31 protein-coding genes, 1 tRNA gene and 2 pseudogenes (1 of these 34 only partly in view) are annotated in these 52,656 nt (G+C 42.1%); 11 read left to right on the top strand and 23 right to left on the bottom strand.

The window, feature by feature from the left end; all coding sequences use genetic code 11:
- Positions 1-501 precede the first annotated feature (501 nt).
- The 3 genes from DWW10_RS12700 to DWW10_RS12690 all read left to right on the top strand — a co-directional run bounded on the left by DWW10_RS12700 (position 502) and on the right by DWW10_RS12690 (position 7,885).
- Complete coding sequence (locus DWW10_RS12700) at positions 502-1,038, top strand: hypothetical protein (protein ID WP_022391598.1); 537 nt, start codon at positions 502-504, stop codon at positions 1,036-1,038.
- Positions 1,039-1,178: 140 nt separating this feature from the next.
- Entirely contained in the window at positions 1,179-5,225 is a 4,047-nt protein-coding gene (locus tag DWW10_RS12695; RefSeq protein WP_022391599.1) for a hybrid sensor histidine kinase/response regulator transcription factor, read from the top strand.
- A 263-nt stretch (positions 5,226-5,488) separates the two neighbouring features.
- Complete coding sequence (locus DWW10_RS12690) at positions 5,489-7,885, top strand: glycoside hydrolase family 31 protein (protein WP_118421680.1); 2,397 nt, start codon at positions 5,489-5,491, stop codon at positions 7,883-7,885.
- Between the two features lie 121 nt (positions 7,886-8,006).
- Here DWW10_RS12690 and DWW10_RS12685 read toward each other — a convergent pair whose 3' ends face one another.
- Both DWW10_RS12685 and ahcY read right to left on the bottom strand, forming a co-directional pair.
- Positions 8,007-10,514, bottom strand: a complete 2,508-nt coding sequence (locus tag DWW10_RS12685) for a YfhO family protein (RefSeq protein WP_022391601.1) — start codon at positions 10,512-10,514, stop codon at positions 8,007-8,009.
- 116 nt (positions 10,515-10,630) lie between these two features.
- Positions 10,631-12,049 carry an adenosylhomocysteinase gene (ahcY, locus tag DWW10_RS12680; protein WP_022391602.1) on the bottom strand — a complete coding sequence of 473 codons (1,419 nt, stop codon included), beginning with the start codon at positions 12,047-12,049 and terminating at the stop codon, positions 10,631-10,633.
- 171 nt (positions 12,050-12,220) lie between these two features.
- Between ahcY and DWW10_RS12675 the strand changes: the two genes are divergently transcribed.
- The gene (locus DWW10_RS12675) at positions 12,221-13,393 is read left to right on the top strand and encodes a PAS domain-containing sensor histidine kinase (protein ID WP_118421735.1); all 1,173 of its coding nucleotides are present in this window, start codon (positions 12,221-12,223) and stop codon (positions 13,391-13,393) included.
- 72 nt (positions 13,394-13,465) lie between these two features.
- On the opposite strand, the gene DWW10_RS12670 is transcribed toward DWW10_RS12675, so the two are convergent.
- The 5 genes from DWW10_RS12670 to rpsO all read right to left on the bottom strand — a co-directional run bounded on the left by DWW10_RS12670 (position 13,466) and on the right by rpsO (position 18,364).
- Complete coding sequence (locus DWW10_RS12670) at positions 13,466-15,112, bottom strand: AMP-binding protein (protein WP_022391604.1); 1,647 nt, start codon at positions 15,110-15,112, stop codon at positions 13,466-13,468.
- 106 nt (positions 15,113-15,218) lie between these two features.
- Positions 15,219-15,794 carry a helix-turn-helix domain-containing protein gene (locus DWW10_RS12665; RefSeq protein WP_022391605.1) on the bottom strand — a complete coding sequence of 192 codons (576 nt, stop codon included), beginning with the start codon at positions 15,792-15,794 and terminating at the stop codon, positions 15,219-15,221.
- Positions 15,795-15,913: 119 nt separating this feature from the next.
- Entirely contained in the window at positions 15,914-16,183 is a 270-nt protein-coding gene (locus DWW10_RS12660) for a hypothetical protein (RefSeq protein ID WP_022391606.1), read from the bottom strand.
- Positions 16,184-16,574: 391 nt separating this feature from the next.
- Complete coding sequence (locus DWW10_RS12655; RefSeq protein ID WP_022391607.1) at positions 16,575-17,825, bottom strand: ATP-binding protein; 1,251 nt, start codon at positions 17,823-17,825, stop codon at positions 16,575-16,577.
- Positions 17,826-18,094: 269 nt separating this feature from the next.
- Positions 18,095-18,364 carry a 30S ribosomal protein S15 gene (gene rpsO, locus DWW10_RS12650; RefSeq protein ID WP_009132440.1) on the bottom strand — a complete coding sequence of 90 codons (270 nt, stop codon included), beginning with the start codon at positions 18,362-18,364 and terminating at the stop codon, positions 18,095-18,097.
- 157 nt (positions 18,365-18,521) lie between these two features.
- Here rpsO and typA point away from each other — a divergent pair, with 157 nt between their 5' ends.
- Positions 18,522-20,321 carry a translational GTPase TypA gene (gene typA, locus DWW10_RS12645; RefSeq protein ID WP_118421682.1) on the top strand — a complete coding sequence of 600 codons (1,800 nt, stop codon included), beginning with the start codon at positions 18,522-18,524 and terminating at the stop codon, positions 20,319-20,321.
- 85 nt (positions 20,322-20,406) lie between these two features.
- Here typA and DWW10_RS12640 read toward each other — a convergent pair whose 3' ends face one another.
- The 3 genes from DWW10_RS12640 to pckA form a co-directional block, all read right to left on the bottom strand.
- On the bottom strand, positions 20,407-21,054 hold the full coding sequence (locus DWW10_RS12640) for a nitroreductase family protein (protein ID WP_022391609.1): 648 nt from the start codon (positions 21,052-21,054) through the stop codon (positions 20,407-20,409).
- Between the two features lie 83 nt (positions 21,055-21,137).
- The gene (locus DWW10_RS12635; protein WP_022391610.1) at positions 21,138-22,445 is read right to left on the bottom strand and encodes a MutS-related protein; all 1,308 of its coding nucleotides are present in this window, start codon (positions 22,443-22,445) and stop codon (positions 21,138-21,140) included.
- Between the two features lie 135 nt (positions 22,446-22,580).
- Positions 22,581-24,188: a phosphoenolpyruvate carboxykinase (ATP) gene (pckA, locus tag DWW10_RS12630; RefSeq protein WP_118421683.1), complete on the bottom strand. Its 1,608-nt coding sequence runs from the start codon at positions 24,186-24,188 to the stop codon at positions 22,581-22,583.
- A 281-nt stretch (positions 24,189-24,469) separates the two neighbouring features.
- Here pckA and upp point away from each other — a divergent pair, with 281 nt between their 5' ends.
- Complete coding sequence (gene upp / locus DWW10_RS12625) at positions 24,470-25,123, top strand: uracil phosphoribosyltransferase (protein ID WP_117705988.1); 654 nt, start codon at positions 24,470-24,472, stop codon at positions 25,121-25,123.
- 75 nt (positions 25,124-25,198) lie between these two features.
- Here the strand turns inward: upp and DWW10_RS12620 are convergent, their stop codons facing one another.
- The gene (locus DWW10_RS12620) at positions 25,199-26,977 is read right to left on the bottom strand and encodes a tetratricopeptide repeat protein (protein ID WP_022392646.1); all 1,779 of its coding nucleotides are present in this window, start codon (positions 26,975-26,977) and stop codon (positions 25,199-25,201) included.
- Between the two features lie 108 nt (positions 26,978-27,085).
- Between DWW10_RS12620 and DWW10_RS12615 the strand changes: the two genes are divergently transcribed.
- Entirely contained in the window at positions 27,086-30,574 is a 3,489-nt protein-coding gene (locus DWW10_RS12615; RefSeq protein ID WP_022392645.1) for a hypothetical protein, read from the top strand.
- Positions 30,575-30,690: 116 nt separating this feature from the next.
- On the opposite strand, the gene DWW10_RS12610 is transcribed toward DWW10_RS12615, so the two are convergent.
- Positions 30,691-31,299, bottom strand: a complete 609-nt coding sequence (locus tag DWW10_RS12610) for a hypothetical protein (RefSeq protein WP_022392644.1) — start codon at positions 31,297-31,299, stop codon at positions 30,691-30,693.
- Between the two features lie 133 nt (positions 31,300-31,432).
- Between DWW10_RS12610 and DWW10_RS12605 the strand changes: the two genes are divergently transcribed.
- Entirely contained in the window at positions 31,433-32,635 is a 1,203-nt protein-coding gene (locus tag DWW10_RS12605) for a sensor histidine kinase (RefSeq protein ID WP_022392643.1), read from the top strand.
- Positions 32,636-32,692: 57 nt separating this feature from the next.
- Here the strand turns inward: DWW10_RS12605 and DWW10_RS12600 are convergent, their stop codons facing one another.
- From DWW10_RS12600 to DWW10_RS12590, 3 genes are all read right to left on the bottom strand, one after another.
- Positions 32,693-36,127 carry a bifunctional proline dehydrogenase/L-glutamate gamma-semialdehyde dehydrogenase gene (locus DWW10_RS12600; protein ID WP_022392642.1) on the bottom strand — a complete coding sequence of 1,145 codons (3,435 nt, stop codon included), beginning with the start codon at positions 36,125-36,127 and terminating at the stop codon, positions 32,693-32,695.
- Between the two features lie 708 nt (positions 36,128-36,835).
- On the bottom strand, positions 36,836-37,840 hold the full coding sequence (locus DWW10_RS12595; RefSeq protein ID WP_022392641.1) for a 2-oxoacid:ferredoxin oxidoreductase subunit beta: 1,005 nt from the start codon (positions 37,838-37,840) through the stop codon (positions 36,836-36,838).
- Positions 37,841-37,864: 24 nt separating this feature from the next.
- Positions 37,865-39,712, bottom strand: coding sequence for a 2-oxoacid:acceptor oxidoreductase subunit alpha (locus DWW10_RS12590; protein WP_022392640.1), 1,848 nt, complete (start codon positions 39,710-39,712; stop codon positions 37,865-37,867).
- 449 nt (positions 39,713-40,161) lie between these two features.
- On the opposite strand from DWW10_RS12590, the gene DWW10_RS12585 reads away from it, so the two are divergent.
- Positions 40,162-40,233 (top strand) — tRNA-Arg (locus tag DWW10_RS12585).
- A 61-nt stretch (positions 40,234-40,294) separates the two neighbouring features.
- Here DWW10_RS12585 and secDF read toward each other — a convergent pair.
- The 6 genes and pseudogenes from secDF to DWW10_RS26680 form a co-directional block, all read right to left on the bottom strand.
- The gene (gene secDF, locus DWW10_RS12580) at positions 40,295-43,294 is read right to left on the bottom strand and encodes a protein translocase subunit SecDF (RefSeq protein ID WP_022392639.1); all 3,000 of its coding nucleotides are present in this window, start codon (positions 43,292-43,294) and stop codon (positions 40,295-40,297) included.
- 149 nt (positions 43,295-43,443) lie between these two features.
- Positions 43,444-45,528, bottom strand: a complete 2,085-nt coding sequence (locus DWW10_RS12575) for a M3 family metallopeptidase (RefSeq protein WP_022392638.1) — start codon at positions 45,526-45,528, stop codon at positions 43,444-43,446.
- Between the two features lie 34 nt (positions 45,529-45,562).
- Complete coding sequence (locus tag DWW10_RS12570; protein WP_182021396.1) at positions 45,563-46,663, bottom strand: endonuclease/exonuclease/phosphatase family protein; 1,101 nt, start codon at positions 46,661-46,663, stop codon at positions 45,563-45,565.
- Between the two features lie 15 nt (positions 46,664-46,678).
- Positions 46,679-47,569, bottom strand: a complete 891-nt coding sequence (locus DWW10_RS12565) for a rhomboid family protein (RefSeq protein WP_007661930.1) — start codon at positions 47,567-47,569, stop codon at positions 46,679-46,681.
- Positions 47,550-47,825: pseudogene (locus DWW10_RS26685) on the bottom strand (rhomboid family intramembrane serine protease); the annotation flags it as partial. The gene DWW10_RS12565 and the pseudogene DWW10_RS26685, both read right to left, overlap by 20 nt.
- Positions 47,826-47,974: 149 nt before the next feature.
- Positions 47,975-48,284: pseudogene (locus DWW10_RS26680) on the bottom strand (rhomboid family intramembrane serine protease); the annotation flags it as partial.
- 215 nt (positions 48,285-48,499) lie between these two features.
- Between DWW10_RS26680 and DWW10_RS12555 the strand changes: the two are divergent.
- Positions 48,500-48,772, top strand: coding sequence for an HU family DNA-binding protein (locus tag DWW10_RS12555; RefSeq protein ID WP_007661934.1), 273 nt, complete (start codon positions 48,500-48,502; stop codon positions 48,770-48,772).
- Positions 48,773-49,052: 280 nt separating this feature from the next.
- On the opposite strand, the gene DWW10_RS12550 is transcribed toward DWW10_RS12555, so the two are convergent.
- Together DWW10_RS12550 and DWW10_RS12545 are read right to left on the bottom strand one after the other, a co-directional pair.
- On the bottom strand, positions 49,053-50,156 hold the full coding sequence (locus tag DWW10_RS12550; RefSeq protein ID WP_022392635.1) for a hypothetical protein: 1,104 nt from the start codon (positions 50,154-50,156) through the stop codon (positions 49,053-49,055).
- 18 nt (positions 50,157-50,174) lie between these two features.
- Positions 50,175-51,749 (bottom strand): CsgG/HfaB family protein, encoded by a 1,575-nt coding sequence (locus DWW10_RS12545; protein WP_022392634.1) that lies wholly within the window; start codon positions 51,747-51,749, stop codon positions 50,175-50,177.
- A gap of 385 nt (positions 51,750-52,134) precedes the next feature.
- Between DWW10_RS12545 and argS the strand changes: the two genes are divergently transcribed.
- Positions 52,135-52,656 carry the beginning of an arginine--tRNA ligase gene (argS, locus tag DWW10_RS12540; protein WP_022392633.1) on the top strand. 1,296 nt of this gene lie beyond the right edge of the window, so the window shows 522 of its 1,818 coding nt (coding positions 1-522); its start codon is at positions 52,135-52,137; its stop codon lies off the right edge, out of view.

Here is a 52,656-nt window from a genome sequence, read left to right as displayed (position 1 = left end):
AGGAAGAGATTATTAGAGAGTGTAAACCGTTTACAGGCATAGTCATATATTCCTTCTTCCTTAGGAGTAGTCGGGTGTTGACCTTGGTTAACAAGCCTATTAACCTTGGTTGACGACTCGATTAACCTTGGTTGATAGGCTTATTAGCCAAGGTCAACACTCGGTAGTGCTTACTGTGGGGATGCAAAACCAACTGGGCAAAAAGAAATAATCAATGGCTTAGTGCTGATTCTCTGCATGAGTAGAATGCCAATACCCGCTCTTTTTGAAAACTCCTCTCGGTTCAATTATGGCTTGTACAAGTCTTCTTCATAGTGGCAAGACGGAGAGACATATACCATTAAGGACAAATAGCTTATGATGATGTTGTGATGATAACTCATTATATAGCATTTCCTTATTTGGCTATTCCGTCGACAAAACTTCCCCTTTCGTAGATTTTATTTTCAGCTCTTCTTTCTCTCCCTTACATTTGCATCGTAATAAAAAAACTGACGCAAAATGAAAAGTACCGGAAGATTATGGTTATTAGCTGTATGTCTGTTGTGTGGACTGGTCTGCACGCAAGCGCAGGAACAGGAAAAGAAGCAATTGCCTCGTGAAGTTCCCTCACCGGAAAAGGCCGCCCGTAAAATGACGGACCGGATGAAAGAAGAATTGCAACTGACAGACAAGCAATATGACAAGCTGTACAAGCTGAATCTGAAGGAACAACAGGAACATTTTGCAACCATGACTGAAAGAGGAAGCGGCCAGCGTCCTTCAATGGGAGGACGTCCCGGAATGGGCGGCGGTCGCCCACCGATGGATGGTGGAATGGGCCCCGGTATGGGAGGCGGTCGTCCGCCAATGGGAGCTCCAGGTGAACGTCCTGTAATGGAAAAGGACAATGTGGAGAAGATGCAGAAAGCTGCTGCCAAGAAGGAAAAGAAAATCAAGAAAATCCTGACGGCGGAACAATATGCAAGGTGGCAGGAAATGTGCCAACCACAAGAACCACCCCAACCGCAGGATCATCCTCACAAATCAAATTTGTAGAGACTCTCTCTAAATAGCGTTTTTTCATGTATTATTGACTGTGCCGTTCCACCCCCGTGAGGGGAGGGGACGGTTTTCTTTTTATGGGAATCTTTATCAGATATATTTTTTCTATATCTTTGCATCACTGATAATCTAATATGGAAAACATAACAATGAAATTGTCAACGATCAAAGTGATAAGACTCTTGCTGTTTATTGCCTTATTGCTTAACTCTCCGCTTCATGCACAAGATCACTATGCGTTTACTCCCATCGATTGCAGTGATGGACTTTCGGGTAACAGAGTACGCAATATCATTCAGTTGCGGGATGGGCGTATTGCAATCAATGCTAATGAGATCGTCAGCATCTACGATGGAACTTCTTTTCAATATTTCCATTATAATAAAAGTAACATAATCCCGCTTAATGACTATGGCGGACACCACCGCATTTACGTGAATGAGGACTATATTTATATCAAAGACTGGTATAAACTAATGGCCATCAACATTAATGAAGAACGCTTTGAACAGCATCTGGACGATCTGTTTAAATCTTATGGCGTAAAGGGGGCGTTAGTGAACTTCTTTGTAGATGAGGCAGGTAATTATTGGATGCTGACGGATGATGACGTACTGTTGTACAGGGATTATGCCGGGGGAAAGACAGTTGAGTTTCTGAAGGATGTTTCAATGAACGGAGATGAGCGTGACAAACTTCTGGATATTGCGGTAGTAAATCAACAAGTCTTTTTGTTCTACAATTCAAGCCTCATGGTCTGTTATGATCTGGAAACATCCCGGGAATTATATCGGGAATATGCATTGGATGAAAAGCAGGATAAGGCTGCTACCCTGTTAGTTGTCCCCCGGGGAAAGTACTTGTACTATTTGATGAATGGGCGAAAGACTGAAGCTTTACGGTTCGATATTGAACAGCGTAAGTGGGAAGTGATATTAGAGACTGAATATAGGTTGAATGTGCTTTCTGTAGGTAAAGAACACGATATATGGATAACCTGTCAGGCTGGCCTGTGGGTATGTGATGAAAAACTACAAAACAAACAATTTATCCCTACGCTGGAATTTGTAGATGGTAAAGAGATAAAAACGGAAGTCAGCACAGTTTTTAATGATAACCAGGGAGGAACTTGGATCGGGACTTTGGACAGGGGAATATGTTATTACCATCCTAATCGTTTCAAATTTAAAAATGTAGGTAAAGTGTTCTTCCCTAATATCGATCAGAATGGGGAAGTTAGTGTGTCGTGTTTTGTAGAAGATACTTCTGGCGAAATCCTGATAGGTACTCGCCAGGGACTTTTGCGGTATTCTCTATCTGAAAGTAAATTGACTGTTGAGGCAGGATTGCCCCGCAATTTACGGTGTAACGGGTTAACTAAAGATAGCCGGCAGCGGATATGGCTTTCGTCGGTTGAGGCATTATTTTGTATTCAGAATGGAAAGAGCAGAAGTTATCCTGTACGTGATGTGGCGAAAGTATTTGAAGCACCGGATAAGAACCTGTACATCTGTTCATATATAGATGGCCTGTGTCTTTTGAATCCTGATACCGGAGAACTTAAGAAGATAGCAGAAAGTGAAGGACGACAAATCAACTCCGTTTCGCAGATCAGGAATTATAAAGAGGGCATGCTGATAGGAATCTGCAATTTAGGACTGTTTACCTATGATTATAAAAATCAGGTTCTGACGGCACCAGTGTTTAAAGATAAAAAGGCTTGGCAAGATTTCTATGATATCCATCGTTATTCTGATTTGTACGTAGATAGCCGTAATCTGATTTGGCTTGCCACACAGGATGGCCTGATAGTCTGGAATCCGAAGAATGAAGAGATCAGGATGTTTTATATGGAAAACGGCTTGGTAAACAATAGTATACAGGCAATATCCGAAGATCGTCACCACGTGATGTGGATTACCACTTCTTATGGAATATCTTGTGTGAATGTAGTTCAGGAAGGAGGAAGAACAGAATACTCTTTCTCCAACTTTAACCATAGTGATGGAGTGATAGAACGGGAATTCCTGGAAAGATCCGTATATGTAACGAAGGATGATGTGATTCTGATGGGAGGAATTGATGGTTTCAACGAATTCCGAATTAATAAACTGCCTCCGGTGAAACAGGATATGAAGCCTCTCTTCGTGAGTTTTTATCTTTTCGGGAAAAAGGTGGAGATGGATAAGGCTTATGATGGCAATATACTATTGAGCGAGCCTGTAAGCGCAACTCAAAAGATTATCTTGAATTATGACCAGAACTTTGTATCGTTTGATTTCTCTGCACTGAACTATATCAATAGATCACAGACTCACTATCGCTACCGGCTGAAGGGGTTGGATAAGGAGTGGCATGAAATAGTTTCTCCCACAGGGACAGGAACTGCCTCTTATGCCAATCTTCCTTCGGGTACGTATGATCTGGAAGTATATGCGGCAAATAACAGTAAGCAGTGGGGAAGCAGTTGTGCAACTATACAAATCATTGTAAAGGACCCGTATTGGAAAACTCCTTTGGCTTATTTCATTTATTGCCTGTTGATTGCCCTTTCCATATATTGGGCCCTTTCCAGTTATTTGCGAATGAATAAGAGGAAGTTGCAAAAAGCTCAGGAAGAAGAACTGAATCAAATGAAATTCCGCTTCTTTACCAATATAAGCCATGAATTCCGCACACCGCTGACTCTGATCATAACCCCATTGGAATCTCTTATTAAGGAAGTCAGCGACATAGCTCTGAAAAAGAGATTACAATCCATTTACCGTAATTCCAAAGAACTGCTGAACCTCGTCAATCAATTGCTGGACTTCAGGCGTTTGGAGGTTCATGGAGAGAAGCTGTTTCTTGTTAAGGGGAATATAGCGGAGTTTGTATCTTCGATAAAGTCCTCTTTTGATTATCTGGCTCAGGAAAAAGAGATTTCTTTTGAGATAGATGATAAGATTGCAGAAGATTTATATATAAGTTTCGACCGTGAGAAGATACAAAAGGTACTGAATAATCTATTGTCTAATGCATTCAAGTTCACACCGGCAGGAGGTATGGTGACGATAACTCTTGATACCTGTAGGGAACCGGACGGGGTACAGTATTTCCGTCTTTGCGTGAAAGATACCGGAGCAGGGATTCCACGAAAGAATCTTTCCCATATTTTTGAACGTTTCTATCAGGTGAAAGAGGAAGAAGATAAAATAGGTAGTGGAATTGGTCTTCATCTGGTGAAAGAGTATGTAGAGTTGCATTCCGGAAAGATAGAGGTGGAGAGTGAAGTAAATAAAGGTAGTTTGTTTACTGTATATCTACCTGTGCGTACTGATGTAGAAGTGGATACGGAGTTACCGGAAGAGGAAGATACTTTCATCGGAGATGAATTGAACCCTGATGCAGAAAGTAACCAGGACCTGCAAACGGATAAAGAGTACACTATACTTCTGGTGGAAGATAACAAAGAATTCCGGCATTACATGTTTGAACTGCTTTCCAAGAAATACAATGTATTGGAAGCTGGTGATGGGGAAGAAGGAGAACGGATTGCCACTACAAAGTTTCCCGATTTGATAATCAGTGATATTATGATGCCGAAAGTGGATGGACTTGAGTTATGTAAACGCATCAAGTCCAATATACAGGTGTCGCATATCCCTGTCATATTACTGACTGCCCGTTCTACGGACGAAAGTAAATTGTTCGGGTACGAATCCGGTGCGGATGAATATATATCCAAACCGTTTAATCTGGATATTTTGCTATTGAGAATACAGAAACTGATAAACGAAGAGAAAGCCCGTCAGAAATCTTTTTCACAGGGAATAAATATTAATCCGGGAGAGGTTACCATCACTTCTATTGATGAACAGTTTATAGAGAAGGTCTGCGCATTGATTCAAAAGAATATAGATAATCCCGAATATTCAGTAGAGAAGCTGAGTGCTGATGTTGGGATGGAGCGTACGGTACTATATCGTAAATTGAATGCTATTGCCGGCCAGACTCCTTCTGATTTTATCCGCTCCATTCGTTTGAAGCATGCTGCTCAATTACTGAATAAAGGATATCAGGTAGGTGAAGTGGCTGATATGGTTGGTTTCAATACTCCTAAATATTTCACAAAGTACTTCAAACAGGCGTTTGGTGTAACGCCTTCACAATATAAGACTAATATGACTGGGGAGAGTTGATTCATAACGGTATAGAAAGGAAGGAAACCAGTTGACGAGTTGACAAGGGAACAAGGGGCTGCGCAATGCTTCTGTGCCGCATGGAACCTTGTCCCCTTGTCAACTTGTTAACTTTCCCTCAAAACCCATCAGTAATGAATTAATTTCTTTTGAAAACAACGAACTGTACCCTAAAAAGCAACAAACTGTCCCCTTGATAGAATATCTTTTCCGGTAAATTTGCATTTTAAATAACAGAATTATTAATCCGTAAATCAGAAACCATGAACATGAAGTTTTATTTAAAAATCAGTAGTATGCTGGTGGCTGCGGCTTTCTTGTCGACCTTACCTGTCGAGGCCCAGACTTTCCGGCAAACCAAGCAGGGAATAACGGGTACTACGCAGGGAATGGATATTGAGATCCAATTCGTCAGCCCTGAAATTGTACGTGTAGTGAAGGCACCCGAAGGACGTAGTTTTACAAAGAAAAGCCTTTCTGTGGTTAAAAGCCCTGAAAGCATGTCTGTAACGACCGAGAAGAAAGGAGAAACCGTTTCCCTGAAAAGTAATGCTGTACGCGTTGATTTCAATGTGGAGACCGGACGGATTTCTTTCTTTGACAAGCAAGGAAAGGCATTGTTTACCGAGAAAGATTATGGTGCTCAGTTTACTCCGTTCAATGATGCGGGGAATCAGACTTTTAGTGTACGTCAGGCCTTTTTGCTGGACAAGGATGAGGCTATCTATGGTCTGGGACAGCAACAGGTTGATGACCTGAATCAGCGCAATCATAAACATTTCATGCGTCAGCGTGCATTGCATGCCAGTGTTCCAATCATTCAGTCGACGAAGGGGTATGGAATGTTCTGGGATAATTATTCTCCGACCACTTATACAGATAATCCGCAGGAGATGTCCTTTGATTCGGAAGTGGGAGAATGTATGGACTATTATTTCATGTATGGCGGTAACGCCGATGGTGTGATAGCGCAAATACGTGACTTAACAGGGCAAGCGCCTATGTATCCGTTGTGGACATTCGGTTTCTGGCAATCGCGTGAGCGTTACAAATCACAACAGGAAACAATGGAAGTTGTAGATAAATACCGTGAACTGGGGGTTCCTTTAGACGGGATTATTCAGGACTGGCAATATTGGGGACCGAACTCTAACTGGAACTCTATGAATTTTGATAATCCGGAGTTCCCTGATCCTCAGAAGATGATCGATCATGTGAAGAAGAAAAATGCAAAGATTATGATCTCCATTTGGGCTTCATTCGGGCCGGATACGAATCCTTATAAGGACTTGGAGAAAATCAATGCCCTGTTCAACTTCAAGACATGGCCTGCAGACGGGGGAGTGAAAGCTTATGATGCTTATAATGAAAAAGCACGTGATATTTATTGGGAGCATTTGAATAAAGGCCTGTTCAGTAAAGGAATTGATGCCTGGTGGACAGATTCAACTGAACCTGACCATCTGGATGTTCAGGAAAGAGATTTTGATATTCCAACAGCGATGGGAACTTATCGTAGCGTAGTAAATGCTTTCCCGTTGATGAGTAACAAGGGAGTTTATGAGCATCAGCGTGCTGTAACCTCTGATAAACGCGTGTATCTGTTGACTCGTTGTGCATTTGCCGGACAACAGCGTTATGCGGCGAATACCTGGTCGGGTGATGTTATGTGTAATTGGGAAACATTCCGTAAGCAGATTCCTACAGGCTTGAACTTCTCTCTATCGGGAATACCTTACTGGAATACGGATATAGGTGGGTTCTTTAACTGGCCTTATCATGGTGGAGCTGAAAATAAAGCCTATCATGAACTGTATACCCGCTGGTTTCAATATGGTACATTCCTGCCCATGCAGCGTTCGCATGGAAGTGGTGTGAAAAAGGAAATCTACAATCTGGGCAAAAAGGGTGACTGGGTGTATGATTCGGAAGAGAAATACATAAACCTGCGCTATGCATTGCTACCGTATCTGTATTCAACAGGATGGCAGGTGACTGATAATGCGGGTTCTTTCCTCCGTGCCTTGTTCATGGACTTCAACGAAGATCAGAAAGTACATACTATCAGTAATCAATATATGTTCGGAAAGGCATTCCTTGTGACTCCTGTAACCAGGAATATGTATGTATTCTCTGATAAGGAACAGTGGAAAGATCCGTATGAGGATTTTAGCAAGACAGGAACACAGGATGTTTATCTTCCTAAGGGAACCAAATGGTTTGACTTTTGGACGGGAGAAACATTGAATGGCGGACAGATGGTTACCAAAGAGGTGCCTATCGATATTATTCCATTGTATGTACGTGCAGGTTCCATTGTTCCTTTTGGGCCGAAAGTACAGTATTCTACAGAGAAGAAATGGAATAATCTGGAGATACGCATTTATCCCGGAGCCGATGGCGAATTTGTGCTGTATGAAGATGAAAACGATAATTATAACTATGAGAAAGGTGCTTATTCAACCATTAAATTTACTTGGGATGATGCAAACCGGACGTTGAATATCGCAGATCGGGAAGGTACTTTCCCCGGTATGTTGAAATCACGTAAGTTCAATATCGTTGTGGTGGATAAGGAGAATGGAACAGGGAGTGTTCAGTCGACGAAATTCACGAAATCGGTTTCATATGGTGGGAAGAAGAAATCGGTTAAGCTATGATTGGATTTGATTTACTGAGTTCTCAAGAATAAGTGGGGTAAAGTTATTATTGAGATTTATTAAAAAGAACACGAGGGTATATCATCCATATGATATACCCTCGTGTTCTTTTTATGGACACTTAGTGTGAACTCAGCTTCTTCCTATATACAATCACCATTATCATAATACCTATCACCATCAGGGCCAGTGCTGCATAAGCAATACCTTCTGTTACATGCAAGCTCTTCGGATCAAAGCGCATTTCAATGGTGTGTTTTCCGGCAGGTACATACATGGAGCGCAGGATATAGTCTGCACGGGCAATGTCGGCAGGTTCTCCGTCGATGGTAGCTATCCAGCCATCCGGATAATAGATTTCGGAGAATACGACTACACCATCTTTTGAATTATTTGTTTCATAAACCAGACGGTTCGGTTCGTAACTCGTCAGACGTACACTGGAAAGGCTATCTTTATGAGTGGTGGTAACACCTTTCAGAATATCTTTGAAGCGTGCATCTACTACGGCAGTTTCCGTTGGCAGTATAGTATTCAATGCATCTATTTCCTGATTTGCATTATCCACATATTCCACTTTGTCCACGAACCATGCATTGCCGTAAGCATACGGGTTCTCGATAGGCACTGTCTGTCCTTGTCCTGCAGGAAAGATAAAATACTTCGTATTCAGCATGTTCAGGACACGAAATTTGGAAGCATCCACGCTGTCCATTTCTCCGCCTGCGGTGGCAATAACCCGATAGGTAGCTTGCATTTCAGGAGAAATGTGCCGTTCGATCATCTCCTGATAACGACGCAACTTGGCAGCATGATATCCGCCTACACTTTTGTGCCAGTAGGAAGTATTATTTTCGTTGAATGCATCTCCGGAGAAATTCAGTACACGATAGTTCGGATCAGTGTCCTGCAGGATGATTTCGTCAGCTTTCGTTTTTTTGAAAGTATCAACTTGGGTAGAACGTGGAACGAATTGATCATCGTGTAGATAGCGTTTGTTGACTCCCCACATATCTGCCACGCAAAGAATGGCAATACCTGCAATAATATAGGGTTTCTTTAATCTCCCACTATAGTAAAGCCACAACAGTGCACAACCAATTACGATAATAATAAAGCTACGCAGCGCATCGGCACTAACCATTGCAGCACGCATTTCCGCCATATTAGAAAGGATGCCGGACAACTCGTTTGCAGGAATCATTTGCTGATTGACCGCATTCTGCAGCATTTGTGCTTCCTTTGCAGGGATGAAAGTCGAACTGAAAGCTCCGGGAATAATGGCTAATATTAAGGCTACACCGGCAGTAAGTGCCAAGCTGACACCTATAAATTTCATCTTCTTCTTGAGTATCTCCGGTTCATCCAGAATCTTTTTCAGCGCAAAGATAGCTAGTAGTGGAATAGTAAATTCTGCAATAACGAGAATGGACGATACGGCACGGAACTTACTATACATAGGTATATAGTCTATGAAGAAATCAGTCAGTGGCATAAAGTTCTTACCCCATGAAAGAACAATGGAGAAGAATGTAGCTCCGACTAATGCCCATTTCAATGGACCTTTAACTATAAAACAACCCAGGATGAAAAGGAAGAGTACAAAAGCACCTACATATACAGGACCTGAGGTCATCGGCTGGTCACCAAAGTATTGGGGTAATTGCTGGTATAGTCCGGAATAGGTTGGATTGGCTTTTTCCATGGCTGTCTCATTCAAGATGAGAGGTACGGAAGCACCCCCTTTAAAGTTAGGCACTAACAAGGTCCAGGTTTCACCGATACCATAACTCCATTGGGTGATGTAGTCACGGTCCAGCCCACTACTGGTTTGTTTGGCTGCATCGCCGGTTTCTACAAGCTCGCTTTTACCACGCATGGTTTCCTTGCTGTACTGGTAAGTGTGATACAGGTTCGACAGATTGACGGATACACCAATCAATGCAGCTACTACAAGCACCCCACTGGCCTTAAAGAATTGTGGCAAGGTCTTGTTACGCCATGCATCTTCAAAATAGGCTCCTGCAATGAAGAGGATGACGAACAGGAAGTAATAACTCATCTGTACGTGGTTCGACAGAATTTGCAGGGCAATGAACAATGCTGTAACGATACCTCCTGCCAGATATTTACCCCGGTATGCCAGTACGATACCTGCTATCGTGGGTGGTATATACGCCAGTGTGATAAACTTCCAGATATGTCCGGCAGATATCAGAATGAAGAAGTAGGACGAGAATGCCCACATTAATCCGCCTAACCCTGCCAGCCATGTAGGTATACCGAATGCACGCAGCAGGATGAAGAAGCCCAGCATCAGGATAAACGTCAGGTTGACATATGTGGGTAAAAACAGTCGGTATACCTTCTGCACCCATGTCAGCGGTTGGGTTGAATCGTAGCTGGGGGCTATCTGATAAGTCGGCATACCACCGAATAGGGAGTTAGTCCAGCGCGTATACTCACCAGTTTCCTGGCGATACAAGCTTGCTTCTTGTCCGGCACCTGCACCGGCAGCCGTGTCATGTTGGAAAAGAATGCGGTCTTCTATATCCGCCGGAAAGAAGTAGGCGAATGAAAGTACTGCAAACGTAAGAATGACCAGGAGGTCAGGGAGGAGCTTTTTCATAAAAACGAAGTCTTTATGAAATTGACAATTGACAATTAACAATAGACAATGGCTATGCAGGATAACAGCGCAGCTTAATTGTCAATTGTCAATTGTCAATTGTCAATTTCGTTATTTTAATAGCGATAGTGTTCTGCCTTATACGGTCCGTCTACAGTTACACCGATATAGGCAGCTTGCTCAGGAGTCAGCTTCGTCAGTTTCACACCGATTTTCTCAAGGTGCAGACGTGCTACTTCTTCATCAAGATGCTTAGGCAAGCGGTAAACGCCGGTTTCATATTTCTTGTTGAACAACTCAATCTGAGCTAATGTCTGGTTGGTGAATGAGTTACTCATAACGAATGACGGATGGCCGGTAGCACAACCCAGATTCACCAGACGACCATCGGCTAATAGAATAATGCTGTGTCCGTCGGGGAAATAATAGCGGTCTACCTGCGGCTTGATGTTAACACACTTGATACCGGGATAATGTTTAAGAGCATCCACCTGGATTTCATTGTCGAAGTGACCGATGTTGCAGACAATTGCCTGGTCCTTCATCTGAGTCATATGGTCGATGCGGATGATGTCGATATTACCTGTTGTGGTAACAAAAATATTACCTTGTGTACAGGCCTCTTCCATAGTTACTACTTCGAAACCTTCCATTGCAGCTTGCAGGGCGCAGATTGGGTCTACTTCCGTAACCAGTACACGGGCACCGTATGAACGCATGGAATGTGAACATCCCTTACCTACATCGCCATAACCGCAAACCACTACTACTTTACCGGCAATCATTACGTCCGTAGCACGTTTGATACCATCGGCCAGAGATTCACGGCAACCATAAAGATTATCGAATTTAGACTTCGTTACTGAGTCGTTCACATTGAATGCCGGGAACAGTAATTTTCCTTCTTCCTGCATTTGATACAAACGGTGTACACCTGTTGTAGTTTCTTCTGAAACGCCACGCATTTCGGCAGCTACGCGATGCCAACGGGTAGGATCTGCAGCCAATACACATTTCAGGATAGCATTCAGTTCTATTTCATCTTCCGCATGAACTTCTTTATCCAGAATAGAGGCAGTGCTTTCGGCTTCGTACCCTACGTGTATCATCATGGTAGCGTCACCGCCATCGTCAACGATTACCGTAGGACCTTTGCCGCCGGGGAAGTTCAACGCCTGAAGCGTACACCACCAGTAATCAGCCAGTGTTTCACCTTTCCAGGCAAATACGGGAACGCCACTTGCAGCGATAGCAGCAGCAGCATGGTCTTGAGTCGAATATATGTTACATGAGCACCAGCGTACTTCGGCACCCAGTGCCACGAGGGTTTCAATCAGTACCGCCGTTTGGATGGTCATATGCAGGGAACCCATAATACGAGCACCTTTCAACGGTTTTGTTTCTCCATACTTTTCGCGAAGAGCCATAAGGCCGGGCATTTCTTGTTCTGCCAGATCGATTTCCTTGCGACCGAAGTCGGCAAGCGTAATGTCTGCCACCTTGTAGGGCAGAGTAGAGAATAATTCTTTAGACATATTAATCAATGATTTAAAATAAAAAGTGATGCAAAGATAGAACATTCTGATTAGTAGGGCAAAAGCTATTGGTTTTTTTTAAATAAAAGCTCGCAATATATGTTGATATAATTGAAAAGAATAGTATATTTGCTTCCCGAAAATAACACTCAGCAACATATCTACCTTGAAATGAGGGACTATAAGGATAAAACAAGAGAAGAACTACTGGAGATAATCCGGAATTTGGAAGAACAACTGGAAAGTCGTTCTTTTCCGGACCCTCCATGCCAGAATGAAGAATCGGATCGTTTCCGTAAGCAGTATGGTAGAGAAATCCTGGAAGCTATTCCGGATATGTTAACTGTTTTTGATTATAATCTGGATTACATAGAACTACTTTCTTCTCCTGATACCAATCATGTGGAAGGTTTGTCTGGTGAAGATAAGTCTCATCCCAATCTGAAAGATATAGTGCCGGAATCAGAATACCGCAAAATCCGTGCGAATATGGAGAAAGTGGTGCGTACCGGTTGTCCCAGTATAGGCGAACATTCATTGCAGTTTGAAGGGGAGACGCATCATTATGAAAATCTGGTATGTCCTTTGGGAGATAAATATTTGTTGTGCATGTGCCGGGATGTGACGAGCCGGGTAAATGCGCAGCGTGAACTGGCTGCTGCCCGTGTGAAAGCCGAAGAGTCCGACCGGTTGAAGTCTGCATTTCTTGCCAATATGAGTCATGAAATTCGTACGCCGCTGAATGCGATTGTTGGATTTTCAAGATTGGTTATTGATCCGGGGCACGAAGGAGACAAAGAGGATTATTGTAATATTATCGAGAAGAATTCGGAACTGTTGTTGTGCCTGTTCAATGATATTCTGGATTTGTCTGAAATGGAATCAGGTACTTTGCAATTTATCCGCGAGAAGGTCAGTCTTTATCATGCTTGTGTTGAAGAATATGAGAGTCACCGGTTGAAAGTGAGCGAAGGTGTGACATTGATACTGGATGATGTGGATGAAAAGCTGTGTGTGATGGGAGACAGGATGCGTATTATGCAGGTTTTAATGAATCTGTTGAGTAATGCTGCTAAATTTACTCCTACCGGGGAAATACATTTCGGCTATCAGTTGCGGGGTAATATTGTACAATTCTATGTGAAAGATACAGGTATCGGTATTCCTGCTAACCGGGTGGCGAAGATTTTTGAACGCTTCGGTAAAATTAATAACTTTGCACAAGGCACCGGGTTAGGGCTGACTGTTTCACGTATGTTGGTGGAACGAATGGGTGGACGCATTTGGGTGCGTTCCGGTGAGGGAATAGGAACAACGTTCTTTTTTACACTACCGTTGGGGTAATTGAAAACTACGAAATTAAGTATAAGAAAACAGGCTGCAACATAATCGTGCAGCCTGTTTCGTTTTAATTCTTTAGATTATCTCAATTCCTTGTTCTTTGCAAAGTTGTAATCCTACATCTTTCAATTTGAACTTCTGTATCTTACCACTTCCCGTCATTGGGAATTCGTCAATGAAGAATACATATTTCGGTATCTTGTAACGCGAGATCTTGCCTGTGCAGAAGTCGCGTACATCCGATTCATGTATATCTGCCCCTTCTTTCAGGATGATGAAAGCGCCTACTTCCTCACCGTATTTCTTCGATGGAATGCCGGCAACTTGTACGTCCTTCACACCTTCCAGTTTATAGAGGAATTCTTCTATTTCACGCGGGTAGATATTCTCACCACCACGAATAATCATATCTTTGATACGTCCTGTGATGCGGTAGTTACCATCTTCATCTTTTACTCCGAGGTCTCCGGAATGGAGGAAGCCGTTCTTATCGATGACTTCGGCCGTAGCTTGCGGATTCTTGTAGTACCCCTTCATGTTGTTATATCCCCGGTTACACATTTCACCTTGTACACCTACCGGGCATTCTTCTCCGGTCTCAGGATCGATAACCATGACTTCTGTATGTTCAAAATCATGCCCTACGGTATTGCAACGTACATCGAACGGATCGTCAATACGTGAGGCAGTCATACCGGGGGACGTTTCTGTCAGACCGTATACACTGGTCACCTTCATGTACATTTTCTCTTCTACCTGTTTCATTAATTCTACGGGACAAAGAGAACCGGCCATAATACCTGTGCGCAGGCTGGACATGTCGAACATGTCGAACATTGGATGATGCAGCTCGGCAATAAACATGGTGGGCACACCGTACAGAGCTGTACAGCGTTCCTTATGTATGGAGGCAAGCACCACCAGTGGATTGAAGCGCTCTACCATGACTTCCGTGCAGCCATGAGTCAGACAGTTCATTGTGGCAAGCACTACACCGAAACAGTGGAACAGAGGTACGCAGACACATAGTTTGTCATCGGCTGTGAACTTCATGTGTTCTCCTGTCAGATAACCATTGTTGGCAATGTTATAGTGGGTGAGCATGACTCCTTTCGGAAAACCGGTGGTACCTGATGTATATTGCATATTTACCACATCGTGGCAGGTTACCTGACTTTTCAGATTATTCAGACGTTCGTCTTCTACATTGTTACCCAGCAACAAGATTTCAGAGGTATTATACATACCGCGATGCTTCTCCTGACCTACGTAGACGACGTTGCGCATATGTGGAAAACGTTTGCTTTTCAGGTGTCCGCGTTCGCAGTTTTTCAATTCCGGCAGCATGGTATATGTCATTTGCACGAAGTCGCTGTCCTTTTCACCGTTCACGATGCAGAGGGTATGCATGTCTGAATTTTCGCACAAGTATTCCAGTTCAGCTTGTTTATAATTGGTGTTTACGGTTACATAAACGGCACCGATTTTGGCACAGGCATATAGTAATGTAAGCCAGTCGGGGACGTTGGCAGCCCATATACCTACATGGGTTCCGCGTTCTACACCAATGGAAATAAGTCCTTTTGCCATGTCGTCTACCCGGCGGTTGAACTGGCTCCAGGTGAAGCGCAGGTTACGGTCGGAATAAACTATATATTCTTTGTCGGGCGTAGTTTCTGCCCAGTGCTCCAGCCATTGGCCGAGCGTTCTTTCGTATAACATGAAAAATAGTGATTAGGTGTTTAGTGATAAGTGATTAATACTGGGATGATTAGTGTCAGGTTAGTGATAGGCATTGTGCTTATCACTAACCACTAATTGTTTATCACTAAATGGGTGTATAGATTACCGCAAGAATTTTTGCCGCTTTGCCTTCGTAAGCATGTACGTGGTGAGGAACGATAGAATCATAATAAATGCTGTCCCCTTCTTCGAGCAGGTATGTATTCTTGCCGTAGCTGATTTCCATGATACCTTCCATGACCATGATAAATTCTTCTCCTTCGTGTGAAGAAAGTACGAAGTCACTGTCTTCCGTGGCAGCCACGTCAATGATGAACGGTTCCATATGACGGTCGGCCTTTGCTTTGGACAGGGAATGGTATTCCATGTGCTTGCGGCTTTGGATAGCGTTGTTGGAGAAGCTGATGGTGTCTTTGGCTTCCGTCTTGCGGCAGATAGCCGGACCGGTTTCATCCTGATCGTCAAGGAAAGTCCCCAGTCGCACACCCAGAACACGTGCTATTTTGATAAGTGGAGCCAGTGATGGCAAGTCGATGTTTTTCTCGATGCGTTCAATCTGTTCCACGGCTAACCCGGAACGTTCGGCCAGCTGTTCGATGCTGATTGACTGGCTTTCACGGAGTGACTTAATCTTTTCTCCGACAATCTTGCTTGTATCCATAATTGATAATGTTTTTCGCCTATTAGGTTATAAATTGTATTGTTAAACTGCAAAAATAAAACAAACTTTTACTTGTTGCAACAATCCGTGCGGAAAAAAAGAAGCTTTTATTGATTTTATCAGTTTACGATTCTACTGATTTCTTCTGCATTTGCTTTATTCTTCTGGAATACATTCTTGGAGTTATTCAAATTATATTTAATGGAAATCATTATATTCTGGCTATCAGGATCTAATAGTTTCAACACTTCCTGTTCAGAGAGTGAGCGCACTTCACGTCCGTTCAATATAATTAGTGGAACACCTTTTCCGATTTTTACCTTATTATCTTTTTGACATTTTGTATTTTTTATCTGCTGAGAATGCGTTATATTCGTCCGGTAACTCATAGAGACAAAAGCATTCAAATTAAAATATGCAAGAGTCAGATTCTTAGAATGGTATCGAAATACTTACATCTTATTTAGATTGAAATGTCCTTTGAAATGTGTACTTATAGGTGCGGAACCTGACGCAAATAAGTGCGTTGCTTGTAAGAAGCAAGTCTTTCACTCATAAGAAGCAAGTCTTTCGCCTGTAAGAAGCAGGTCTTTCACCCATAAGAAGCAACTCTTTTCTGCATAAGAAGCATAGATAAGTGAAAGAATATGCAGATATGGCGTATTCTTATTCTTTATCTATTCATTAAATATTCTGGATTGTGACTTTTAAAAAAGGCGTCTGTCGCTGAAATGATAAATATGAAATCATTTTGGAGAAAATGTTGATATATATGTGTGATTATGGCACAAGCCACTTCCATATGGGAGCGACTTTTATCTTTAATCCGTCTTGTTCGATAGTCTCTTCCTGGTCTTTACTGATAATCAAAGCTGTTTTTATCTCCATAAAACGGGACAAACTGATAAGGGCATTGATTTCTCTACCGCGTGTCTGTTCGTCGCGGAGGGCATAAGAGACTTGTATGGCGAGTCCGGCATCGGGAATCACAAAATCCACTTCTACGTTTTTGTTATAGTAAAAGAGTGCTTCTCCATATTGTTTGTAGAGCTGGATGGCTACCAGATTCTCGAGCAGCTTTGTCTCTGGTTGGAAGAGGAATAAATTGAGGATACCGTTATCATAGAAATAATGTTTCTTTGTTCCTTCTCTCTGCGGGATGGAATCATTGAAGTTGCTGAGCGAGAAGATGAGATAAGCATCGTGCAGATAGCCTAAATAGCTGGAAATGGTTTCTCGGGTCACCTTGCTACCATCTCCCTGCAAAATATTCTGTAGTCTTTTAACGGCCATCGGTTGGAGTACGCTGTCTGCCAGCTTGCGTACCAATAGGCGCAAGCTTTGCTCATTTCTTACGTTGTTTCTTATTACGATGTCCGAATAGAGTATCTTTTGATATAAAGAAGTGAGCCAGGCGCGTTTATCCGCGTAGCCGAAGCTTTCGGGCAAGCCTCCATTGTAAAAATACCCTTCAAATAAACGTACTACATCTGCTCTTACCGGAGCCAACTGCCAGTGGGCATCCAGCGTAATGTGATGATATTCCAGATATTCGGGAAAGCTGAAGGGATATACTTCCTGCATCAGGTATCTGCCGCCCAATGTAGAAGCTATTTCGCGACTAAGCATGTGGGCGTTACTGCCAGTGATGAAAACTTGCCGTTTTTCGTCTGCCAATCGGCGGGCAAAGTGTTCCCATCCTTCCACATTCTGTATTTCGTCCAGAAAGATGATAGGATCACAGGCGAACATTTCTTTGTAGCATTCTACAATTAAGTGAAGTTCTTCTTTCCGGATGTCCGTAATGCGCTCGTCTTCGAAGTTGATGAAAAGGATTTCCTGTTTATCATGTCCTTGGCGTAATAGTTGCTGTATGTGCTGGTAGAGCATGTATGTTTTGCCGGCACGGCGAATACCGACAAATACATAATTGCCATTCTTCTCAATAGATAGTTTACGGGGCAATAGTTCTACCTTACTGATGAACTCTTGTTGGTTCAGGATGATTTGTTTAATGATGTCTTTTTCCATACTTCGGCAATGCTTAGTATGCAAATATAATGATTATATTCTGTAAAGTACATCTTTTGCAGTGAATATGTCTTCTGTAAAAGACATATTTGTTATATAACATGTCTTTTATAGCCTTTGTACCTCCTTGCGCTATTTGTTGTTTATCTGTGCTCCGTTTCCATTTCGGAACCTCTTTTGCGCTTTATTTATTCAGATAGTATGCAAACAAAAAAGGGAAGCTTTTTGACGGCTTCCCTTTTTTGTTTGCTTTTGCTGCAAGTAACGGATTACTTACGCAGACCGAGCTCTTTAACGATGGCACGATATCTTGTGATGTCGCGATCCTTCAGGTAGTTCAGCAACGCACGGCGTTTTCCTACCAACATTGTCAAGGCTCTTTCAGTACTATAATCTTTTCTGTTGAGCTTAAGGTGCTCAGTCAGGTGGGAAATACGGTATGAAAACAAAGCTATCTGGGCCTCAGCTGAGCCAGTATCAGTGTTAGACTTTCCGTACTTGCCAAAGATCTCTTGCTTTTTAGCAGCGTCTAAATACATAACTTTTAATTAAATTGATATATAAATGTTCTTTTACGAGGCTGCAAAGATAGAGATAATCTTTTATACTGCAATGATATTCAATGAAATTTTTCTCTTGCTGCAACTATATCTAATGCAAAATTCGTACCTTTGCAGCCAAATATATAGGTATTGTATGCAAAATATTAGAAACATTGCAATCATTGCCCATGTTGACCATGGGAAAACGACGCTTGTCGACAAGATGCTCTTGGCGGGAAATCTGTTCCGCAGCAACCAGAGCACAGGTGAATTAATGCTGGATAACAACGACTTGGAACGTGAACGAGGGATAACGATCCTTTCTAAAAACGTTTCTATCAATTACAAAGGAACAAAAATCAATATCATTGATACTCCGGGACACAGCGACTTCGGAGGTGAGGTGGAACGTGTGCTGAACATGGCAGACGGATGTATCCTTTTGGTGGATGCTTTCGAAGGTCCGATGCCTCAGACACGTTTCGTGTTGCAGAAAGCTCTGCAGATTGGTCTGAAACCCATCGTTGTGGTGAACAAGGTAGACAAACCGAACTGTCGCCCGGAAGAGGTCTATGAAATGGTGTTCGACCTGATGTTCAGCCTGAATGCTACAGAGGATCAGTTGGACTTCCCCGTTATCTACGGTTCTGCAAAGAACAACTGGATGAGTACGGACTGGAAGACTCCTACTGATAATATCTTCGCATTGCTGGACTGTATTGTAGAGAATATACCGGCTCCCACGCAGTTGGAAGGTACTCCGCAGATGCTTGTAACTTCTCTGGATTATTCTTCTTATACCGGACGTATTGCCGTAGGTCGTGTACATCGTGGTACGCTTAAAGAAGGGATGAATGTATCTCTGGCTAAGCGTGACGGAAGTTTTGTGAAATCAAAAATCAAGGAACTGCATACATTTGAAGGTATGGGACGCGCGAAGGTATCGGAAGTTTCTTCCGGTGACATCTGTGCATTGGTAGGTATCGAAGGTTTTGAGATCGGAGATACGGTTTGTGATTTTGAAAACCCGGAAGCATTACCACCTATCGCTATTGACGAACCGACCATGAGTATGTTGTTCGCCATTAATGATTCTCCTTTCTTTGGTCGTGATGGTAAGTTCGTTACTTCGCGTCATATTCACGATCGTTTGATGAAGGAGTTGGATAAGAACCTTGCCCTGCGTGTGCGTAAGAGTGAGGAAGATGGTAAATGGGTAGTTTCCGGTCGTGGTGTACTCCATCTTTCAGTGTTGATTGAGACCATGCGCCGCGAAGGTTATGAACTTCAGGTAGGACAGCCACAGGTTATCTTCAAGGAGATTGACGGTGTGAAATGTGAGCCGATTGAAGAGTTGACTGTGAATGTGCCCGAAGAATATGCCAGCAAGATTATTGATATGGTAACCCGTCGTAAGGGTGAAATGGTGAAAATGGAGAGTGCAGGCGAACGTGTGAACTTGGAATTCAATATGCCGTCACGTGGTATCATTGGTCTGCGTACGAATGTACTGACGGCTTCTGCCGGTGAAGCTATCATGGCACACCGTTTTAAAGAATACCAACCGCATAAGGGAGATATCGAACGTCGTACCAACGGCTCCATGATTGCCATGGAAACAGGAACGGCTTTTGCTTATGCTATTGATAAATTGCAGGATCGTGGTAAGTTCTTTATTTTCCCGCAGGAAGATGTGTATGCCGGACAGGTGGTAGGTGAACACTCTCACGATAACGACTTGGTAATTAACGTTACGAAATCCAAGAAGTTGACGAATATGCGTGCTTCCGGTTCGGATGATAAAGTTCGTCTGATTCCCCCCGTACAGTTCTCTCTGGAAGAGGCTTTGGAATATATCAAGGAAGATGAGTACGTAGAGGTTACGCCAAAGGCAATGCGTATGCGTAAAGTGATTCTGGACGAGATAGAACGTAAGCGTGCGAATAAGAGCTAAAGTTGTTTGTAAATAGATAGAAAAGGAGTGCTTCACTGTAATGGTGAGCACTCCTTTTCATTTATACGTTACTTGCAGGAAATGATTAATCTATAAATTTGATCTTTTCTGCATTTCTCGGTTTAGCAGCAGGAGTTTCATCCGGATAACCGAATGCGATGCAATAGAGCAATTGATATCCTTCGGGAATATCCAGCTTCTTCAGATATTCAGCCGCTTCCGGGGTTGATGTCATGAATCGTGTCGGGCCGCCAAGGCAGCAAGAACCTATACCCATAGACCAGGCTGAAAGAATCATGTTTTCACCCAGCAGACCGCAGTCTATTTGCGACAGGTCATAAGACTGATCATTGGCAATAAACACTACTGTAGAGGCATTGCGGAACATATTCTTGAAATTAGGATCTTCCGCTGCTTTAGGATTCTGCTTTTTGTAAACTTCAGTAATACCGTTGATGAATTCCGGATTATCCACTACCCGTATTTCCCAGGATTGTTTGTTTTGTCCGTTGGGAGCATTGATACCGCAGTTCAGTATAATCTGCATGGTATCGCGGTTTACCGCTTGCGGTTTGTACTTACGAATACTGCGGCGTGACATCATATTTTCAATCACCGCATTCTCTTTACTTTCATTTGCACACGTGGCTTCATTCTCTTTTTGTACTTGCGTACCGCATCCGCAGAGCAACAACAGGCTGACACCTGCCAACATCAATTTGATACTTTTCATATTGCTTTGTTTAATATTGGTTTTCGCAAAGCTAACAAAAAAAGCGTAGTAATGAAGTAGTTACTTGGAAAAAAGAACCTTTTTTATATTAAGCCTTCCAGCTCTTTTTTCACCAACCAGTATCCGACTTGTGCTTCGGATATACCTTCAAGCAGTTGGTAAGGACATATGAATTGATCATTCTCAATTCTTGAATCCATATAATAGAAACAGCATGTATTATCTTTTTCGAAATGTTTGGCATATTCCAGAATGTGAGTCGATATAAGGAAGGAACAATGCGGATATTTTCTGAGTAATTCATTTACAGCAATAGAGGCTTCAAAAGCATCCTGTGCATTTGTTCCGCGGAACATTTCATCCAGTATTATCAGGCATCGTTTACCGGATTTCGCTTTTTGGAGTACTTCTTTGATCCGCAGAATCTCCGCCATAAAATGACTCCTGCCATCGCGCAGGGAGTCCGGAAGATTGATGGAGGTATAGATTCCATCAAATACAGGGCAGGTCATTGAACGGGCGGGAACCGGCAATCCGCAGTGTGCCAGCCACACGGCGATGGTAATGGCTTTGAGGGTTGTTGATTTACCGGCCATGTTGGAACCTGTAAGAATACATATATTACCGTTCGTCATCTTCCAGTCATTATTCCGCCCTCCTTTAGTAAATGGATGTACAAAGCCGTTGATGGACAAATCCATTGTTTTCGTCATCTCCGGGCGGCAGCAGAAACCTTTGCTGGCTGCTATGCGGTGTGCAGTACGGCATACATCCAGTATATAAATATGGGACAGCAGACCTCTGATCAGCTCTAAGTGGATACAACGGAACAGATAATCGTATTTATCAATGATATAGCTGGAAGGGGATATCTCTTTATCTTTATAGAGTTCAATAACTTCTTTCAACTCGCTGCTATAGATAGTGTATTGAATGCTCTGTGCCAGTTCTTTCAGAAGTAAAGGGGCATTTTCCGGGAGATTTGTTCGTAATGATTCCAGTTGATTTAATAATCGGATAGTCAAAGTAACACCTCGTTTAATGACATAGCGTTGAGCATCGTGTCTTAATAAACGGTCGAATGCTGAAGTTAGCGAAACTAAAATATTAGGTCTTCTGATCTGATCGCGGTATTCCAGATAATATTCGATGAAGTCGAGTTCTTCTTCATCCAGGGGGAGCTCGGGCAATTCCTGCCAGGCAATTGCTTCTTGCCTCTTTTGTATGGCGGATATGTCATTTAGGGGAGAGGTAATCCAATCTAACATCAGACGTTTTCCGTTCTTGGTCTCTGTTGCAGAAAATAAGGAGTAGAGAGGATACTCGTCGTATATTCCTTCTACAATGCTAAGATCAGCCTGCGTTTGCTTGTCGGTATCCAGATAAGTCATATTCCCAATATTATGGTGTTGCGCAAAATTAGGAAAATAATCATGAAGAACAAATGAAACGGATAAAAACAAAAAAGCGGCTCTTGATTGTCAAGAGCCGCTTTCGTATATATATCTAAACTGGTTTTATTCAGATTAGAGCTTCGGACCAGCAGCAACCAGTGCTTTACCAGCTTCGTTACCTGTGAACTTAGCAAAGTTCTTGATGAAACGACCAGCCAGGTCTTTTGCTTTTTCTTCCCACTGACAAGCACACTCATAAGTGTCACGAGGATCAAGGATCTTCGGATCAACATTCGGCAATGCAGTCGGAACAACGAAATCGAAGAAAGGAATAACCTTAGTAGGAGCCTTGTCGATAGAACCGTCAAGGATAGCATCGATGATACCACGAGTATCTTTGATAGAGATACGTTTGCCGCTACCGTTCCAGCCAGTGTTTACCAAGTATGCCTTAGCACCAACCTTATTCATCTTCTTAACCAATTCTTCTGCATATTTAGTCGGGTGCAATGACAAGAAAGCAGCGCCGAAACAAGCAGAGAATGTCGGAGTCGGTTCAGTGATACCACGTTCTGTACCAGCCAATTTGGCAGTGAAGCCAGACAGGAAGTAGTACTGAGCTTGTTCCGGGTTCAGGATAGATACCGGAGGCAATACACCGAAAGCATCAGCTGACAGGAAGATTACTTGGTGAGCGTGAGGACCTTTAGATACCGGCTTAACGATATTTTCGATGTGGTAGATAGGATAAGAAACGCGAGTATTTTCTGTAACGCTCTTATCAGTGAAGTCAATCTTACCATCAGCAGCAACAGTTACGTTCTCTAACAGAGCGTCACGTTTGATAGCGTTGTAAATATCGGGTTCGCTTTCTTTATCCAAGTTGATAACCTTAGCATAGCAACCACCTTCGTAGTTGAATACACCTTCGTCATCCCATCCGTGTTCGTCATCACCGATCAACAGACGTTTCGGGTCAGTAGACAAAGTTGTCTTACCTGTACCAGACAGACCGAAGAAGATAGCAGAGTCAGTACCTTCCATGTTAGTGTTGGCAGAACAGTGCATAGAAGCGATACCACGCAACGGATTCAGATAGTTCATGATAGAGAACATACCTTTCTTCATTTCACCACCATACCAAGTATTCAGGATAACTTGTTCGTTAGTCTTCAGGTTGAATACAGTAGCTGTTTCAGAGTTCAGACCCAGTTCCTTGTAGTTGTCAACCTTAGCTTTAGAAGCGTTGAAAGATACGAAGTCAGGTTCACCGTAGTTAGCAAGTTCTTCAGCTGTCGGGCGGATGAACATGTTAGTTACGAAGTGAGCTTGCCAAGCAACTTCCATAATGAAACGTACTTTCAGGCGAGTAGCAGGGTTAGCACCGCAGAAAGTATCAACAACGAACAGACGTTTACCGCTTAATTCTTTTACAGCCTTAGCTTTCAAGTCAGCCCAAGCTTCTTCAGAGCAAGGCTTGTTGTCGTTTTTGTATTCGTCAGAAGTCCACCATACAGTGTTTTCGCTAGCTTCATTCTTAACGAAGAATTTATCTTTAGGAGAACGACCGGTATAAATACCTGTCATAACATTTACAGCACCCAGTTCAGTTACCTGACCTTTTTCAAAACCTTCCAAACCTGGTTTGGTTTCTTCTGCGAACAGTACATCATAAGACGGATTGTGGATAATTTCCTTCACGTCTTTGATACCGTACTTGCTTAAATCTAAATTTGCCATTTCTTTTAATGATTTAAAATTTTGGTATTTGGTTTATTAATCTCTCGCTAATATCTTTTTACCTTAATTGCAAGGGGAAATTGATATGAATCAGGGTATATTCAAACAGCCCCTTGTTTTTCGCGTACAAAAGTAGTATTTTCTTTCGAAACAAACACCTGATTAGAGAAATTTTTCTTTAATGAGAAGTCTTTTATAACTCCATAACAATATCTGCAAACTGAATGTTGCAAATTGCGCAAGAAATCGTTTACTTTGCGCATATAAATTCAAATCACATCATGAAAATAATCAATTTTGCCGAGACAAACTCCATCCTGAACCAGTATGTTGCCGAGATCCGGGATGTACAAGTACAAAGTGACCGCCTTCGCTTCCGCCGAAACATTGAACGCATCGGGGAAATTATGGCGTATGAAATGAGTAAGGACTTTGCTTATTCTCTGAAGAATATCCAGACTCCCTTGGGGATAGCACCTGCACAAACCCCGGATAATCAGCTGGTATTAAGTACCATTCTGCGTGCCGGATTACCTTTTCATCAAGGTTTTCTGAGCTATTTTGATGGTGCGGAAAATGCATTTGTTTCTGCTTACCGAAAGTATAAGGATACGCTGAAGTTTGATATTCATATTGAGTACATCGCTTCACCACGTATCGACGGAAAAACACTGATTATTACGGATCCTATGTTGGCAACAGGTAGTAGCATGGAACTGAGCTATCAGGCTATGCTGACGAAAGGGCATCCGTCGGAGATACATGTTGCTTCCATTATTGCCAGCCGTCAGGCGGTAGAACACATTGCTGAAACATTTCCTGAAGACAAGACTACAATCTGGTGTGCTGCTATCGACCCGGAGATAAACGAGCATTCATATATTGTTCCGGGGTTAGGGGATGCAGGAGATTTGGCATTCGGCGAAAAAGAATAGATATTATCAAGCTGCTTACTGCCAATCTTCAGAAATTGGTGGTAAGCAGAATGGATAAAACAACTAAAATCGAAATTAGATATCCCGCAGATAGTTTTCCAATGTAACATCTTGTCCGAGTTGCATCTTCTTACGGATTCTGTATCGACCTGTATTTATTGTTTCAGGTAAAACGGAAAGCATCTGTGCAATTTGTTTTGTTTCCATACCGGTGCGTACATATGCACATAAGCGTAGTTCATTTTCCGATAAATTGGGATGAATGGAACATAATTTCTTAAAGAAATCGGGATGTACTTCTTCAAAATGATGTTTGAAAAACATCCATTCGTCTTCTGTATCCAAGTGTGATTTAATTTGTTGTTTTAGCGTTCTTCCTCCTGGCGTAGACAGTTCTTTATTACTTTCCAGTTCCTCTATTTGCTTTAATAAACCTTTTAGGACCCGATTTTTTTCAATAGAGATCATGGAGTTGGACGTCAATTCCCTATTTTTGAGATCTAACTCCAGGTGATATTTTTCATTTTGTAATTGTTGGCGCTGAAGGCGTTCGTTTAGTTCGCGATTTTCTGCTTCTTTCAGTTGCTTAGCAATCTTTTCTTTCTTTCGTGACAACCAGAATATATAACCAATAATGCAGCAAATCATTAAACCTATTAAGAAGCTGGCTATAGTTAATCTTTTATGGAGTTCGATACGCTCGGAAGCTTCATGCAATTCATTCTCATATTGCTCGATTGCCATTTTCATTTCATACTGATTGATTTCATTTGATTTGGCATACCCGGTTGTTTCTTCTTTATATTGCAAATACTGTTTTAGGTACTGATAAGCACTGTCGGGTAAGTTTTTCCTATCATATATTTCCGCAAGGCCATATAAAGTGTGAATGGCTGAAAAGGCATCCTTGTTGGCCTCGGCAGAATGGCGTGCTTTTTGAAAATAAAAAAGAGCAGAATCTTTCTCATTCTTATAAATGTATAATGCTCCCATATTAATGAGAGTATAAGTTTGTGATGTCTTATTTGTGATTTTTTGAGCGGTCTTATATGCTTCGCGCGCGTACTTTTCTTTATCAGGCAGAGTTTGCGAAACAAAATAGAGTGAGGTCAGCACATCGGTTCTGAAAGGAAGGTCTTCTTGCGCTATTCTCTCATCAAGTAAAGCAGTCAATATCTCTATGCCCTTTTGTGGGTGTCCAAGATGATATTGACTAATTCCTATATTGTGTCGATTCTTAATTTCATCATCAATGAATCCACCTTTTTTGAATATTTCGTCGGCTTGCAGATAATATTTATATCCTTCTTGGTATTCTCCGATTCTTCTCATAATCGAACCTATATTGACATATGTATAACCAAGACTATATAAATCATTTATGGATTTAAAGTAATTTTCTTGTCTCTTAAATGTGCGATAAGCTTGTGGGTATTTGTTATGTTTTGCCAAAAGCATTCCTTTAACGAAGAAAATACGGGCATGATCATAAGTGTAATTAACGGAATCTACTTTTTCTAATGCTTCTTCTATAAGGGTTTCTGTTTCTTCCGTATTTGTTTCAAATTTCAGCCAGGCATCCCAATATAAGGCACGCGCTTGCAGGTTTCTATTGTTTTTTAGATTTGCTATCTGGTACATGCGTGTGACAAGTGGATAAAACTGCATTCGTTCATTATTCTTATAGTCCACCAGTTCGAGTTGCTTTCCTAAAGAGTCAAAAGAAGCATCGATAGGTTTCCATCGATATGAATTACTTCCTAAAACAGATTGTTGTAATAAGAATATACATAAATATATTAAAAACGCATTTTTCATGCTACAAAGATAACAAAAAAGGGTTTTGTACATCATTTGTCTATTCGGTTTTTTTCGATGAAATGGGGGCTTCCATTAATTTTGCCTATTATTGTTTAACGATCTCAAAGGAGTATCCTCTCTTTGGGAATAAAATGATTGCTTATGGGAAATATTACTTTTAAAATGTTTTTTCTGCTGACTGCATTGTTGGGTTACAACTTTGCTATGGCGCAGACGGGGGCTCCTCATACTCTAAGAGGAGAAAGTCAGGTTGCAAGTGTATCATTGAATTGGAAAAGTCCGGCTGAGGCTAAAACAATGCAATGGCATAATGATACACCTTATAACGGTGTGAGTGGAGTAAGTTTGAATGGGGAGATTCCTGTTCTTTATATTGCTAACCGTTTTGATAAGAACGATCTTAAAGAATATAAAGGTTCAGTCATTGATGCTATCTCATTTTGCAATTACAGTGCAGTGCTTGAGGTTAGCCTTTTACTGTATGAGAATGATAAAGTGGTACGTGAACAGAAGGTGAATCTTGAAAATCTGGAACTGAAGAAAATGCAGACTATCAAGTTGGATGAACCTTATACAGTGCGTGACGATGTAGAATTGACTGTAGCAGCTAAATTTGTTCATGGTACGAATATTACTTTTGTTGGCATTATGGATCGCGTACCAGGTGTTACGGGCAAGGGTGACTTATATTCGTATGATGGAAAGAATTGGAAAAACGTGGTGAAAGGTAATTTCCTGGTATCTGCTCATATTGATATACCTACTGCAGGAGAACCTGACGGATATAATGTATATCGTGGCGATACTAAAGTAAATACAGCTTTGCTGACGGAAAAAGCTGCCTTGTTGAAGGACGAACCTAAGGGCACTTATGATTACTGTGTGTCGGCTGTTTATGGTGAAAAGGAAGAAAAGTCATTCCCTTTATCATTGACTAATACTCCTGTAGAGGATGCCCGTCCGATTGCAGTAGATGTAAGAACTGTCGTTAATGGCTTGAATGCGACATTGAATTGGAAATCTCCGATTCTTGCTGATAAAACATTGACTTGGAGTAATGGGGAAAAAGGTAAGGCCATGGGAGGAACTTCCGGTACAGTGCGTAAAATATGGGCAGTGAATGCATTCTCCAGCGATGAATTGGCTTCTTATGCTGATCATAAAATTACAGCTATTAATGTTATGCTGAATTCCGCAGTAACGGAAATGCGTTTGGTAATTCTTGAGAATAGTAAAATTGTATATTCTCAGCAGGTACCAGCTGAAGAAATTGCTGCATTGGAAGTGCATAAATGGGCTAAAATAGCTTTAACAACTCCGTACGTTATTGATCCGAGTGCAGAATTGTCTTATGGTTATTATGTGGTGCATGCAGCAGACCTTTTCCCTGGGTTGTTGGATAGTGGACCGGCTATTTCGGGTGCATGTTTTATTTCAACTTCTACGGCAAAACCTGATTTTGATACCACAGTTCCCAGTTGGACTAATATTGAGGCAGCAGCTAATGCAAACTGGATGTTAAGTGCTGATGTGGAAGCTCAGAGTGAGATTAAAACTCCGGTAGTGAAAGGCTATACCGTATATCGTGATGGCGTGGAAGTAAAATCCGGAATAACAGGTTTAACTTATACGGAAGAATTAGCTCCAGGTACATATACTTATACAATTGTGGCAAATTATGTAGATGGCCTTTCTTCAAAAGCCTCTGCTTCTGCTACAGCTATAGTTGAATTGCCGGCTGAATATGTACGTCCTACCTTTACCGAAACTGATTTCGATAAAGGAAAGTTATCTTTGAAATGGGATGTATATACGGATTTGCCTATGGAATTGAAACATTATGGTGAACCCAAATATAAATGGGGTATGACTAATGATGGAAAAGATGTGGATCTTTATGTCGGAGCACAATTTACCAAAGAAGAGTTGGCTCTTTATGCAGATTATGAGATAACAGGTGTTAATCTGTACTTAACGGATGATGTTAAGGAACTGAAAGTTGTGTTATGTTCTGCCGATAAGAAGATCTTAGCTTCTAAGACCGCTGCTTCTATCAAAACAGGTGAAATGTTTAGTGTTGCATTCGATGAGCCGGTAGCAGTACCTGTAGGAAGTTCTATCTATGTAGGATACTTTGCTCTGTTTGCTGATGGAAAAGAACCTATTGCTGCTGATGCCGGTCCACGTGTAACGGGAGGTGATATGCTTAGTTTGGATGGAACAACTTGGGTTGCTTACAGCCGGATCGATGCAGAATTTAATAGTAACTTTGTAGTAGGAGCACAGGTACGTTTGAAAGGTTCACAAAAGGCTGCTACAACTACACTTAGAAAGACAACACCTGTTAATAATCAAATGGTTCCGCTCGAAAGTATGTCAGGCAGATCATTCTCTGACTTGAAATCGGCAACAGCCTTTGGAGTAAATGGTGTTGTTGCAACTCGTGCAGCTGATAGTAAGCCTGCTGTAAAGAACTTCCGCGTTTATTGCAATGGTTCATTGGCTACTGAAACAGAAAATCCGGAATATACTGCAACGTTGAACTACGGAAATTATGAATATGCTGTATCTGCTGTTTATACAAACGGATGGGAATCTGCTCTTTCTGATACTTATACTGTTGAATACAAGCAACCTAATCTTGCACCTGCTCCTTACGGTTTGAGCGGTACATTGGAAAATAAGAATCTGACTTTGACATGGCAATCGCCTGAAGCTGCTAATGAAATGAACTATCAGGATAAGACATCCGGTAGTAAAGCAGTTGGTTTAACCAGAAGTAGTGGTGTATATGGATACTTTGTAATAGCTTATGATGCTGACGATCTGGCTGATCAGGTAGGTAAATATATTACTCACATTAAATATAGTCTGAGCGATGTCTATTTGCAGACTTCTGCCATAGCTGTCTTCTATGATCGTAACTTAGTTTATGAACAAGAAGTTGATGTAAAGACTCTGGTAGCAGGAGAAAATGTTGTTCGTTTGGATAAACCGGTAGTAATTCCAGCTGGTCATGAAGTTTGTGTAGGGTATTATGTTAGCCACATCAATGGAGTGAAGCCTAATATGACAGATGAAGGACCGGCAGTAGATGGAAAAGGTAATCTGATTACTACCGATGGAACTACTTGGAGAACATTGAAATCTATGAATAAAGATTTGGATTACAACTGGCGAATTTCCGCAGTTCTGCAAGATGCCGATAAGCAAGCTGTTACCCGTGCAGAGGAACCTGCTACTACTTATAATCTTTACATTGACGGTACACTCCTGAAAGAAGGTATTCAAGCTACTAATTATACGGTAGAGAGTGCAGCAGATGGCTCATATACAGTAACTGCGGTAGTTGGCGGTGTAGAAACGGCTGCATCTAATGCTGTAATTGTAGGTGTACCGACAGGTATTGATAAAGTTGAAGATGGCAATGCGAAAGCATATTATGATAGCCAACTCCAGAAAGTTGTATTACCAGAAGTGGGAACTGCTTATATTTATTCTGTTAGTGGTACTCTGATAAAGCAAGTTATGAATGTTGAGTTTGTAGATATGTCGGACTTGCCGGCGGGAGTATATGTTGTACGAGGTGTACTTACCAGTGGAGAACAAATGATTAAAGTCCTTAAATAAGAATGTTAATAGATTGACAATGGAGGTTGAATAAGTCATCCTCTCCAGCGATTAAAAGTTCTCTCTGCCCTTTGGGGTATGAGGGAACTTTTTCTGTTATACGTTAGGAGAGAACTTTAATCATTTTTTCCGTAATTGCGTTTTATAATGGTGGCCTGAAAGGCTTTTTTGCTGGAGAGGAGCAGGTCTTCATCATCAAAGGCACGAAGGCTGTACCAAAAAAGAAAATCTCCCGTACCACCCAGAATGCCAAATAATCCCAAAAAGAATATGTTGGCTTCTCCTGTACAGAACCCATGGATTGCAGGCATCACTCCCAATAGGATGCCTGGTAATAATAAGGATACCCGATAGAACTTCAATGGAATAGGACGAGTCAGAGAAAATCCTACTCCAGTCCAGTCAAAATGCCAGTGTAGGAGCTTTTTGTCCTTTCCGCTAAACCAGTAAAGAATCCCTGCCTGGATTAGTATATAAAACACGAGGAGTAAAAATATGCAAAGCATAACTTGGGGACTACTGATTCCTTTTACAGCGGTACCCAATAAACGACCGGCACTATAGGATGAAGGTTCATCCCATACATAAACAAACAGATAGCTGCCTGTCAGGAACAGAATGAAGAAAAACAGAAATCCTTTTATGTTGATGGACTTTGCCGTGAGTTTCACTTCCACTCCATCCGGGCGGTTGAATGGTTCCTTATTTGCTTCTTTCTTTTCCATAATTCCTTTTTACTGATTTCTACGCTGCAAAGATAACAAGAGTATGAAATTAATTTAGGTTATCAGAATGTTATCTTTATGTTAAGATGAAAAGAAAAGTTTATCTATATTTGCCTGAAATATAGAATACTTGATGAAAAAGTCGTATTATATACTCCTTACAATAACTGCAACTGCCGCTGTTCTGTACTTACTTGGAAATTGGGTGGGACGAAGTTTCGGGCTGAACCGACAGCAAGTGATACGTAATATTCACGAAGCTTACGGCCGTGCGGCGGATGCATTTGAAGCCGGACAAACTAAGGATCTGGCTGCCTTTTTCCGTCATGAACTGGATGAAGTGAATTTGAAGCGGATCAAGTTCCGTTTGGATACGGTATCTTTACACAGCGATTCCATCGTATTGCAACAGGATTTACGGTATTTTTCTGATTATCGGAAGTTATTGGAACAGCACTATACTTTCGTGTGCCCTGTGAATGATACTCAGGGAGTACATGCTTATATCCAGAATCTTCGTGCGGGGTTCATCGGCAAGCTGCTTTATATATTCTTCGGAACGATAGTGGCTTTAGGACTTCTATTATTTGCCATACGTAAGCAGGTGGATATTATTCGTCGGCAAGACGAACTGGCACGAATGCGTGAAGATTTCTCTTATGCTATGGTTCACGACATGAAGAATCCGATCAGTTCCATCCTGATTGGCCTCAAAGTGCTTCGTAGTGGAAAAGTAGATGATAAACCTGAGAAGAAAGAAAAACATTTCGACATACTGGAGGCGGAGGCTCAGCATTTGCTTGCGCTGGCCAATAAAGTACTGACTATCTCTAAGTTGGAACATGGACAATTATTGCTGGACAAGAACTGGATTCAACTTCATCCTATGGTGGATGAACTGGTACACACGTTCACTGCTAAGGCAGAAAAGCCTACTATATTTCAGGTGGATTTACAGGAAGAGGGAGTCTGTGCTGATGAAGAATATCTGAAAGAGGCTTTAAGTAACCTGATAGACAATGCTGTGAAATACTCTAAGGATACGATAGATATACAGATTACTTCCTGCCTTTCCGGGCAGTATACTCAGATCAAGGTGCGGGATAATGGAATCGGTATTCCGCTTGCGGCTCAACGGATTGTATTTGATAAGTTTGAACGCGTAATTACCCGGAATGAGGATGCGAAGAAGAAAGTATCCGGCTTCGGCTTGGGGCTGAACTATGTGATGAATGTGGCCCGTGAACATGGAGGATACGTCAGTGTGGAGAGTGTGGAAGGAAAATATAGCGAATTTACGGTTTCTTTGCCATTGCCGGTGGAGAACGAGGAATGAGCGTGGCCTGACCTGTCCGCTTTTCGACAGGCAAGCCGGACCACGTCTTTTTAATTGTTATTCTACGGGAGGCACATCCAGAATGCTGCCATATCGATGGTATTCGAAGGAGATGCTTTGCTCTTTAATATAATGTATCAACTCTACACGTCCGTTTTTCACAGGTTTTGCCGTGGTAATGTATTTGTTTCTACGGGCTGCCTCTTCATACATTTCCATCGGAATATCAGCGCCACAAGTGCGGATGCGTTCATAGCTCCTCATTGTTTTGAGGAATTCATCCAATGTTTCTTTCTTTAGTGTACAGCCGGTAGATGATAATGCAGTCGTGCGATCATCATTCGGGTCAAAGCTGATAGTCAGTGGTGTGTGACAGAGCTTTGCGGCAAGTGCAATCATTTCCGCTTCTTCGTTACTATCTCCCGGGAAAAGGCGGAGCGCCATATTCTTTAATGGCAGATAACGGAATGCATTCTGTTCGCCATATAACTTATTGATATCCCGTGCATGCGCAAATTCTTCTTCATAAGCATGAGGATAACTTTGCTTATAATCCGTATTACTTTCCGGTTTGTCGGTAATCTTCACAAGGCAGGCGCAATAGTTCGGTCCGCCTGCTTTTACACCACCACCGAAAGCAGACAGTTTCATCCCACCGAAAGGTTGGCGGTTGACAATAGCACCTGTGATACCACGATTGATATAAAGATTACCTGCCAGAATGGAGTCCTTCCAGAGTTTTTGTTCGTTTTCATCCAGGCTTTGCAGACCGGAAGTCAAACCGTAGTCCAGGCTGTTCACCAACTCTATTCCCTGTTGAAGATTGTCAATACAAGCCACACTTAACATGGGACCGAACAATTCTGTGCGGAATGAATAACTGCCCGGTTTTACTCCCCACTTCACGGTAGGGGCGAGGATGTATTGCTTCTCGTCGATAAACTTAGGTGGAACCAGCCAGGACTCGCCGGGTTCCAGTGTAAGGGCTTGCAATAACTTGTCGTTCCGGTTGGTAATCATGGGGCCTACTACGTTACCGGCTTCCCATACACTGCCTACTTTCATACTGGTGGCGGCATCCTTCAGCTTATCCTGGAAGTTCTTGTCTTCGTATACAGAGCGTTCTACAAGCAGTAGGGAACATGCTGAGCACTTTTGTCCGGCATTTCCGAAAGCAGAAGCAACGATATTCATAATGGCATGATCACGGTCGCCCGAGGCTGTAAGGATAATAGCATTTTTTCCACCGGTTTCGGCAGAAAGTGGGGTAGACGGGTTGGTACGTGCAATGCTTTGGGCTGTATCCGTACCACCTGTCAGGATGATATGCTTGATAGCCGAAGCAGTGGTCAGTTCTTTCAGTGCTTCACGGTCGGTTATAATGACTTGCAATGCTTCTTTGGGCACTCCTGCATCCCAGAAAGCCTTGGCAAATAGCCATGCTACGGGAGCGGCTACTGTTGCGGGTTTCAGTATCACGGTATTGCCACCGGCCAATCCGGCTACAATGCCGCCGATAGGAATGGCACATGGGAAGTTCCACGGCGAAATGACGAGGATTGTTCCTTTGGAGGTAATGTCCACATCATGTAGTGCGGCGAACTTTTTCATTGTTGTGGTATAGAAGCGGGCGTAGTCGATACCTTCGGATACCTCTACATCTCCTTCTACCACTGTTTTACCTGTTACAGCACACATGCTGCCTATCAGGTCTCCGCGCATATCACCCAGGCGATTGGCTGCTTCGAACATGATTCTATGACGTTCCTCTAAGGTCGTGTTCCGCCAGCCTGCGGGATCTTTCTCTGCAATGCCGATGATTTGCTTTATTTGTTCCGTATTGGCTTGCGACATTTCGCAAATACATACTTCATCATTCTGGCAGCGGTCCATGTACTTATGGCGTTTTTCACAGATGATGTCTTCGGTTCCTATTTGCAGAGGAATGATTTCCGGAGTATCGGCGGAAGACTTTTTCCATTTGGCAAAGATCTTTCGTACCCATTCCTGGTTTTGAGGCAGATCAAAATCCGTATCCGGTTCGTTTTTCATCACGTCGGATGGGGGGACGGGAGAATACGGTAAAAGCCTGTTCTGCGTGCGCGTAGGAGTATGCGAAACGCTATCTTTCTTGTGATATGCTTCTTCAAACTGCTTTTGCAGGAAATTCCAGGTGTCGGTTCCCGGTTTCAGATTGAATGAATGAGTGAGGAAGTTATCCGGAGCTGTATTTTCGTCCATGCGGCGCACCAGATAAGAGACTGCATTCAGGAAGTGTTCATCTTTCACTACCGGTGCATATAGTATGATGTGATTACCCAGTTGCGACTGTGCACGCCATACATGGTCGGCCATACCTTCCAACATCTCAAATGTCATATACTCTGAACTGTTGTTTTTCTGGCTCAACAGGTAAGCGTAGGCTATTGTGAACAGGTTATGCGAAGCCACTCCGATGTGCAACGCTTTTGCATTTTCGGGCAGCAGGGCGCGTTCCAGAATATGCAGGTAGTTTGCATCTACTTCCGTTTTTGTGGAAAGTATGGGGTTGGGCCAGCCGCGCAAGGAAGAAATCACGGTTTCCATTTCCAGATTGCAACCTTTTACAAGGCGCATTTTGAGTGGTGCACCTCCCTCAGCCACGCGTGCATTTGCAAATTCCAGCAATTCCGTCTGGAAATCATAAGCATCGGGCAGATAAGCTTGTACAACGATACCGGCTGAATAGTCTTTGAATTCCGGTTTGCTTAGTACAGTTTTAAACAGGCGTAAAGTAAAGTGTGAATCTTTATATTCTTCCATATCCAGATTGACAAACTTCGCGCGTTTCACTCCGTTTTCATCTGTATGCGGGAAGTCTATTGCTTTTTGGTAAAGAGCAGACATGCGTTTCACCAGTTCCGGGAAACTCTCTTCATAATTCAAAGCATGCGTCTGGGCATAGATGCCGGATATCTTTACGGAGATATAGTTAATATCCGGAGCTTCCAATGCTTCCAGGTAATGATGGTAACGGTGATCTGCTTCCCCATTGCCTAAAACGACTTCACCCAGTAGGTTCACATTTTGTCCAACCTTTTGCTGTGCACGTTCGGACAGGTGTCGGGTTAACTTGGGACGCGCTTCATCAAGGATAACTTTAGATGTATCCATGCGTAAGCGTTTCTTTATAATAGGTATGGCGATGAAATCGAAATGATGTCCGAAGGCTTGGTACATTTTAAAGAGGAAAGTATCCCGCTTGTTCAGGAATTCAGGTACTCCATAGCGGTCTATCAGAGTCTTAATGCGGGCGGCAAGTTTTTTGCGATCACGTATCTGCGAAGATTCATCCAGCATTTTCACCAGGAACTTCTTGTCCTGCGGGCGTTGCACCATGACGGCATACTTGTGCTGTTCTTTGCGCTCTTCGTTTGTGATGGTTTGCTCACACGTGTTGTGTAGCTTCAGTACCCATTCTTGTACTTCGGCTATGGTAGGTCTATTATCCATAATCTATTCATGTTTAGTAAATGACTGAAAATAAATATCACTCGCGAACTAAAAACATGAATAAAGGGTGGGACTGAACATTACGGCACGATACCGGTGCAAGGTCTGGAGAGCTTGCTGGGAAAACCGGTCAAAGATTAATCTTCTACCCATAGTACAGTGATGTTAAAGGTTAATGTATGCCTGATGCAAATATACACTAATTCTTTTATTATCAAAGAGAAAGAAATAAAAAAGTGATAAGGTGGTAAGGTGATAGGACGATAAAGTCATGAATCAAAAGAGCTAAGGTGAGGACTGCTTTCTTATGCCTTAACAAAGATTTTTCTCACTGTTATGAGAAGAAAAACTCATGAGTATGAGAAAATATTCTCTTTACTATGAGATTTTATTCTCATAATGGCGAGAATATTTGAGAAAAGTAGTCTATTTCTTGTTGCTGCGTGGTTCTTCAAAAGAAACTTTTGGCATGATTTCCTTTGTAATGATTTGCTTTGATGCGTTCGCTGATGAAGAAGTTTTCCCATAAAGCATCTGTAAGCTTTTAAAATTCAAATCCCCAATATCATACTAACATTTGGGATTATAATCCTAAAATTCATACTGTTTTTGGGGGTTAGCCGTTGCCGGTTACGAAGAAACCTCATTACCGTTCTATAAAGTAGTAACGGTAATGAGGCTTTTATCAGAAAGAAGTATTGTATTCGCTTACTTTACTTCCCAAATATCATTCGTCATCAACAGTTCCTTGAAGTTGTGATACTTCTTCTTTGCTGATACTTCTTCAATCTGTTCCATTACAGCATCGTCATAAGTCGGAGCTTCCACATCGCGGATTACACCGAGAGCAACCGGGAAGTCAGGACCTTCCATCAGAGCCAATTTCAGTTGCAATGTATTATCCATGCAGTGTGCATCATGAACAAGGATATCCTTTTCTGTGATACCGTTCTCGCCCAGCTTCACAACTTTCAGTCCGAAACCTTCCTGCATCAATCCAAACTCTTTGTTCTCACCGAAAAGCATTGGCTTACCGTGTTCCAGGTAGATAGCATTCTTGGCACGTCCGTCTTTGTTGTATACAGAGTCGTAGGTTCCGTCATTGAAGATAACGCAGTGTTGCAAAATCTCACACACAGCAGTTCCTTTATGATTAGCAGCAGCCTTCAGAACTTCTCCTGTGCCGGGACCATCTGTGGCTACACAGCGTGCAAAGAAACGTCCACGGGCACCGAAGCAGAGTTCAGCCGGGTGGAACGGATCTTCTACCGTACCATAAGGAGAGGATTTGCTGACGAAGCCACGGGGAGACGTCGGGGAATATTGTCCTTTTGTCAGACCGTAGATGCGGTTGTTCAGCAATAGAATGTTGATATCTATATTACGACGGATAGCATGGATAAAGTGGTTACCACCGATAGCCAGACCGTCACCATCACCTGAAACCTGCCAAACGCTCAGGTTAGGATTGGTTACTTTACATCCGGTAGAGATGGCGGCAGCACGTCCGTGGATAGTCTGCATCGCATACGTATTCATATAATAAGGCAGACGGCTGGAGCAACCGATACCCGAAATAACGGCAGTTTCCCAAGGCTTAACACCGATTTCTGCCAGTGCTTTGTGCAGTGAATTCAAGAAGAAGTGGTCACCGCAACCCGGACACCAACGAGGCTGTCCTTTTTTGAAATCTTTAGCTGTATATTCGCTCATGTCTTTCGATACTTTACGGGGTTATTATTTATTTAAAATCTCGGTGAAGGCAGCCACCAGTTCACTTACTAAGAACGGCTGTCCCTTGACTTCATTGAATTGATACGGAGTGAAATTATCCACCTTCATGCGGAGATAACCGGCAAATTGTCCCAGATTCTGTTCGGCAACTACCACTTTCTTGTATTTCTTCAATACTTCAGCCGTATTTTTAGGCAGCGGATTGATATAAGAGAAGTGAGCTAAGGCTACTTTTTGTCCGGCTTTGTTCATCTCTTCCATAGCAGAATACAAGTGTCCGTAAGTACCGCCAAAACCTACAATCAGCAGGTCTGCATCATCTGCACAGCCTTGTACCTCTACATCGGGTACAGCAATCTTTGCAACTTTTTCTGCACGCAGGTGGCACATCAGATTGTGGTTTTCAGGATCGGTAGAGATCGCACCAGTGTTGCTGTCTTTTTCCAGACCACCGAGGATATGAGTATAGCCTTCTTGTCCCGGAACGGCCCAGTAGCGTACCTGGTTCTCAGGATTGCGTTTATAAGGAGTATAGTTATCCTTCATTTCAGGAGTAACATACTGAGGTTTGATTTCAGGATATGTATCCAGATTCGGCAGCTTCCATGCACCGGAGCCGTTGGCTACGAAACCGTCTGTCAACAGAACTACCGGAGTCATGTGTTCCAAAGCCATCTTACAAGCTGCATAGGCTGCATCGAAGCAGTTTGTCGGTGAGGTTGCAGCAATAACTGGCATTGGGCTTTCGCCGTTACGGCCAAACAAAGCCTGCAATAAGTCAGTTTGTTCCGATTTAGTCGGCAAACCTGTGGAAGGACCACCGCGTTGTACATCCAGAACAACCAGAGGAAGTTCTGTAATCACTGCAAGGTTCATAGCCTCTGATTTCAGGCAGACACCCGGGCCGGAAGTGGTAGTTACAGCCAATGCACCAGCAAAAGAAGCACCGATAGCCGTAGCACAGCCGGAAATCTCATCTTCGCATTGGACGGTAATGACACCTAAGGATTTATGTTTGGAGAGTTCATGTAATACGTCCGTAGCCGGAGTGATGGGATAAGAACCCAGGAATAACTTCAGACCTGCTTTTTCAGCAGCAGCAATGAAACCGTAGGCTGTAGCTTTGTTGCCCATGATATCCATGTATATTCCGGGCGTCTTTATCTTACTTTCTATCTTATAAGTATGTGCTACGGAAGCGTGTGTATTGTGACCATAGTCGTAACCGGCGTGAATCACCTTGATGTTAGCTTCTGCTATTTCCGGCTTTTTTGCAAACTTCTCTCTAAGGAAATCTTCTGCAATCTTCAGGTCGCGATTGAACAACCAGCATACCAAGCCAAGAGCGAACATGTTGCGGCATTTCAGCATTGCTTTGTTATCCATACCTGTTTCTGCCAGACAGTCTTTCACCATTTGAGAAATAGGGGCAGCAATAACATCTTGCTTGATACCCATTTCTTCGATAGGATTGTCAGTCTTGAAAGCGGCTTTCTGTAAATCGGAAGCTTGGAAACAGTCTGTGTCGATAATGATGCAAGCAGTAGACTTAGCAAACTTATACTGTGTTTTCAATGCGGCAGCGTTCATAGCTACCAATACGTCGCATTTATCACCCGGGGTGAATACTTTGTTGGCGCCGATGTGTACCTGGAAACCTGATACGCCGGTCAGAGAGCCTTGCGGGGCGCGGATATCTGCGGGATAGTCGGGGAAAGTACTGATGTCATTTCCCACCGTAGCCGATACTGTTGAAAAGATGTTGCCGGCGAGCTGCATACCATCGCCGGAGTCTCCGGAAAAGCGGACTACCACTTGATCCAGTTCTTTTACCATCATGTCGTTTGCCATAATTTCGTATTACTATGATTAATTTATAGGATCACTTAAAATCTGTTTTCATGTTGGTTGGGGTACTTACAAAAAGTACTACGCTTTTTATAGGCACGTTTGCAAATGTCGGAAAGTTATGCGACTTGGCAAAATCTTTTTGAGTTAATCTGTGATTGTGTACTAAAAGAATTGAGAAATGAGTGTTTTTTGATATTTGGAGTGAACAAAACTCTGACTATGTGTCTGACTTGAACGAATAAAAGTTGCATATTATCATTTGTTCTGCTGATGCATGTGTTGACTAAATGTAAGTGTGGATGCTTAATTTGATGCTGTGTGAAGCTGTTTTGACTTTACACTTTGATAAAATCTTGTGTTGCTTGTATTTTCTTGACTTCTCGATAAAAGATTCGTTCGGCCTTGTAAAATCGGGAGAATGCCTTATCTTTGCAACCGCAAATGTTGCTGGTCCTGTAGTTCAACGGATAGAATAGAAGTTTCCTAAACTTTAGATAGGGGTTCGATTCCCCTCGGGACTACAAAATAAAAAGGGAAGTCGAACGAATCGACTTCCCTTTTTTATCGTTAACTTTATAGTTCTTATTTAGCTACTTCAGCAGCAGGTTCAGCTATTTTTTTGTTCTTCAACATCATGTATGCGATAGGAGATGCAATGAACAAAGAAGACAATGTACCAATTACAACACCGAGAATCATTGCGAATGCGAAGCTGCGGATAGAATCACCACCAAGGATGAAGATACACAGCAACACAATCAATGTACTCAATGAAGTATTGATAGTACGTGCCAGAGTTGTATTCAATGAGTCGTTGAACAGTTGTTTTCTGTCACGTTTCGGATACAAGCCGAAGAACTCACGTACACGGTCGAAGATTACCACCTTGTCATTGATAGAGTAACCGATAGCTGTCAGAATAGCACCGATGAATGTCTGGTCAATTTCCAGTGAGAATGGCATCCAGCCCCAGCAGAGAGAATAAGCGCCCAGAATCATCAATGTATCACTTGTCAGTGCAGCTACAGAACCTACACTATATGCAATGTTACGGAAACGAATCAAGATGTACAGACCAATAGCAATCAAAGCAAGCACTACAGACCACATAGCCGAAGTTTTGATATCATCTGCAATACTCGGACCTACTTTCTGTGAGCTGACGATACTACCACCAGTATGGTTTTCACGATCGATAAATGTTTCCAGAGTAATGTTTTGCGTCAATACGGGCTTCAATGTCTCATAGAGATATGCTTCTATTTCAGAGTCAACATTGTTGCCGTCTTCTTCAATACGATAGTTTGTACTGATACGTACAGTTTTCTTATCTGTACCGATAGCGATTACACTAACGTTAGCGTCACCAAATTTACTGGAGATTAACTCGCGTACTTGTTCTGGTTCTACCGCATTCTCAAATTGTACCTTGAAGTTACGTCCACCTGTGAAGTCGATACTTTGGCTTAGGCCGCGTACAAAGAGTGAACCGATACAGATTACAAGAATAACACCTGTAATTGTCAACCACTTCTTATTACCACCCATGAAGTCAAAATGTACATTCGCCATCAAGTTCTTGGAGATCTTAGAAGAGAAGGTCAGGTTCAACCATTTATCTTTATTCATGAAGTATTCATAAACCAAACGTGTCATAAACACAGCGGTAAAGAATGAAATCAAGATACCGATAATCAAAGTCGTGGCGAAACCACGGATAGGACCTGTACCGAAGTTGAACAGGATTATACCTGTAATAATAGAAGTTAAGTTAGAGTCGAAGATAGCTGAGAATGCGTTGGAGTAACCATCTGCGAGTGCTTTCTTCACACCCTTACCTGCACGCAATTCTTCTTTGGTACGTTCGTAAATCAATACATTAGCATCCACAGCCATACCCAGTGCCAACACCATACCGGCAATACCGGACATTGTCAAGGCCGCCTGGAAAGACGAGAGGATACCCAATGTAAAGAACATGTTCAATACCAGTGCACCATTGGCAACCATACCCGGAATGAAACCGTACATAGTGCACATATAAACCATCAACAGAATCAATGCAACGATGAATGAGAATACACCGGCGTTGATAGAAGCTTGTCCCAAAGACGGACCTACGATATCTTCCTGAACGATACGTGCAGGAGCCGGCATCTTACCTGACTTCAATACGTTCGCTAAGTCTTTTGCTTGCTCAGGAGTGAAGTGCCCGGTAATTTGTGAGTTACCACCTGTAATTTCTGTATTTACATTCGGTGCAGAATATACATAGCCGTCCAATACGATAGCAATGCTCTTACCAATGTTCTGCTTAGTCAACTGAGCCCAGCGGCGTGAACCGTCTGTATTCATAGACATACTTACAGCAGGCTTGCCAAATTGGTCGTATTCGTCTTTAGCGCTTACAACAACGTCGCCTTCCAACGGAGCACGTCCGTTACGTTCGGTTGAACGGATAGCGTAAAGTTCGAAAGTCTGTCCTTTAGGATCGTATTCATAAGCAGAAACACCCCATTTCAGACGGAGATCTTTCGGAAGTTCAGACTGGATTTCTTTCATAGAAAGATATCTGTTGATGTCAGCTGTATCCTTGTAATTAGCATAAGCTACAACGGGACCTTGTCCGCTGGAGTTAATTTGTAGAACAGCCAGTAACGGGTGTTCTTTCTTAATTTGTGCTAAATCTACAGATTGTGCTTTGTTTTCACCTTTCAATGCTGCGGCAAGACTATCGGCAGTGCTGGTAGCTTGTGCCACAACCGGAGTAGCAGTGCTGTCAACGGCTACACTGTCAGCCGGTGCTTCATTAGATAAAATGCTGCGCAGTTTGTTATCAGCAGCTTGCAGATAAGGTGCAACATCCTTTGCATTGTACGTTTCCCAAAACTCCAGATTAGCAGAACCTTGCAGTAATTTTCTTACACGCTCCGGTTCTTTGATACCCGGAAGTTCCACCATGATACGTCCCATCTTGTCTTCCAGACTCTGGATATTGGGCTGAACCACACCAAAGCGGTCGATACGAGTACGGAGTACATTGTATGAGTTATCAACTGCGGCTTTTACTTCCGAACGCAGTACTTTTTCTACTTCAGCGTCGGGAGTCTTTTGGTTAACTTTGTCTTTTAATTGTTGAGTAGCGAAAAGTTCAGAAAGACGTGCATCCGGAGCAATTCTGTGATACTCTCTAACAAACAGGGTAATGACGTCATCCTGGCTGCTAATAGCCTGTTTGGCGGCAGTTGCCAATGCTTGGTTGAATGCTTCATCGGTTTTGTTGTCCGCCAATGCTTTGATAACATCAGGAACAGAAACTTCAAGGATAACGTTCATACCACCCTTTAAGTCCAAACCTAAACTGATCTCCATCTCACGACACTGTTTCAGTGTCCAATTGCCGAACCACACTTTCTCGTTTGACAGAGAATCCAGGTAGTCCTGCTCTAACTTCAGATCGCCTTTTGCGTACTCTTTTGCCTTATTGTTATAATGGCGAGTCACAAAAGAGAAGGAAAGGTAGAACACACATACCAGTGTGAGCAAAATTGCAAAAACCTTTACAAATCCTTTGTTTTGCATGTTACTTTTAGTTTATTATGATTACTTTATTAATTGATTTCTATAGCGTACAAGGCTGCAAATATAGTTTTTTTTTCACATTCGGAAGTAAAAGGAACTCAAATATTTGCATCTGGCAATGATTTTGCTGCCTTTGTATGGCACTAATTTTACTTCATTCCACGATTTTTTAACATTGGTTCCAGTTGAGGCTCAGCACCACGGAAATTCTTGTAAAGTGTCATCGGGTCTTCGCTATTACCTTTTTCAAGGACATTATACCGGAAAAGATCTGCTGTCTTTTTGTCGAAGATACCATGCTCTTTGAAAGCTTCAAAAGCATCGTTATCCAATACGTTTGCCCATAAATAGCTGTAGTAGCCTGCAGCATAACCACCAATGATATGATTGAAGTAGGTGGTACGATAACGCGGGGCTATTTCGGGGATAAGATTCAATTGATTCATGGCTTCTTTCTCATATGCCAATACATCCAGATTCTTGGTGTCAGTCAGGTTGTGCAGATTCATATCCAGAATGGCAGCAGCCAGTAATTCAGTGGTCATGAAGCCTTGATTGAAGGTTTTTTGATTCAGAATCTTTTCGATAAGGCTGTCGGGAATGGTTTCTCCTGTCTGATAATGCTTGGCATACATTTTCAGTACTTCAGGTTCAGTAGCCCAATGTTCATTTATCTGGGAGGGCAATTCAACAAAGTCACGTACGACATTTGTTCCGGAAATGCCTTTATAGTTACACTTAGTCAGTAATCCGTGCAGAGCGTGCCCAAATTCATGGAATAGAGTTTCTACTTCATCGATTGTTAACAGTGACGGAGTGTCGCCTACAGGTTTGGTGAAACTGCATACGTTGCATACCAACGGACGAATATCGCCTTGTTGTTCACGATAGTTACTCATCCATGCACCACCGCTCTTGCCCGGACGTGGGAAATAGTCTACATAGAAGATGCCCATATGAGAGCCATCTGCGTCTTTTACTTCGAATACTTCTACGTCAGGATGATATACGGGAATACCTTCCAGCTTCGTTAATGTAATGCCATAGAGCTTGTTGGCAACTGCGAAAGCTCCTTCACGTACGTTTTCCAGTTTAAAGTAAGGCTTGATTTCATCTTCTTCAAGATTGTACTTCTCTTTGCGAAGCTTTTCAGTATAATACCACCAGTCCCATGCTTCCAGTTTTTCTCCTTTGCCTTCTTTATCCATGATCTTTTGCAAATCAGCAGCTTCGGCTTTTGCTTTCGGCAAGGAGTAGCTCCACAGGTTATTCAGGAAATTCATTACAGTAGTGGAGTTCTTAGCCATTGTGTTATCCAGAACGAAATTGGAATAACAGTCAAAGCCCAGTAATTGTGCTTTCTCAAGGCGAAGACTTACAATGTCTGTAATGATTTTCTTGTTATCGTTCTTATCATTGTTGTTACCGCGATTGATATAAGCCTTGTATATCTGTTCACGCAACGGGCGGTTTTCTGAGTATTGCAGGAATGGGAGTCGGCTGGCATTTCCTAAAGTGAACAGCCATTTTCCTTCCTGGCCGTCTGCTTTTGCTTCTTCTGCTGCGCTTTGACGGAACCACTCGGGCAGTCCGGCAAGATCTTTTTCTTTGTCTATATAGAGTTTGAAGGCATTATTTTCATTCAGAATATTATCGCTGAATGTGAGACCTAATGTGGACAACTGTTTGTTGATCTCACGCAGACGTGTCTGCTTTTCGGGAGAAAGGTTTGCACCGGAGCGAACAAAGTCTTTATAAGTCTCTTCCAACAGACGCTCTTGTTCAGTGGTCAGTTTCAAAGATTCTTTTTGTTGGTATACGGCATTTACTTTTTTAAAGAGCTCTTGGTTCAGTGAGATATTATCGCTGTGCTCTGATAATGTCGGAGCTATTTTTATGGACAGTTCATTCAAGCCGGGTGTCTTTTCGGCATCCGTCATATTATAGAAAATAGCACTAACCCTGTCCAGTATCGGGGCGCTATTGTCGAGAGCAACGATTACATTTTCAAAAGTAGGTGCTTCAGAATTATTCACTATAGCATCGATATTCGCGTTTTGTTCTTCGATCCCTTTCAAAAAGGCGGGTTCGTAATGTTCCAGTTTAATTTTATCGAAGGGCGGTACGCCATGTTCGGTTTGGAACTCGGACAAAAACGGATTTGTTTCCGTTTGTGTGGTACAGGAGTACATCATACAAGTTGTAGCTAAAATAAAAATACACTTCTTAAACATAGTTTTAAGTATTAGATATTAATCATTTTTTTCTTTATTCTTTTTTCTTCAGATAACACCAGATTGGATAATGGTCAGACTCTTTTATAGATCGGTCTACCGTACAGTTATAAGATTTTAGATTTTTACTTGCCAGGATATTGTCAATCCTGAAGTAGAATTTGTTTTGATTGTAAGAGATACCCAGTCCGCGACCCGATTGTGTGAAAGTGTCATTCAGTCCCTGGCCGATAACTCTGTGAGCGTAGGAGATGGGTGTATCGTTAAAGTCACCGCATACGATAATGTAAGGGTGCTGTGACGCTGCAATTTCTTGTGCGATGCTGTCGGCTTGCGAACCACGGATGGCAGAAGCTTCTGCCAGTTTGCGGATAAGCAGGCGGGCACCGCTTTTTACCTTTTTCGTTTCGGGAGATTTGAGCATACTTTCATAGACAACTTTATCTTCTTTCGTCAGTTTATTAGATTCCAGATGGTTGTTGATAAGCATTACAGTATCTTCCCCTATTTTTAGCTCATAAACCGCAGAACCATTGTATTCGCTGGCATAATCTAATCTGCGGGACGAAAGTATGGGGTATTTGGAATAACAGGCTATCCGGTTGGTATGGCCTTTTCCGCTTCCTACAGTTTGAATCTTATGATAAGGATAATCTTTCAGAGCTTTCTCGACATCTTTTTGGCTGAGATAATGAGAAGATTCAATGGTCTGGTACTCTTGTAGGCATAGGATGTCTGCTCCACTGTTCTTCAGATAATTTAAAATAGGGTTCTCTCCGTCTTTCTTAACGGCTCCATCGAATCCCATTATATTGTACGATAAAACTTTGAAGCTGTTTTCCGGTAACTTGTTCGTATGAAAATTAATAGGAAAATAAGTCCGTATCTGCGGATAGCATAGAAGAAGGCTTGTCAATGTGACTAATGCAAACTTATAATTCTGGATAATAAGCCAAAAGACCAGAAAGCAAATATTAATCACCAGAAAGATAGGAAATGCCAGTCCGAAACAGGACTCCACAGGATGTGCGGCCGGCTTAATATACGGGCTGTAAGCGGTAAGAAGCAACAAACCTATGAAGAAGATGTTGACCGCTAAAATCAGATAAGCGACGAATCTGCCAATATGCCTTATTCCCATATTTCTATATTATCGTTTGCTCGCATCGAAAAGACTTTTCTTTTCTTCCGTAGTCAGGCTTTCGTATCCCGATTTTTTTAGTTTATCGAGGATGCGATCTATTTCTTCTGACTGAACTTTCTTGCGGGCGTTGTAATCGTAGTCTTTCTGACGACTGTTACCATAATGCACTTTCATTTTGGGTTTGCGAGGCTTGAAGCTGAATACTGAAACGATAGCATCCAGAATCTTATTAATCCAGGACGTAATGTCTCTGCCTTTACTCAATCCTGCTGCAAACCAGACTCCTGCTAATGCGCCACCCAAATGGGCGATATGTCCACCTGCATTGCTGGATGTGATGAACAGTAAATCAGTACCGATAACAATCAGTGCCAGATATTTCAGTCGTATCGTGCCAAATAGGAATAATCGTATCGGGTAGTTCGGCTCACGATATGCGGTCGCAGCTACAATAGCAAGCACAGACGCAGATGCTCCCAGCATAAATGAGTAGTCAACCATCGGACGGAAATACGGAAAAACGTTATATGCCACCATGTACAGCAATCCGCCGCAAATACCTCCCAATATATAAACTCCCCGCAAATGCTTTGCAGAGAAGAACATCAGGAACAATGCGCCAAACCAATATAGCCATAGCATGTTGAACAGAATATGCAGAAAACCTGCATGCATAAACATGTATGTGAACAGCGACCAAGGCTGTATGATGAATTGTGTAAATGAAGCAGGAAGCTCCAACCATTCAAATACCCCTCCAAGACTACGGTTGAATAGCTGCAAAATAACTTCCGTCAGCGTAGTAACCACAAAGACGGCTACGTTGATATAAATCAGTTGGATATAAATATTCCCTCTCCGAAAAGCTTCTTTAAGATCAGTTGTAATAGTACCCATTTCCTCTGTCTTTTTTTCTCCAATACATGATCAGTATAAAACCGAATATCATACCACCCAAGTGTGCAAAGTGAGCTACATTGTCGTTAGGATTGTTGGCAAAACCAGCGTACAGTTCAATCAATGCGTATCCGATAACAAAGTACTTGGCTTTTATCGGAAACGGCAACGGAAATATGAATAGCGGCTGATTGGGGAATAACATTCCGAAGCCCAGCAAAATGGCATACACGGCCCCTGAAGCTCCTACGGTAACTCCGTTTAAAAGAGCATTCAGATTTGCCATGGATGGATAGGTGTAGTTCATATTGTCCCGCATGATTTGAGCGCCTTCCTGATATACGGTATTAATCATTTCCGGACTCATTCCGGTCTTTGCAGCCTGGATGCGTATGTATGTTACCAGCATACTGATTAAGCCTGCACCTATACCACATATCATATAGTAAGATAAAAAACGTTTGGGTCCCCATACTTGCTCGAGTATGCGACCAAACATCCACACGGCAAACATGTTAAAGAAAAGGTGCGTAAAGCCTCCATGCATGAACATGTATGTGATAAGTTGCGCTATGTTAAAGTCATCGGCAAGAAAAAAGTGAAGTCCCAGATAACGGGCTAAATCCAGGCCGTAACTTTGAGCAACAATGGTCGCAAGAAAGACCAGTACATTAATGATTAATAGGTTCTTAGTAACTGTTGGTATGGCATTCATAATCTGTTATTTCATTCATTGAGTTGCAAAAATACGAATAAATTCTGTTCTATAACAGAAAAACGACTTTCTATTCCTTTTTTTTCGCCAAAATCCAATCTTTTTTTAATGTTTTTATTTGATATTCAGAAATATTGCTCTATTTTTGTAGAGCTTTGTGAAATTCTATTGCAGATATCTTTTGTGTAACATATTAATTATTAAATTTTAAATTTATGAACAAGTCAGAACTTATCAGCGCTATGGCAGCAGAGTCCGGTTTGACAAAAGCGGATTCTAAGAAAGCATTGGATGCTTTCATGGCATCAATCACAAAGGCTCTAAAGGCTGGTGATAAAGTATCATTGGTTGGCTTCGGTACGTTTGCTGTGTCAGAAAGAGCAGCACGTCTGGGCATTAATCCTTCTACCAAACAGAGCATTACGATTCCTGCAAAGAAAGTTGCTAAGTTTAAACCTGGTATGGAGTTGACTTTGGCCATCGGATAGAGACGGCTACGAATAAAGAATAGGAAAGGAGATGCAGCAGCACCTCCTTTTTTATTATCCCTACAAACGGAGTACTTAATTCGCCAAAATATAGTATCTTTGTGTGTATCGCTGAAACCGTAAAAGGCAGGTCAGATGAGGGGATTTTTCTCCAGTTGGGAAATTTTTTTTCCAACTGGAGAAAAACAGGAGCTTGCAATCTGGCATTTTGAAGTCAAGGCATCTACATTCCGTAAAACGTCTCAATCGTTGCGGAATACATTCTACAATTTATAACCAACTATTTAAATGCCTGCTTCGCTCCTTCCTTCGTAAAGAGAAAGTTATCGAGCGGACAATCAAAACAGACTTCTTGTAAAGTCATTGTTGTCTCTTTCAACTTGCTTTTTTTTGCAAGTTCGCCAAAGTAAACAGTTTGTAGCCTTGAGCATAAGACTAAATCTCCGAAAGTCCGATATTCCAAGAATTTTGTTTCAAAGCCATTCCCTTCTACCAAGACGGGCAGACCAGTAGCATCATCAAAATAGTAAGTCTCTTTATCCTGCGTTTGTCCAATAGCCATAAAAATTACTCCCGTGCATTGCTTACCTTTTATGGCTCTCTTTTCACCAAGCACGCGTTGCCATTTTTTTGTATTAAAGACCGCTAAATTAAATACAGTCTTATCATCGAAAATTCTCCACGCTTCCGCTACGACTGAAGCTTTGTACTTTCCTACTAACCCTTGAGCGAATCCCCACCAACCTTCATTTCCATTAAGTACCGAAACGTAATTATATGTTTTTTTTGAAGCTATATGTGCTATATGCATCTTCTTGTCCGCCCAATCACAAGCCTGAAAATCACGAGTCGTATAAATTTTATCTTTAATAGTGATATAAGAGGAAGAACCTTTTATATAATAAGGAGGAAAAGGGATTGATGTTTTTCCCTCATCCAACCCAATTATCCGAAGATAACGATCTACGATACCATTCGCATCTGTTGGAACTATCTGCAATTCTTCATCTACCGCATTATCCGTCAATACATCTGTATGCCCTTGAGGCAATTCCGGCATTTCCGCTATCATCCCTACTTTTATTTTCTTAACTGCTTCTTCCGGATATATGGTTGCAACAGAGTATTCTCCATAAACTTCCACAATTTCCAAATCTGCAAGGATGCCACCTTCTTTCTTGATTTTCTTTTTAGTCACCGGGTGTACCATATATCCGGCTTCTTCATGAACAGACAACACATCGCCCACCTTTATTTTAGCAGAAGTTATATCCAAAAAGGCTTTGTCGTTTTCGATGTTGATAACGTAACTTTGAATCATGTTTTGCGCTTCTGACAGCAAAGAAGCGAATAAGAATATTGTAAATAATAATATTTTTTTCATTTCAGACTATATTAAGATTTAAAAAGTAAAACGTAGACCGGTAGAAGTCAGAGACAAAGAATACCGGAAACCATAATTCTCATTATAACTGTATTGAGAATTACTGTTATTATAGGAAGAACATATACGTTTCAACTTTCGCCTGCCCGAACTATTAAGAATGACCCCTCCAACTATAGAAGCTGTGCCAACTGTTCCTGCAAGGACTAAAGGTAAAGAGCTACTGGAGCTTGTTGATAAAGAAGCGGCTCCCACACCTACAGCAAGTCCCCCGATTGCCATTACCCAGCTTAGACCTTTTTTCCTCTTGGCTCTTTGGTATTGAAAAAATAAACCTGTTTTATCAGCGAATGCAACGCGTACCCCATCCTTATCCAACTTTTCAGTCCCCAAATATAATTTATACCCTTTGGCATACATTCTATCTCCATAAGAGATTCCCCCGGAAACACTTCCCACTACTTTTCTATCCACCTTTCCGTTGAAGAAATCCTTCAAATTCCTCCCTATTCTCATAAAAGCTTGTTGTATGGCTTTTCCCGTAACCGTCTGTTTGAAATCCTCGGCTCCACCATTCAGTTCACCTCCTCCTAAAGCGCCATACTCCATGGATAATTGAGATTTGCCTTGTGCCTTTCCACTGCCCGAACACATAAACACAATTTCGCCCGTCTGCAAATCCACCACACGGACGGACAAATTGACCGATGCTTTCAATGTAGCAAAATTCATATTCGATCCGTAAGCCGCGCCTATATTCACTCCCGTCAGCCCTTGTACCGCACCCATTACTGATGCCAGAGGGATACCGGTTCGCACATTTGCCACATCCGGTTTCTGCATCGTGGTCTGTAATATATAGCGGGCCCCAATTCCTTTTCCACGCTGAATGGTAGTGGCAGGGTCAAGAATATCCCCAGCAAGATTGATCTCGTCTATCTGTGCATTCGATACGCTCCTATCCAATAAACGAACCTTATCGCACATCAACATTTGTTCCATTAGCACATCTGCCACATAATCTCCAAAATGCCCATTATGTACAACATCATTCACTTGTGCCGGTGCTATGACTATGTTGACTCTTTCTGAAGTCTCTTTATTTTCCAATAAATTTTGAGATCCTGAAACTGCGATATCTCCGGCTGTATTCCCATCAGAAACAAAACTGTTGACCATAGCTTTGTTTTTTGATGAAACCGGCTTTTCAGATTGATAAACATTCTCTTGCGGAGAACTGTCTGTAACAACCTTTGCAGAAGTCCGTACAGCCATTCCGGCTTTCAATCGCACAAGTAGAGAAGCGTTATGAGGTCTTGCCACAGAATATTCAGAATAAACAGTACCTACTTCAAGTGTACCAAGTACCTCATCTTTTTTTCTGATTCTACGTCCCGTTGCTGGATCGGTCATGTAACCACCACTCACAATTACCTCCAGATAATCTCCTACTCGCACTTGTGCACTTGTCAAATCCACATTGACTGCCCCATTTTCAATGCTGATAATACATCCTTTTGTCGTCTGCCCCATCACGGCCACCGAGCCCAGAAGCAAAAGAAGCGACAAAAGCAATCCGCTTTTCACGTTCATGTCATTTAATGTTTTAGTTTGCCTGTGGCTCCAAAAGACAGATGATTTTTCTTTTCGATTTATGTAGAAAGAAGAAAAGTATAGATACAAGAAAGGCGTGGAACCTAACTTTATCTAATTCGAGGCTCTGGACTGCCCACTTAAACATAAAGTTTAGCCCACGCCTATACAGCGCGGGCGTTACAACTTTATTCTGTTTAAGTGAGGAATTGTCCAGATTCCGAATTATGAGAATAAAAGCTAACGCTCTCTTATATGTATGTCTTTAAATATATTTACTTATTCCATTGGCTTCAATATTCGATGTTTGCCTACAAAGATATAAATTTTGGAGAGTAGTTGCAACAAAAATAGTATCTTTGTGCCCGGAAAATACTTTTAAATCATGAATATAGAAGATAAACTGGTAACGTCCGTAATCAATGGACTGAAAGCACTGTACGGACAGGATGTGCCTGCCGCACAGGTGCAACTGCAAAAAACCAAGAAAGAATTTGAGGGACACCTCACGCTGGTCGTTTTTCCTTTTCTGCGCATGTCAAAGAAGGGACCGGAGCAGACAGCACAAGAGATTGGTGAATACCTGAAAGCTAATGAACCTTCCGTTGCTGCGTTCAATGTCATCAAAGGTTTCCTGAACCTGACCATTGCTTCTTCTGCCTGGATTGAGTTACTGAACAACATTCATGCCGATAAACAGTACGGTATTACTACTGCCACGGATCATTCTCCGCTGGTTATGATAGAATATTCTTCACCCAATACCAACAAACCACTTCACTTAGGTCATGTGCGCAATAACCTTTTGGGTAATGCCTTGGCCAACATCGTTATGGCGAACGGTAACAAAGTGGTAAAGACGAATATCGTGAACGACCGCGGTATTCATATCTGCAAATCCATGTTG

It is taken from the genome of Bacteroides intestinalis, assembly GCF_003464595.1.
Lineage (GTDB): Bacteria > Bacteroidota > Bacteroidia > Bacteroidales > Bacteroidaceae > Bacteroides > Bacteroides intestinalis_A.
This window is presented reverse-complemented; position numbering and strand designations above follow the sequence as displayed.

Coding starts and splice junctions, on each gene's coding strand:
- DWW10_RS12655 (WP_022391607.1), bottom strand. CDS start 17,825: ATGGAAAAAGACATCATTAAACAAATCATCCTGAACCAACAAGAGTTC.
- DWW10_RS12595 (WP_022392641.1), bottom strand. CDS start 37,840: ATGAGCGAATATACAGCTAAAGATTTCAAAAAAGGACAGCCTCGTTGG.
- secDF (WP_022392639.1), bottom strand. CDS start 43,294: ATGCAAAACAAAGGATTTGTAAAGGTTTTTGCAATTTTGCTCACACTG.
- DWW10_RS12665 (WP_022391605.1), bottom strand. CDS start 15,794: ATGGATACAAGCAAGATTGTCGGAGAAAAGATTAAGTCACTCCGTGAA.
- pckA (WP_118421683.1), bottom strand. CDS start 24,188: ATGGCAAATTTAGATTTAAGCAAGTACGGTATCAAAGACGTGAAGGAA.
- ahcY (WP_022391602.1), bottom strand. CDS start 12,049: ATGTCTAAAGAATTATTCTCTACTCTGCCCTACAAGGTGGCAGACATT.
- DWW10_RS12620 (WP_022392646.1), bottom strand. CDS start 26,977: ATGATGTACAAAACCCTTTTTTGTTATCTTTGTAGCATGAAAAATGCG.
- DWW10_RS12635 (WP_022391610.1), bottom strand. CDS start 22,445: ATGACTTATCTGGATACCGACAAGCAAACGCAGGCTGATCTTAGCATT.
- DWW10_RS12660 (WP_022391606.1), bottom strand. CDS start 16,183: ATGAGTTACCGGACGAATATAACGCATTCTCAGCAGATAAAAAATACA.
- DWW10_RS12690 (WP_118421680.1), top strand. CDS start 5,489: ATGAACATGAAGTTTTATTTAAAAATCAGTAGTATGCTGGTGGCTGCG.
- DWW10_RS12685 (WP_022391601.1), bottom strand. CDS start 10,514: ATGAAAAAGCTCCTCCCTGACCTCCTGGTCATTCTTACGTTTGCAGTA.
- DWW10_RS12615 (WP_022392645.1), top strand. CDS start 27,086: ATGGGAAATATTACTTTTAAAATGTTTTTTCTGCTGACTGCATTGTTG.
- typA (WP_118421682.1), top strand. CDS start 18,522: ATGCAAAATATTAGAAACATTGCAATCATTGCCCATGTTGACCATGGG.
- DWW10_RS12600 (WP_022392642.1), bottom strand. CDS start 36,127: ATGGATAATAGACCTACCATAGCCGAAGTACAAGAATGGGTACTGAAG.
- DWW10_RS12605 (WP_022392643.1), top strand. CDS start 31,433: ATGAAAAAGTCGTATTATATACTCCTTACAATAACTGCAACTGCCGCT.
- DWW10_RS12555 (WP_007661934.1), top strand. CDS start 48,500: ATGAACAAGTCAGAACTTATCAGCGCTATGGCAGCAGAGTCCGGTTTG.
- DWW10_RS12700 (WP_022391598.1), top strand. CDS start 502: ATGAAAAGTACCGGAAGATTATGGTTATTAGCTGTATGTCTGTTGTGT.
- DWW10_RS12545 (WP_022392634.1), bottom strand. CDS start 51,749: ATGAACGTGAAAAGCGGATTGCTTTTGTCGCTTCTTTTGCTTCTGGGC.
- DWW10_RS12695 (WP_022391599.1), top strand. CDS start 1,179: ATGGAAAACATAACAATGAAATTGTCAACGATCAAAGTGATAAGACTC.
- DWW10_RS12565 (WP_007661930.1), bottom strand. CDS start 47,569: ATGGGTACTATTACAACTGATCTTAAAGAAGCTTTTCGGAGAGGGAAT.
- DWW10_RS12550 (WP_022392635.1), bottom strand. CDS start 50,156: ATGAAAAAAATATTATTATTTACAATATTCTTATTCGCTTCTTTGCTG.
- DWW10_RS12575 (WP_022392638.1), bottom strand. CDS start 45,528: ATGTTTAAGAAGTGTATTTTTATTTTAGCTACAACTTGTATGATGTAC.
- DWW10_RS12670 (WP_022391604.1), bottom strand. CDS start 15,112: ATGTTATACGAAAGAACGCTCGGCCAATGGCTGGAGCACTGGGCAGAA.
- upp (WP_117705988.1), top strand. CDS start 24,470: ATGAAAATAATCAATTTTGCCGAGACAAACTCCATCCTGAACCAGTAT.
- DWW10_RS12590 (WP_022392640.1), bottom strand. CDS start 39,712: ATGGCAAACGACATGATGGTAAAAGAACTGGATCAAGTGGTAGTCCGC.
- DWW10_RS12640 (WP_022391609.1), bottom strand. CDS start 21,054: ATGAAAAGTATCAAATTGATGTTGGCAGGTGTCAGCCTGTTGTTGCTC.
- DWW10_RS12675 (WP_118421735.1), top strand. CDS start 12,221: ATGAGGGACTATAAGGATAAAACAAGAGAAGAACTACTGGAGATAATC.
- rpsO (WP_009132440.1), bottom strand. CDS start 18,364: ATGTATTTAGACGCTGCTAAAAAGCAAGAGATCTTTGGCAAGTACGGA.
- DWW10_RS12610 (WP_022392644.1), bottom strand. CDS start 31,299: ATGGAAAAGAAAGAAGCAAATAAGGAACCATTCAACCGCCCGGATGGA.